This is a genomic window from Metabacillus sp. cB07 (genome assembly GCF_016839225.1).
GTDB classification, from domain to species: domain Bacteria; phylum Bacillota; class Bacilli; order Bacillales; family Bacillaceae; genus Bacillus_P; species Bacillus_P indicus.
The window spans coordinates 115343-170878 of record NZ_CP069296.1; the positions used below are offsets into that span (position 1 = coordinate 115343).

The 55536-nt window shown below is 44.3% G+C and carries 70 protein-coding genes, 2 rRNA genes, 1 pseudogene and 2 other annotated features (2 of these 75 only partly in view); of the genes and pseudogenes, 71 read left to right on the forward strand and 2 right to left on the reverse strand.

The window, feature by feature from the left end:
* The 67 genes from radA to JOJ89_RS00935 form a co-directional block, all read left to right on the forward strand.
* Positions 1-890, forward strand: partial view of a DNA repair protein RadA gene (gene radA, locus JOJ89_RS00605; protein ID WP_029282886.1) — the 3' portion only. 493 nt of this gene lie to the left of the window's left edge; the window shows 890 of its 1383 coding nt (coding positions 494-1383); its start codon lies off the left edge, out of view; its stop codon occupies positions 888-890.
* 4 nt (positions 891-894) lie between these two features.
* Positions 895-1977, forward strand: a complete 1083-nt coding sequence (gene disA / locus JOJ89_RS00610; RefSeq protein WP_267881661.1) for a DNA integrity scanning diadenylate cyclase DisA — start codon at positions 895-897, stop codon at positions 1975-1977.
* Positions 1978-2172: 195 nt separating this feature from the next.
* Positions 2173-3273 (forward strand): PIN/TRAM domain-containing protein, encoded by a 1101-nt coding sequence (locus JOJ89_RS00615; RefSeq protein ID WP_029282881.1) that lies wholly within the window; start codon positions 2173-2175, stop codon positions 3271-3273.
* 12 nt (positions 3274-3285) lie between these two features.
* A complete protein-coding gene (gene ispD, locus JOJ89_RS00620; RefSeq protein ID WP_203289332.1) occupies positions 3286-3969 on the forward strand; it encodes a 2-C-methyl-D-erythritol 4-phosphate cytidylyltransferase in 684 nt (227 codons plus the stop codon).
* A 3-nt stretch (positions 3970-3972) separates the two neighbouring features.
* Complete coding sequence (ispF, locus tag JOJ89_RS00625) at positions 3973-4449, forward strand: 2-C-methyl-D-erythritol 2,4-cyclodiphosphate synthase (RefSeq protein ID WP_203289333.1); 477 nt, start codon at positions 3973-3975, stop codon at positions 4447-4449.
* Between the two features lie 78 nt (positions 4450-4527).
* Positions 4528-5985 (forward strand): glutamate--tRNA ligase, encoded by a 1458-nt coding sequence (gene gltX / locus JOJ89_RS00630; protein WP_029566222.1) that lies wholly within the window; start codon positions 4528-4530, stop codon positions 5983-5985.
* Positions 5986-6023: 38 nt separating this feature from the next.
* Positions 6024-6258: a binding site (T-box leader), on the forward strand.
* Between the two features lie 84 nt (positions 6259-6342).
* Positions 6343-7038, forward strand: a complete 696-nt coding sequence (gene cysE, locus JOJ89_RS00635) for a serine O-acetyltransferase (protein ID WP_051827349.1) — start codon at positions 6343-6345, stop codon at positions 7036-7038.
* Entirely contained in the window at positions 6989-8386 is a 1398-nt protein-coding gene (gene cysS, locus JOJ89_RS00640) for a cysteine--tRNA ligase (RefSeq protein WP_203289334.1), read from the forward strand. Before cysE ends, cysS begins: the two co-directional genes overlap by 50 nt.
* A 2-nt stretch (positions 8387-8388) precedes the next feature.
* Entirely contained in the window at positions 8389-8805 is a 417-nt protein-coding gene (locus JOJ89_RS00645; protein ID WP_029282869.1) for a Mini-ribonuclease 3, read from the forward strand.
* A gap of 2 nt (positions 8806-8807) precedes the next feature.
* The gene (gene rlmB / locus JOJ89_RS00650) at positions 8808-9551 is read left to right on the forward strand and encodes a 23S rRNA (guanosine(2251)-2'-O)-methyltransferase RlmB (protein ID WP_029282867.1); all 744 of its coding nucleotides are present in this window, start codon (positions 8808-8810) and stop codon (positions 9549-9551) included.
* A 3-nt stretch (positions 9552-9554) separates the two neighbouring features.
* Complete coding sequence (locus JOJ89_RS00655) at positions 9555-10064, forward strand: NYN domain-containing protein (protein ID WP_029282865.1); 510 nt, start codon at positions 9555-9557, stop codon at positions 10062-10064.
* 67 nt (positions 10065-10131) lie between these two features.
* The gene (sigH, locus tag JOJ89_RS00660; protein ID WP_029282863.1) at positions 10132-10788 is read left to right on the forward strand and encodes an RNA polymerase sporulation sigma factor SigH; all 657 of its coding nucleotides are present in this window, start codon (positions 10132-10134) and stop codon (positions 10786-10788) included.
* Between the two features lie 83 nt (positions 10789-10871).
* On the forward strand, positions 10872-11021 hold the full coding sequence (gene rpmG / locus JOJ89_RS00665; RefSeq protein ID WP_081414214.1) for a 50S ribosomal protein L33: 150 nt from the start codon (positions 10872-10874) through the stop codon (positions 11019-11021).
* Between the two features lie 63 nt (positions 11022-11084).
* Positions 11085-11264 carry a preprotein translocase subunit SecE gene (secE, locus tag JOJ89_RS00670; protein ID WP_029282861.1) on the forward strand — a complete coding sequence of 60 codons (180 nt, stop codon included), beginning with the start codon at positions 11085-11087 and terminating at the stop codon, positions 11262-11264.
* Between the two features lie 209 nt (positions 11265-11473).
* Positions 11474-12007 carry a transcription termination/antitermination protein NusG gene (gene nusG / locus JOJ89_RS00675; protein ID WP_029282859.1) on the forward strand — a complete coding sequence of 178 codons (534 nt, stop codon included), beginning with the start codon at positions 11474-11476 and terminating at the stop codon, positions 12005-12007.
* Between the two features lie 171 nt (positions 12008-12178).
* Positions 12179-12604, forward strand: coding sequence for a 50S ribosomal protein L11 (rplK, locus tag JOJ89_RS00680; protein ID WP_029282857.1), 426 nt, complete (start codon positions 12179-12181; stop codon positions 12602-12604).
* 94 nt (positions 12605-12698) lie between these two features.
* Positions 12699-13397, forward strand: coding sequence for a 50S ribosomal protein L1 (rplA, locus tag JOJ89_RS00685; RefSeq protein ID WP_029282855.1), 699 nt, complete (start codon positions 12699-12701; stop codon positions 13395-13397).
* A 49-nt stretch (positions 13398-13446) separates the two neighbouring features.
* Positions 13447-13589 (forward strand) — a sequence feature (ribosomal protein L10 leader region).
* 53 nt (positions 13590-13642) lie between these two features.
* Positions 13643-14143, forward strand: a complete 501-nt coding sequence (rplJ, locus tag JOJ89_RS00690) for a 50S ribosomal protein L10 (protein WP_029282853.1) — start codon at positions 13643-13645, stop codon at positions 14141-14143.
* 57 nt (positions 14144-14200) lie between these two features.
* The gene (gene rplL, locus JOJ89_RS00695) at positions 14201-14566 is read left to right on the forward strand and encodes a 50S ribosomal protein L7/L12 (RefSeq protein ID WP_029282851.1); all 366 of its coding nucleotides are present in this window, start codon (positions 14201-14203) and stop codon (positions 14564-14566) included.
* A gap of 127 nt (positions 14567-14693) precedes the next feature.
* Positions 14694-15299 carry a class I SAM-dependent methyltransferase gene (locus tag JOJ89_RS00700; RefSeq protein ID WP_029282849.1) on the forward strand — a complete coding sequence of 202 codons (606 nt, stop codon included), beginning with the start codon at positions 14694-14696 and terminating at the stop codon, positions 15297-15299.
* Between the two features lie 259 nt (positions 15300-15558).
* Positions 15559-19140: a DNA-directed RNA polymerase subunit beta gene (rpoB, locus tag JOJ89_RS00705; protein WP_029282847.1), complete on the forward strand. Its 3582-nt coding sequence runs from the start codon at positions 15559-15561 to the stop codon at positions 19138-19140.
* Between the two features lie 46 nt (positions 19141-19186).
* Complete coding sequence (gene rpoC / locus JOJ89_RS00710) at positions 19187-22786, forward strand: DNA-directed RNA polymerase subunit beta' (RefSeq protein WP_029282845.1); 3600 nt, start codon at positions 19187-19189, stop codon at positions 22784-22786.
* Between the two features lie 126 nt (positions 22787-22912).
* Complete coding sequence (locus tag JOJ89_RS00715) at positions 22913-23161, forward strand: 50S ribosomal protein L7ae-like protein (RefSeq protein WP_029282843.1); 249 nt, start codon at positions 22913-22915, stop codon at positions 23159-23161.
* 108 nt (positions 23162-23269) lie between these two features.
* Positions 23270-23692, forward strand: coding sequence for a 30S ribosomal protein S12 (gene rpsL / locus JOJ89_RS00720; RefSeq protein WP_029282841.1), 423 nt, complete (start codon positions 23270-23272; stop codon positions 23690-23692).
* 51 nt (positions 23693-23743) lie between these two features.
* On the forward strand, positions 23744-24214 hold the full coding sequence (gene rpsG / locus JOJ89_RS00725; RefSeq protein WP_029282839.1) for a 30S ribosomal protein S7: 471 nt from the start codon (positions 23744-23746) through the stop codon (positions 24212-24214).
* Positions 24215-24273: 59 nt separating this feature from the next.
* Complete coding sequence (gene fusA / locus JOJ89_RS00730; RefSeq protein ID WP_029282837.1) at positions 24274-26352, forward strand: elongation factor G; 2079 nt, start codon at positions 24274-24276, stop codon at positions 26350-26352.
* Between the two features lie 111 nt (positions 26353-26463).
* Entirely contained in the window at positions 26464-27654 is a 1191-nt protein-coding gene (tuf, locus tag JOJ89_RS00735; protein WP_029282835.1) for an elongation factor Tu, read from the forward strand.
* A gap of 341 nt (positions 27655-27995) precedes the next feature.
* The gene (gene rpsJ / locus JOJ89_RS00740; RefSeq protein WP_029282834.1) at positions 27996-28304 is read left to right on the forward strand and encodes a 30S ribosomal protein S10; all 309 of its coding nucleotides are present in this window, start codon (positions 27996-27998) and stop codon (positions 28302-28304) included.
* 42 nt (positions 28305-28346) lie between these two features.
* Positions 28347-28973, forward strand: a complete 627-nt coding sequence (rplC, locus tag JOJ89_RS00745) for a 50S ribosomal protein L3 (protein WP_029282832.1) — start codon at positions 28347-28349, stop codon at positions 28971-28973.
* A 27-nt stretch (positions 28974-29000) separates the two neighbouring features.
* On the forward strand, positions 29001-29624 hold the full coding sequence (gene rplD / locus JOJ89_RS00750) for a 50S ribosomal protein L4 (protein WP_029282830.1): 624 nt from the start codon (positions 29001-29003) through the stop codon (positions 29622-29624).
* Positions 29624-29911 (forward strand): 50S ribosomal protein L23, encoded by a 288-nt coding sequence (gene rplW, locus JOJ89_RS00755; protein WP_029282828.1) that lies wholly within the window; start codon positions 29624-29626, stop codon positions 29909-29911. Before rplD ends, rplW begins: the two co-directional genes overlap by 1 nt.
* A gap of 29 nt (positions 29912-29940) precedes the next feature.
* The gene (rplB, locus tag JOJ89_RS00760; protein ID WP_029282826.1) at positions 29941-30771 is read left to right on the forward strand and encodes a 50S ribosomal protein L2; all 831 of its coding nucleotides are present in this window, start codon (positions 29941-29943) and stop codon (positions 30769-30771) included.
* Between the two features lie 57 nt (positions 30772-30828).
* Complete coding sequence (rpsS, locus tag JOJ89_RS00765) at positions 30829-31107, forward strand: 30S ribosomal protein S19 (RefSeq protein WP_029282824.1); 279 nt, start codon at positions 30829-30831, stop codon at positions 31105-31107.
* 17 nt (positions 31108-31124) lie between these two features.
* Positions 31125-31466, forward strand: a complete 342-nt coding sequence (rplV, locus tag JOJ89_RS00770) for a 50S ribosomal protein L22 (RefSeq protein WP_029282822.1) — start codon at positions 31125-31127, stop codon at positions 31464-31466.
* Positions 31467-31469: 3 nt separating this feature from the next.
* The gene (gene rpsC, locus JOJ89_RS00775) at positions 31470-32126 is read left to right on the forward strand and encodes a 30S ribosomal protein S3 (protein ID WP_029282820.1); all 657 of its coding nucleotides are present in this window, start codon (positions 31470-31472) and stop codon (positions 32124-32126) included.
* Between the two features lie 2 nt (positions 32127-32128).
* On the forward strand, positions 32129-32563 hold the full coding sequence (gene rplP / locus JOJ89_RS00780) for a 50S ribosomal protein L16 (protein WP_029282818.1): 435 nt from the start codon (positions 32129-32131) through the stop codon (positions 32561-32563).
* The gene (rpmC, locus tag JOJ89_RS00785) at positions 32553-32756 is read left to right on the forward strand and encodes a 50S ribosomal protein L29 (RefSeq protein WP_029282816.1); all 204 of its coding nucleotides are present in this window, start codon (positions 32553-32555) and stop codon (positions 32754-32756) included. Before rplP ends, rpmC begins: the two co-directional genes overlap by 11 nt.
* 20 nt (positions 32757-32776) lie before the next feature.
* Positions 32777-33043 (forward strand): 30S ribosomal protein S17, encoded by a 267-nt coding sequence (gene rpsQ, locus JOJ89_RS00790; RefSeq protein ID WP_029282815.1) that lies wholly within the window; start codon positions 32777-32779, stop codon positions 33041-33043.
* A 38-nt stretch (positions 33044-33081) separates the two neighbouring features.
* Positions 33082-33450 carry a 50S ribosomal protein L14 gene (gene rplN / locus JOJ89_RS00795; RefSeq protein WP_029282813.1) on the forward strand — a complete coding sequence of 123 codons (369 nt, stop codon included), beginning with the start codon at positions 33082-33084 and terminating at the stop codon, positions 33448-33450.
* 39 nt (positions 33451-33489) lie between these two features.
* On the forward strand, positions 33490-33801 hold the full coding sequence (rplX, locus tag JOJ89_RS00800; RefSeq protein WP_029282810.1) for a 50S ribosomal protein L24: 312 nt from the start codon (positions 33490-33492) through the stop codon (positions 33799-33801).
* A 24-nt stretch (positions 33802-33825) separates the two neighbouring features.
* The gene (gene rplE / locus JOJ89_RS00805; RefSeq protein ID WP_029282808.1) at positions 33826-34365 is read left to right on the forward strand and encodes a 50S ribosomal protein L5; all 540 of its coding nucleotides are present in this window, start codon (positions 33826-33828) and stop codon (positions 34363-34365) included.
* A gap of 21 nt (positions 34366-34386) precedes the next feature.
* Positions 34387-34572 (forward strand): 30S ribosomal protein S14, encoded by a 186-nt coding sequence (gene rpsN / locus JOJ89_RS00810; RefSeq protein WP_010285078.1) that lies wholly within the window; start codon positions 34387-34389, stop codon positions 34570-34572.
* Positions 34573-34604: 32 nt separating this feature from the next.
* Positions 34605-35003 (forward strand): 30S ribosomal protein S8, encoded by a 399-nt coding sequence (gene rpsH / locus JOJ89_RS00815; RefSeq protein ID WP_029282804.1) that lies wholly within the window; start codon positions 34605-34607, stop codon positions 35001-35003.
* 31 nt (positions 35004-35034) lie between these two features.
* Positions 35035-35571, forward strand: a complete 537-nt coding sequence (gene rplF, locus JOJ89_RS00820) for a 50S ribosomal protein L6 (protein ID WP_203289335.1) — start codon at positions 35035-35037, stop codon at positions 35569-35571.
* A gap of 33 nt (positions 35572-35604) precedes the next feature.
* Positions 35605-35967, forward strand: a complete 363-nt coding sequence (rplR, locus tag JOJ89_RS00825; RefSeq protein ID WP_029282800.1) for a 50S ribosomal protein L18 — start codon at positions 35605-35607, stop codon at positions 35965-35967.
* A gap of 23 nt (positions 35968-35990) precedes the next feature.
* The gene (gene rpsE / locus JOJ89_RS00830) at positions 35991-36491 is read left to right on the forward strand and encodes a 30S ribosomal protein S5 (protein ID WP_029282798.1); all 501 of its coding nucleotides are present in this window, start codon (positions 35991-35993) and stop codon (positions 36489-36491) included.
* A gap of 13 nt (positions 36492-36504) precedes the next feature.
* On the forward strand, positions 36505-36687 hold the full coding sequence (rpmD, locus tag JOJ89_RS00835) for a 50S ribosomal protein L30 (protein WP_029282796.1): 183 nt from the start codon (positions 36505-36507) through the stop codon (positions 36685-36687).
* A gap of 32 nt (positions 36688-36719) precedes the next feature.
* Entirely contained in the window at positions 36720-37160 is a 441-nt protein-coding gene (gene rplO, locus JOJ89_RS00840) for a 50S ribosomal protein L15 (RefSeq protein ID WP_203289336.1), read from the forward strand.
* The gene (secY, locus tag JOJ89_RS00845) at positions 37160-38455 is read left to right on the forward strand and encodes a preprotein translocase subunit SecY (protein ID WP_029282792.1); all 1296 of its coding nucleotides are present in this window, start codon (positions 37160-37162) and stop codon (positions 38453-38455) included. Before rplO ends, secY begins: the two co-directional genes overlap by 1 nt.
* Before the next feature lie 56 nt (positions 38456-38511).
* Entirely contained in the window at positions 38512-39165 is a 654-nt protein-coding gene (locus JOJ89_RS00850) for an adenylate kinase (RefSeq protein ID WP_029282790.1), read from the forward strand.
* Entirely contained in the window at positions 39162-39908 is a 747-nt protein-coding gene (gene map, locus JOJ89_RS00855; protein ID WP_029282789.1) for a type I methionyl aminopeptidase, read from the forward strand. Before JOJ89_RS00850 ends, map begins: the two co-directional genes overlap by 4 nt.
* A gap of 18 nt (positions 39909-39926) precedes the next feature.
* Positions 39927-40235: a KOW domain-containing RNA-binding protein gene (locus JOJ89_RS00860; protein WP_029282787.1), complete on the forward strand. Its 309-nt coding sequence runs from the start codon at positions 39927-39929 to the stop codon at positions 40233-40235.
* 3 nt (positions 40236-40238) lie between these two features.
* Positions 40239-40457, forward strand: coding sequence for a translation initiation factor IF-1 (infA, locus tag JOJ89_RS00865; protein ID WP_028390440.1), 219 nt, complete (start codon positions 40239-40241; stop codon positions 40455-40457).
* Between the two features lie 32 nt (positions 40458-40489).
* Entirely contained in the window at positions 40490-40603 is a 114-nt protein-coding gene (gene rpmJ / locus JOJ89_RS00870; protein ID WP_003156543.1) for a 50S ribosomal protein L36, read from the forward strand.
* Positions 40604-40625: 22 nt separating this feature from the next.
* Positions 40626-40991 carry a 30S ribosomal protein S13 gene (rpsM, locus tag JOJ89_RS00875; protein WP_029282779.1) on the forward strand — a complete coding sequence of 122 codons (366 nt, stop codon included), beginning with the start codon at positions 40626-40628 and terminating at the stop codon, positions 40989-40991.
* A gap of 21 nt (positions 40992-41012) precedes the next feature.
* Positions 41013-41402, forward strand: coding sequence for a 30S ribosomal protein S11 (gene rpsK, locus JOJ89_RS00880; RefSeq protein ID WP_029282777.1), 390 nt, complete (start codon positions 41013-41015; stop codon positions 41400-41402).
* A 190-nt stretch (positions 41403-41592) separates the two neighbouring features.
* Positions 41593-42537, forward strand: coding sequence for a DNA-directed RNA polymerase subunit alpha (locus JOJ89_RS00885; protein WP_029282775.1), 945 nt, complete (start codon positions 41593-41595; stop codon positions 42535-42537).
* A gap of 79 nt (positions 42538-42616) precedes the next feature.
* Positions 42617-42979 carry a 50S ribosomal protein L17 gene (gene rplQ / locus JOJ89_RS00890; protein WP_029282773.1) on the forward strand — a complete coding sequence of 121 codons (363 nt, stop codon included), beginning with the start codon at positions 42617-42619 and terminating at the stop codon, positions 42977-42979.
* Between the two features lie 179 nt (positions 42980-43158).
* On the forward strand, positions 43159-44001 hold the full coding sequence (locus JOJ89_RS00895) for an energy-coupling factor ABC transporter ATP-binding protein (protein WP_029282771.1): 843 nt from the start codon (positions 43159-43161) through the stop codon (positions 43999-44001).
* Entirely contained in the window at positions 43977-44843 is an 867-nt protein-coding gene (locus JOJ89_RS00900; protein ID WP_029566219.1) for an energy-coupling factor ABC transporter ATP-binding protein, read from the forward strand. Before JOJ89_RS00895 ends, JOJ89_RS00900 begins: the two co-directional genes overlap by 25 nt.
* Complete coding sequence (locus JOJ89_RS00905) at positions 44840-45637, forward strand: energy-coupling factor transporter transmembrane component T family protein (protein ID WP_203289337.1); 798 nt, start codon at positions 44840-44842, stop codon at positions 45635-45637. Before JOJ89_RS00900 ends, JOJ89_RS00905 begins: the two co-directional genes overlap by 4 nt.
* Before the next feature lie 9 nt (positions 45638-45646).
* On the forward strand, positions 45647-46387 hold the full coding sequence (gene truA, locus JOJ89_RS00910) for a tRNA pseudouridine(38-40) synthase TruA (protein ID WP_203289338.1): 741 nt from the start codon (positions 45647-45649) through the stop codon (positions 46385-46387).
* Positions 46388-46540: 153 nt separating this feature from the next.
* Complete coding sequence (rplM, locus tag JOJ89_RS00915) at positions 46541-46978, forward strand: 50S ribosomal protein L13 (protein ID WP_029282762.1); 438 nt, start codon at positions 46541-46543, stop codon at positions 46976-46978.
* Between the two features lie 20 nt (positions 46979-46998).
* Positions 46999-47391 (forward strand): 30S ribosomal protein S9, encoded by a 393-nt coding sequence (rpsI, locus tag JOJ89_RS00920; protein ID WP_029282760.1) that lies wholly within the window; start codon positions 46999-47001, stop codon positions 47389-47391.
* Between the two features lie 120 nt (positions 47392-47511).
* Positions 47512-47952: a DUF2521 family protein gene (locus JOJ89_RS00925; protein WP_029566217.1), complete on the forward strand. Its 441-nt coding sequence runs from the start codon at positions 47512-47514 to the stop codon at positions 47950-47952.
* 72 nt (positions 47953-48024) lie between these two features.
* Entirely contained in the window at positions 48025-48738 is a 714-nt protein-coding gene (gene cwlD, locus JOJ89_RS00930) for an N-acetylmuramoyl-L-alanine amidase CwlD (protein ID WP_203289339.1), read from the forward strand.
* A gap of 111 nt (positions 48739-48849) precedes the next feature.
* Positions 48850-49908, forward strand: coding sequence for an Mrp/NBP35 family ATP-binding protein (locus tag JOJ89_RS00935; protein ID WP_029282754.1), 1059 nt, complete (start codon positions 48850-48852; stop codon positions 49906-49908).
* A 166-nt stretch (positions 49909-50074) separates the two neighbouring features.
* On the opposite strand, the gene gerD is transcribed toward JOJ89_RS00935, so the two are convergent.
* Entirely contained in the window at positions 50075-50713 is a 639-nt protein-coding gene (gene gerD, locus JOJ89_RS00940; RefSeq protein ID WP_203289340.1) for a spore germination lipoprotein GerD, read from the reverse strand.
* A gap of 139 nt (positions 50714-50852) precedes the next feature.
* Here gerD and JOJ89_RS00945 point away from each other — a divergent pair.
* Positions 50853-51455 (forward strand): annotated as a pseudogene (locus JOJ89_RS00945) (KinB-signaling pathway activation protein); the annotation flags it as partial.
* A gap of 37 nt (positions 51456-51492) precedes the next feature.
* On the opposite strand, the gene pdaB reads toward JOJ89_RS00945, so the two are convergent.
* A complete protein-coding gene (pdaB, locus tag JOJ89_RS00950; RefSeq protein WP_029282748.1) occupies positions 51493-52257 on the reverse strand; it encodes a polysaccharide deacetylase family sporulation protein PdaB in 765 nt (254 codons plus the stop codon).
* Between the two features lie 122 nt (positions 52258-52379).
* On the opposite strand from pdaB, the gene JOJ89_RS00955 reads away from it, so the two are divergent.
* The 3 genes from JOJ89_RS00955 to JOJ89_RS00965 form a co-directional block, all read left to right on the forward strand.
* Complete coding sequence (locus JOJ89_RS00955) at positions 52380-52592, forward strand: hypothetical protein (RefSeq protein ID WP_029566213.1); 213 nt, start codon at positions 52380-52382, stop codon at positions 52590-52592.
* A 240-nt stretch (positions 52593-52832) separates the two neighbouring features.
* Positions 52833-54370: ribosomal RNA gene (locus JOJ89_RS00960) — 16S ribosomal RNA — on the forward strand.
* Positions 54371-54573: 203 nt separating this feature from the next.
* Positions 54574-55536, forward strand: a 23S ribosomal RNA gene (locus JOJ89_RS00965) (it continues 1968 nt past the right edge of the window).
* Together the 16S and 23S rRNA genes form the textbook arrangement of a ribosomal RNA operon.

The following is a 55536-nucleotide window of genomic DNA, read 5'->3' on the forward strand; positions in this document are numbered from 1 at the left end:
TTGATGATACAAATCCGGCTTTTGTGATTGTCGATTCCATTCAGACGGTGTTTCAGAGTGACATTACCTCAGCGCCTGGAAGTGTCTCGCAGGTTAGGGAATGTACGGCAGAACTTATGAGACTTGCAAAAACGAAGGGCATTGCCATCTTCATTGTCGGACATGTTACAAAGGAAGGCTCAATTGCCGGTCCGAGAATTCTTGAGCACATGGTTGACACTGTTCTGTATTTTGAAGGGGAGCGCCACCATACGTACCGGATACTAAGAGCAGTGAAAAACCGTTTTGGGTCCACAAATGAAATGGGTATTTTTGAAATGAAGGAAAGCGGGCTTGAAGAGGTATTGAATCCGTCCGAGATCTTCCTTGAGGAACGTTCCAAAGGGGCTGCTGGCTCTACCGTTGTAGCTTCCATGGAAGGGACAAGACCGGTTCTTGTGGAGATTCAGGCGCTGATTTCGCCGACAAGCTTTGGCAACCCGAGAAGAATGGCAACAGGTATCGACCATAACCGGGTGCCGCTTCTGATGGCTGTGCTTGAAAAGAGAGTCGGTTTGCTGCTGCAGAATCAAGATGCCTATTTAAAAGTGGCCGGCGGAGTAAAGCTTGATGAGCCTGCGATTGATCTTGCAGTTGCTGTAAGCATCGCTTCAAGCTTTAAGGATGCGCCTTCAAAAGCAACAGATATTATTATTGGAGAAGTAGGGCTGACAGGCGAAGTAAGGCGCGTTTCGAGAATTGAGCAGCGCGTCATGGAAGCAGCCAAGCTCGGGTTTAGGCGTGCGATCATTCCAGAGGCGAATATAGGCGGTTGGACAGTTCCGCATGGCATAGAGGCAGTGGGTGTGAAAAACGTCGCAGAAGCCCTGCAAATCACACTGGGAGGGTAGCAATGTGAATGAGAAAGAGAAAAAAACAAACGAAAAGAGCATGAAGGAAATTCTGCAGTTTATTGCGCCCGGAACTCCCTTAAGAGCAGGCATTGAAAATGTTTTGCGCGCTAAAACAGGGGGACTGATTGTCGTTGGCTTCAGCGACAAAGTAAAAGAACTTGTTGATGGCGGATTCTATATAAACTCCGCTTTCTCTCCCGCCCATTTATATGAACTGGCTAAAATGGACGGAGCCATTATCTTAAGTGATTCGGGAAATAAAATTCTTTATGCCAATGCCCAGCTCGTCCCGAATGCTTTTATCAGTTCAAGTGAAACGGGCATGCGTCACCGTACGGCGGAGAGGGTGGCAAAACAGACGGGCAACCTGGTGGTGGCCATTTCCCAGAGAAGAAACGTCATCACCCTCTACTACGGGGAACTCCGTTACGCACTGAGAGATATCGGTGTCATTTTAACAAAAGCGAATCAGGCGATTCAGACTCTTGAAAAGTACAGAACGGTGCTTGATCAGTCCATCATCAACCTTGGGGCGCTCGAATTTGAAGAGCTTGTCACATTTGATGAGCTATTGCAGGTGATTCACAGGATTGAGATGGTGCTGCGGATTAAAAACGAAATCCTGAATTATATTAATGAGCTTGGCACAGAAGGGCATCTTATCAGGCTGCAGCTGAATGAACTGCTTTCAGATATCGAGGAAGAGGCAGCGCTTGTCATTAAAGACTATTGCTTCGATAAAACACTGGATCCCAAATACGTGCTTGAGCAATTTCAGGTGCTGACAAATACAGAACTGATGGATGACATGGTCCTTCTGCGCCTGCTCGGCTATTCGGCCCATTTCACCAACCCTGATGACCTCGTCATGCCGAGAGGGTACAGAGTGCTTAAGAAGATCCCGAGGCTCCCGCCGGTCATTATTGAAAATTTGGTGAACAAGTTCTCAAATCTGAAACTTATTACGCGCGCAACCGTAGAACAGCTTGATGAGGTGGATGGAATTGGCGAGGTAAGGGCGAAAAAGATAAAAGAAGGTCTCCGCAGACTTCAGGAGCAGCTGCTGATAGACCGTCAGATATAACGAACTTTTTATGAATCTTTCGCTTCAAACGTTTTAATCATCATGATTTAGGTTATATTATTCTTGTTTTTCATTTTTCGGAAATGATATGATTCTCATTACATTTCAATCTGTTTACAGGTTCCGGAAATTCGCGTTTTCACCGTTTTAAACGGGAGAAAGTGATTATAATAGATAAGAGAAGGAGGTGGGGGTATGTTAAAACGAATTGTGCAGATCTTTTTCCTTTTCCTTGGAGGAACGCTGGGTATTTTCTTTATGCCGCAGCTGATGAAATTGTTAAGCCTGCAGGACATACCTTTTATTAATTCACCATATGCTCTGGCCATTTTAGGAGCAATATTATTTTATATCGCCACATTCTGGCTTGTTGATTATGTCGTTAACTGGGTGAAGCTTCTGGAAGAATCATTGGTAAAGGCGCCTGTGACGGATGTTCTTTTCGGTAGTTTGGGATTGATTGTCGGACTTATAATTGCCTTTCTTATTGTTAATGTTATTCCGTTTAAAGACATTCAGTATCAGGTGTTCAGCACGATCATACCGATTTTTCTGACCCTTTTGCTTGGCTACCTTGGTTTTCAGGTTGGATTTAAGCGCAAGGACGAACTGATCAGCCTGTTTTCGATTTCCGGAAAAATCGGAAAGAAAAAAGGAGCGGGTGAAGAAGAAGCGGAAGCTGAGAGCACGAAGCTCAAAATTCTTGATACAAGCGTCATTATTGACGGGAGAATTGCGGACATCTGCCAGACCGGATTTTTGGAGGGCACGATTGTCATTCCTCATTTTGTGCTGGAAGAGCTTCAGCATATCGCTGATTCTTCAGATGCCCTGAAACGGAACCGCGGCCGGAGAGGCCTTGATATTCTGAACCGCATTCAAAAAGAGCTCTCAATTAAAGTCGAGATTTACGAGGGCGATTTTGAGGAAATTCAGGAAGTGGACAGCAAACTTGTGAAGCTAGCCAAGCTGACATCAGGTGTAGTTGTCACAAATGACTTTAATTTAAACAAAGTGTGCGAACTTCAGGGAGTCGGAGTTCTGAATATCAACGACCTGGCAAATGCCGTCAAGCCGGTGGTCCTGCCTGGGGAAGAGATGAAAGTTCTTGTCATCAAGGATGGAAAAGAGCACAATCAGGGCGTAGCCTACCTGGATGACGGCACGATGATTGTTGTGGAAGAGGGCCGTAACTATATCGGCAAAAACATTGACGTCATCGTGACGAGCGTTCTTCAGACTTCTGCCGGAAGAATGATTTTCGCAAAGCCGAAGCTGCTTGAAAAAGCGTTGTAGGGGAGCGGGCACATGAACTATGAAGTGATTATTCCTGCCGCTGGACAAGGAAAACGGATGAAAGCGGACAAAAACAAACAGTTTATTGAGCTTGAAGGAAAACCGGTCATTGTTCATACCTTGACGGTTTTTGAGAAAGATCCTGCATGCACAGGCATCCTTCTTGTCATCAATCCGGATGAACGGGCTCTTTTTGAAGAAATGGCGGCACGCTCCGGTCTTACAAAAATTAAAAAGATGGTCAGCGGAGGCAATGAGAGGCAGCACAGCGTCTATAACGGACTGAAAGCGGCGGCCTCAGATGTTGTCCTCGTGCATGACGGTGCAAGGCCATTCATTAAAAAACACGTCATTTCAAAGCTCGTAAAAGCAGCATATGAAGATGGAGCTGCAACCGTTGCAGTCCCTGTAAAGGATACGATTAAACGTGTCCTGAACAGTGAAGTGATTGAAACCGTTGAACGTTCTAGCTTGTGGGCCGTACAGACCCCACAGGCTTTTCGTCTTTCTGATATTCTTGCGGCTCATAAAGAAGCATCGGCTGCAGCATTTCTTGGAACAGATGATGCAAGCCTGATGGAGAGAAGCGGCCACAAGGTTCTTGTCATTGAAGGAGACTATACAAATATCAAACTGACTACGCCGGATGATCTGCTGATGGCTAAAGCGATACTTGAGAGTGAGAGAGGGGAATAAGGAATGTTTAGAATTGGACAGGGTTTTGATGTGCACCAGCTGACAGAGGGACGCCCCCTTATCATTGGGGGCATTGAGATTCCATATGAAAAAGGCCTTCTCGGCCATTCTGATGCAGATGTGCTGCTTCACACAGTGGCAGACGCGTGCCTTGGAGCAATCGCGGCAGGCGATATCGGAAAGCATTTTCCGGACACAGACCCTGAATTTAAGGATGCTGATTCTGCGAAGCTGCTTCAGCATGTCTGGCAGCTTGTAAAAGAAAAGGGCTATGTACTCGGCAACATTGATTGTACGATTATTGCCCAAAAACCGAAGATGGCTCCCTATATTGATCAAATGAGAGAACGGATTGCAGAACTTCTTGAAGCTGATGCAGACCAGGTGAATGTGAAGGCGACAACGACCGAACAGCTTGGCTTCACCGGCCGCGGAGAAGGGATTGCCTCACAGGCTTCTGTTCTGATTGTGAAAAAATAAAATCCCGGACAAGCTTTTGGACACCCTGTTTTTAATGATAAAATGGAACAGATGTTAGAGATTAACGGAGGTACAGATATGACAAACGAAGTAAGAGTGCGATACGCTCCAAGTCCGACTGGACATTTACATATCGGAAATGCCCGGACAGCGCTGTTTAATTACCTTTATGCGCGCAATACCGGCGGAAAGTTTATTATCCGTATTGAAGATACAGATAAAAAGCGAAACATTGCAGGCGGCGAAGAAAGCCAGCTGAGATACTTGAAATGGCTTGGCATTGACTGGGACGAAAGCGTTGATACAGGCGGAGAATACGGTCCGTACAGACAATCAGAGCGCAACGATCTTTATAAAAAATATTACGATCAGCTGCTTGCAGAAGGAAAAGCGTACAAATGCTACTGCACAGAAGAAGAGCTTGAGCAGGAGCGGGAAGAACAGACTGAGCGCGGTGAGACGCCGCAATACTCAGGCAAATGTGCAAACCTGACACCTGAGGACCAGGCGAAGCTTGAAGCTGAAGGAAGAATGCCGAGCATCCGCTTCCGTGTTCCAAAGGGAGAAGTCATCACGTTCAATGACATCGTGAAAGAAGAGATTTCATTTGAAACAGACGGCATCGGCGATTACGTCATTGTTAAAAAAGACGGTACGCCGACTTACAACTTTGCTGTAGCGGTTGATGACCACCTTATGAAGATGACGCATATTCTCCGCGGAGAAGACCATATCTCCAATACACCGAAACAAATCATGATCTTCAATGCGTTCGGATGGGACATTCCTGTTTTCGGCCATATGACGCTGATTGTTAACGAGAACCGCAAAAAACTCAGTAAGCGGGATGAATCAATCATCCAGTTTATTGAACAGTATAAAGAACTCGGCTATCTGCCGCAGGCCCTTTTCAACTTTATCGGGCTGCTTGGCTGGTCTCCGGGCGGGGAAGAAGAAATGTTCACGAAAGATCAGTTTGCCGAGATCTTTGATCCTGCAAGACTGTCTAAATCGCCGGCTGTTTTTGATACACAGAAATTGCTGTGGATGAACAATCAGTATGTTAAACAGCTTGATGCGGATCAACTTGTTGAATTGACTCTTCCGCATCTTGTAAAAGCAGGCAAAGTATCTGATTCTGCATCTGCAGAAGAGCTTGACTGGGCCCGCAAACTGATTGTCCTTCATCAGGATAAAATCAGCTATGGCGCAGAGATCACAGAGCTGACTGAGCTTTTCTTTAAAGAGGAAATCACCTATAACCGCGAAGCGCGCAATGTGCTGGACGAAGAGCAGGTGCCTGAAGTGCTGACGGCATTCGCAGAAGAGCTGGGTAAGCTTGAAGCGTTCACGGCTGAAGGCATTAAAGCTGCAACGAAGGCTGTGCAGAAATCAACGGGCCATAAAGGCAAAAATCTGTTTATGCCGATCCGTGTGGCAACAACAGGCCAGACTCATGGGCCGGACCTGCCGCAGGCAATCGAACTTCTTGGTAAAGAAACGATTTTAGCAAGATTAAAAAGTGCGAACAGTTAACTTTTTGCATGAAATGTAATATAGTATGTGTAATACATTGAAACACGTTGAGAAGGAGAAGTAGAGACGCCGTTTCCATTCCAGAGAGAACCTCGCCCGGTGAAAGAGGTTTATGCGACAACTGTCTTGAAATGCACCTTTGAGTCTTTTATTGAACCTTCATATTGAAGCAGTAAATAAAAGCGGATGCTCCCCGTTAAAGGAGCCAAAGTTGAAACAGGCTTTTAACCGCCTGTTTAAACAGAGTGGAACCGCGCACAAAGCGTCTCTGTCTATTAGGACAGAGGCGCTTTTTTTATAGTCTGTTTCACAATTAGATTAAAGGACAAAATAAGGGGAAGGTTTGGGGGGAATAAAATGTTTAAAATGCTGAAAGAAGACATAGAAGTCGTATTTGAACAGGATCCGGCTGCAAGATCGTATTTGGAAGTGATACTTACTTATTCAGGACTGCATGCAATATGGGCTCACCGGCTCGCACATGCGTTTTTCAAACGGAACATGTTTTTTATCGCAAGAGTTATTTCACAAGTAAGCAGATTCTTCACAGGCATTGAAATTCACCCGGGTGCAAAGATCGGAAGGCGGTTTTTCATCGATCACGGCATGGGAGTTGTCATTGGCGAGACGTGCGAAATCGGCGATAACGTAACGGTTTTCCAGGGTGTTACCCTTGGCGGAACCGGAAAAGAGAAGGGTAAAAGGCATCCGACCATACTGGACAATGCTTTAATTGCGACAGGTGCTAAAGTGCTTGGCTCCATCACGGTTGGTGCTTATTCCAAAATCGGAGCGGGGTCTGTCGTGCTTCGTGATGTGCCGGATCATTCAACCGTTGTCGGCATTCCGGGCAAGGTCGTGATCCGAAACGGCAAGCGGATTAATCAGGATATGGATCACTGTAATCTTCCGGATCCTGTGGCAGACAGGTTCAAGGAACTTGAGGCAGAGCTCATAAGCCTGAAAGAAGAAATCGCACAATGGAAAGAAGGGAAGAGTCAAGATGACCATCAAGTTATTCAATACGCTAACCAGACAAAAAGAAACCTTTAAGCCCCTTGAAGAGGGAAAGGTAAAAATGTATGTGTGCGGACCAACGGTTTATAACTATATCCATATAGGAAATGCCCGTCCTGCGATTGTCTATGACACTGTCCGCAAATACCTTGAATACAGCGGGTATGACGTCAATTATGTATCCAACTTTACAGACGTGGACGATAAGCTGATTAAAGCGGCAAATGAGCTTGGAGAAGAAGTTCCGGCGATTGCTGAACGGTTCATCGAGGCTTATTTTGAAGATGTCACGGCGCTTGGATGCGACCGTGCAGATGCTCACCCGCGCGTAACAGAAAGCATGGATATTATTATTGATTTTATCAAAGCGCTCGTTGAAAAAGGCTTTGCCTATGAAGCTGAGGGTGATGTTTATTACCGCACAAGAGCTTTTAAAGACTACGGGAAACTCTCCCATCAGTCTGTTGATGAGCTTCGTGTTGGCGCAAGAATTGAAGCGGGCGACAAGAAGCAGGATGCCCTGGATTTTGCTCTTTGGAAAGCTGCAAAACCGGGAGAAATTTCGTGGGATAGCCCTTGGGGAAAAGGACGTCCGGGCTGGCATATCGAATGCTCTGCGATGGTCCACAACCATTTCGGGGATACCATTGACATTCATGCAGGCGGACAGGACCTTACATTCCCTCACCATGAGAATGAAATCGCCCAATCAGAAGCATTGACAAAGAAGCCGTTTGCTAACTACTGGCTTCATAATGGGTATATTAATATTAACAACGAGAAAATGTCCAAATCACTTGGCAACTTCGTTCTGGTGCACGACATTATAAAAGAACATGATCCACAGGTTTTGCGGATGTTTATGCTGTCTGTTCACTACCGCCATCCAATCAATTACTCGGTTGATCTGCTTGAAAGCACGAAGAATGCGTTTGACCGCCTGCAGACATCTTATACAAATCTGCAGCACAGATCAAAAAGCAGTTCCGAGCTGACTGATGACAACGAAAAATGGCTTGGCATTATTTCTGAGCAGCGGAATCTATTCACAGAAGCTATGGATGACGACTTTAATACGGCAAATGCCATCTCGGTGCTGTTTGAGCTCTCAAGACAGGCGAACTACTACCTGCAGGAGAAAAACACGTCGCAGGAAGTCATTTTGGCCTTTACTTCAGCATTTGACGAGCTTGGAGCGATACTTGGCCTCAAATTTGGCAGCCAGGATCTATTGGACGCAGAGATTGAAGAATTGATCGAGCAACGGATACAGGCGAGAAAAGACAGAAACTTCAAGCTGTCTGATGAAATCCGCGATAAATTGAAAGAGATGAATATCATTCTTGAAGATACGCCTCAAGGAACGAGATGGAAAAGAGGGTAAACATGCTTCGCTTAGAGGAAGTACCAAATTCAAAACAAATGAACAGTCTGGCGCTTGCGTATATCGGTGATGCCATTTACGAGGTTTTTGTAAGGCATCACCTCCTTGCCAAAGGACAGGTGCGCCCAAACCAGCTGCATAAGCTTTCAACGACCTATGTTTCTGCAAAAGCCCAGGCAGCCGTTCTGCACGAGCTTTCAAAAAAGGAAGCGTTCAGTGAAGAAGAAATGGCGATTATCCGCCGCGGCAGAAATGCAAAATCAGGCACAGTGCCAAAAAATACAGATGTTCAAACGTACAGATACAGCACAGCATTTGAAGCGCTGATCGGCTATCTTCACCTTGAGAAAAGGGAAGAGCGCCTCTCGGAAATTATTGAAGCTTCTTTTGAACTGATAGAAAACGGAGGGAGGAATTAAGGATGGCAGAAGAGTACATTATTGGCCGCAATACGGTCATTGAAGCATTAAAATCAACGCGCAATGTATACAAGATCTGGATGGCCGAGAACTCAGTAAAGGGACAGGCCCAGCAGATCGCACAGCTTGCAAAAGAAAAAGGCATCACCATCCAAACGGTTCCGAAGAAAAAAATTGACCAGATGGCAGAAGGGAACCATCAGGGAGTTGTCGCACAGGTGGCTGCCTATGAATATGCCGAAGTCGACGATATCCTGAAGGCTGCTGCTGATAAAGGCGAAGCGCCGTTTATCTTGATTCTTGATGAAATCGAGGATCCGCATAATCTCGGCTCCATCATGAGAACGGCAGATGCAACAGGCGCTCACGGCATTATCATTCCGAAGCGGAGAGCGGTAGGCCTGACAACGACAGTAGCAAAATTATCAACAGGTGCGATTGAGTATATCCCGGTTGCAAGAGTGACAAACCTTGCGAGAACAATTGAGGAGCTTAAGGAGCGGGGCGTGTGGATTGTAGGAACAGACGCGAAAGGCTCGGATGATTACCGTTCCATGGACGGCAAAATGCCGCTTGGACTAGTTATAGGCAGTGAAGGAAAAGGGATGGGAAGACTCATCAAAGAAAAATGTGATTTTCTGGTCAACTTGCCGATGGCTGGCCGGGTCACATCTCTAAATGCTTCAGTAGCAGCAGGCCTCCTTATGTATGAGGTCTACAGAAAGCGTCAGCCTTTAGGAGAATAGAAAATGGATATCCTTCTTGTTGACGGATATAACATCATCGGTGCATGGGCGAATCTTCAATCATTGAAAAAAGAGAATCTCGCAGAGGCTAGAGAGGTTCTTATTCAAAAAATGGCAGAATATCAAGCGTACACCGGATACAGAGTGATTGTTGTTTTCGATGCCCATCAAGTGAAGGGCATTGAGAAAAAACAAAAAAACCACAGAGTGGAAGTTATCTATACAAGAGAAAATGAAACAGCGGATGAGAGGATCGAAAAATTAGCCATCTCTCTGAGCAACATCAAAACACAGATCCATGTGGCAACATCAGATTTCACGGAACAATGGGCCATTTTTGGCCAGGGAGCCCTCCGCAAATCAGCAAGAGAGCTTTTGAATGAAGTGGAAGCCATTGAAAAGAGAATACAAAAGCGGGTCGAGAAAATTAAAGTAAACAGTCCCCAGTCAAAAATTCCGATAACAGATGATATGTTGAAATTGTTTGAAAAATGGCGCAGAGGCGGCTTCTAGGCTGTTGACGCTTTCAAAATGCATACTGTATAATATTTCTATCTATTGTGCGGTCGGGGGGATCGGCATGAACACACATTTCAGCATGGGCAAACTCAGCAAAGAAGATTTTCATGCTCTACTGGATGAACAGGTTGTTGAGCTTGTTCATAACGGGAACAGCGATGCTCTGGATTATTTAATCACCAAGTACCGCAATTTTGTCAGAGCAAAAGCAAGATCCTATTTTTTAATAGGTGCTGACAGAGAAGATATTATCCAGGAAGGGATGATCGGATTATATAAAGCAATCCGTGATTTCAGAGAGGACAAGCTTACATCGTTCAAAGCTTTTGCAGAGCTGTGCATCACTCGCCAGATTATTACCGCAATTAAGACCGCTACCCGTCAAAAACATATTCCTCTTAACTCATACGTTTCTCTGGACAAGCCAATTTACGATGAAGAATCTGACCGGACGCTTATGGATGTCATATCCGGGGCTAAAGTCAGTGATCCGGAAGAACTGATTATTAATCAGGAAGAATTTGATGATATAGAAACGAAAATGGGAGAGCTGTTAAGCGATCTCGAACGGAAAGTACTCGTGCTTTATCTGGACGGCAAAAGCTATCAGGAGATCTCAGAGGAGCTTAACCGCCACGTGAAATCAATCGATAACGCCCTTCAGCGTGTAAAACGCAAGCTTGAGAGGTATCTGGAACTGCGCGAAATCAATTTGTAAAACCTGTCAGGCGAGATTGACGAAGGTTCCCAGCGTGTGTTACATTTTTATAGAAAAAAGCAGGACTAGCGGAAGGTGTCGAAATGCGTAAGAAAGTATCTATGGCTTGCACAGACTGTGGAAGCAGAAACTACACAACGATGAAAAACACGTCAAGCACAGAAGAGCGTTTAGAATTCAAGAAATTTTGTAAAGCTTGCAACGCACATACGGACCACCGTGAAACAAAGTAGCACTCATCACATGATTCTATATTTCTATGACAGGCTTTCTGAATTCTCTTGGAGGTAATGTACATGCAGCGTATTGTTAATTTTTTCAAAGATGTTTCCCGTGAAATGAAAAAGGTAAGCTGGCCAAAAGGCAAAGAACTGACGCGCTATACGATTACAGTTATTGCGACAGTAGCTTTTGCAGTTGTCTTTTTTGCCATCATCGACTACGGAATTTCATCGCTGATCCGCCTTGTATCTTAAAAATAAAGCGTCTGTTTTTGATTTCGTTTTATTTTATTGAATAATAGATAGAAAATCGTGCTATAATAGAGAATATTATTTTTCCGCAAAAACCCGTTCGACGGGTTTTTTCATTGTTTAAAAATAACAGTCAGCAGAAGAAAATAACCGCAGAGTGCAATATAAGAGTCAATATGCAGGGAGGGAATGGACAAATCGTCCTATAGAAGATGGAGAAAAACTGGTATGTAGTCCACACTTATTCCGGTTACGAGAATAAGGTTAAGGCCAATCTTGAAAAGCGTGTAGAATCAATGGGCATGCAGGATAAAATCTTCCGTGTCATCGTGCCGGAAGAAGAAGAAACAGATTTCAAAAACGGCAAAAAGAAAGTCACAAAGAAAAAAGTTTTCCCTGGCTATGTGCTTGTTGAGATCGTCATGACGGACGATTCATGGTACGTTGTCCGCAACACGCCGGGTGTTACAGGTTTCGTAGGATCAGCAGGATCGGGCTCTAAGCCGACGCCGCTTCTTCCTGAAGAGGTTGTAACAATTCTTAAGCATATGGGCATGGAAGAAAAACGCATTGAAGTCGACTTTGAACTAAAAGAGTCTGTCAAAGTAATAGACGGTCCTTTTGCCAACTTTACCGGATCAATTGAAGAGATTGACAAGGATAAAGGCAAAGTGAAAGTGCTTGTCAACATGTTCGGCCGCGAAACGCCGGTTGAGCTGGAATTTTCTCAAGTTGATAAATTATAAGAAAAAAACTTGAATTCGAAAACGAAAAGTGGTAATATTTCATAAGTCAGTATGTCTCGCTTTGCGGGGCATAAAACTTGATTATTTTCTATCATTCATATAAAGAATGACGACATGAGTGGGAGGGTACAAACCCTATTACCACATCACGGACTTAAGGAGGTGTGTCTCGTGGCTAAAAAAGTAATTAAAATGGTTAAGTTGCAAATTCCTGCTGGTAAAGCTAATCCAGCGCCGCCGGTTGGTCCTGCATTGGGTCAAGCTGGTGTTAACATCATGGGATTCTGTAAGGAGTTTAACGCTCGTACAGCTGATCAGGCTGGACTTATCATTCCTGTTGAAATTACGGTATTTGAAGACCGTTCATTTACATTTATTACAAAAACTCCGCCTGCTGCAGTATTGCTTAAGAAAGCAGCTGGAATTGAGTCTGGTTCTGGTGAACCAAACCGTAATAAAGTAGCAACAGTTAAGCGTGATAAAGTACGTGAAATTGCTGAAACAAAAATGCCTGACTTAAATGCAGCTAATGTTGAATCAGCTATGCGTATGGTTGAAGGTACTGCACGCAGCATGGGTATCGTCATCGAAGACTAATTGTTGTTTTTGTTTTAGGGGGTTGCGAGTTGCTTTTCGCAACCTTTATTCGTGGGAGGTTATTCCGCTAAAACCACTAAGGAGGAAATCTATAATGGCTAAAAGAGGTAAAAAGTACGTTGAAGCTGCTAAATTAGTAGACCGTGCTCAAGCTTACGGAGTTCAAGATGCAATTGAACTTGTAAAGAAAACAAACACAGCTAAATTTGATGCAACAGTTGAAGTTGCATTCCGTTTAGGCGTTGATCCACGTAAAAACGATCAGCAAATCCGCGGTGCAGTTGTTCTTCCAAACGGAACGGGCAAAACTCAGCGCGTACTTGTATTCGCTAAAGGCGAAAAAGCGAAGGAAGCAGAAGCTGCCGGAGCTGACTATGTTGGCGATGCTGACTACATCAACAAAATCCAGCAAGGCTGGTTCGACTTTGATGTAATCGTAGCTACTCCTGACATGATGGGTGAAGTTGGTAAACTTGGACGCGTCCTTGGACCAAAAGGCTTAATGCCAAACCCTAAAACTGGAACAGTTTCTTTTGACGTTGACAAAGCGGTAAAAGAAATCAAAGCCGGTAAAGTTGAATACCGCGTTGACAAAGCTGGAAACATCCACGTGCCAATCGGTAAAGTTTCTTTCGAAGACAGCAAGCTTGTTGAGAACTTCACAACAATCTTCGAAACACTTCTAAAAGCTAAGCCAGCTGCTGCAAAAGGTACTTACATGAAGAACGTTGCTGTTGCTTCTACTATGGGACCTGGCGTAAAAGTTGATGCTTCAAGTTTCGGCATTAAATAATAGTTGACATCTCAGTCACCTTTATATATAATCAAAAATGTTGTTTAACTAAATAACTTCATTTATACCGTAGACAGCAGGTGCTACCCATGCTTAATTTCCTGCCGAGGTGTATATATGTGAACTAGTAATTAGATCGCTTGTATATATACTGCCTCCATGTCTGACGTGGAGGCATTTCTTTTGATAAGAAAGAAACCGAACGGTATAAGTGCGGAATCTTAATTCTTACAGGAGGTGTACCAATGAGCAGCGCTATCGATACAAAAAAATCCATCGTAGAAGACATTACGGCTAAGTTTCGCGAGAGCAAAACGACAATCGTTGTTGACTACCGCGGTTTAACAGTTGCAGAAGTGACAGAACTTCGTAAAACTCTTCGTGATGCTGGCATCGAGTTCAAAGTTTACAAAAACACAATGACTCGCCGCGCAGTTGAAAATGTTGAACTTACTGGTCTTAATGACGCCCTTACAGGCCCAAATGCAATTGCATTCAGTAACGACGACGTAGTTGCTCCGGCTAAGATTCTTAACGACTTTGCTAAAAAGCATGACGCGTTAGAAATCAAAGCAGGTGTAATCGAAGGAAACATTGCGACAGTAGAGCAAATTAAAGCTCTTGCAGATCTTCCATCACGCGAAGGCTTGCTTTCTATGTTGCTTAGCGTACTTCAAGCTCCAATGCGCAATCTTGCACTTGCTGCTAAAGCAGTTGCAGATCAAAAGGAAGAGCAGGGAGCTTAATCTGATCGACCCGTACCAAAACAAAAAACTAATAGGTTTATAAGGAGGAAATATACAATGACTAAAGAACAAATCATTGAAGCAGTTAAAGAAATGACTGTTTTAGAACTTAACGACTTAGTTAAAGCAATCGAAGAAGAATTTGGCGTAACTGCAGCTGCTCCTGTAGCAATGGCTGGTGGCGCTGCTGGCGGCGAAGCTGCTGCTGAGCAAACTGAATTTGACGTGGTACTTGCTAGCGCTGGTGCACAAAAAATCAAAGTTATCAAAGTTGTACGTGAAATCACTGGCCTTGGCTTGAAAGAAGCTAAAGAACTAGTTGACAACACTCCAAAAGCTATCAAAGAAGGAATCGCTAAAGAAGAAGCTGAAGAAATCAAAGGCAAACTTGAAGAAGTTGGCGCTTCTGTAGAAGTTAAGTAATTCCTGAAAAGACAAAGCTCGCTTGAAATAACAGCGGGCTTTTTTTTCACGTTTGACACCAAATGTGAACGTGCAGGTATGAATGATTGCCTGTTTAGGTATACTCCTTTAACATGGAGGGGAAAAGATGACAAATCACTACTATTCACAGCAGCCGGAAGCTTTGAGTGACCGTAAGTCATGGACATATACGTTAAGAGGGAATTCCTTTCATTTTCAAAGCGATCGCGGCGTATTTTCCAAAAACGAAGTGGACTTTGGATCAAGACTGCTGATCAATACATTTGCTCTGCCAAAAACAGATGGTGATCTGCTTGATGTCGGCTGCGGCTACGGGCCGATTGGAATTGCACTTGCGAAGGAGTTCGGCGACCGCACAGTTGATATGATTGACATCAATGAAAGAGCAGTCCAGCTTGCAAAAGAAAATGCAGAGGCGAACGGTGTCAAAAATGTCCGTATCCGCACAAGCAATCTTTTTGAAAATGTTGATCCTTCAAAAAAATACGCGGCTATCCTTACCAACCCGCCAATCCGTGCCGGGAAAAAAACAGTGCACGAGATTTTTGAAAAAAGCTATCATTCTCTTTGTCCGGGAGGAGAGCTATGGGTGGTTATTCAGAAAAAGCAAGGTGCCCCGTCTGCTATGGCCAAGCTTTCTGAAATGTTTAAAGATGTCGCTGCAGTCAAAAAGGATAAAGGCTACTATATTATCAGGGCAGAAAAAGATTGACTCGAATTTTTGCCTATGTTAACATTATAAAATGCCAATATATATATTCCAGGAGTCTCTATTTTTTTGATTGAAATGTATAAATATAGGACAAATGGAAAAGATGTTAAAATCAATAGCACGTTTGACAAAAGTGGTTTTCTAATTATAGAGACCTTTTTATTTTTGTTTTCTCCTTGTATGTGTATTGGCAGCTGCTAGATTCATTTGCGGATACATATTACAAGTTCTATTACGCTTGATTTGAGGGGTGAAGCAGTTGACAGGTCAACTAGTTCAGTATGGACGACACCGCCAACGCAGAAGTTATGCACGCATTAGTGAAGTGTTAGAATTACCAAACCTTATCGAGATTCAAACCGCTTCCTATCAGTGGTTTCTTGATGAGGGCCTCAGAGAAATGTTCACGGACATCTCTCCAATTGAGGACTTCACTGGTAACCTCTCGCTGGAATTTATCGATTACAGTTTAGGTGATCCTAAATATTCAGTAGAGGAATCCAAAGAGCGCGATGTTACCTATTCTGCACCGCTTCGTGTAAAGGTGCGTTTAATTAACAAAGAAACTGGTGAAGTGAAAGATCAGGATGTATTCATGGGTGACTTCCCATTGATGACTGAGACAGGCACGTTCGTGATCAACGGCGCCGAGCGCGTTATCGTATCACAGCTTGTTCGTTCACCAAGTGTTTATTACAGCGGAAAAGTCGATAAAAATGGTAAAAAAGGCTTTACTGCTACTGTTATTCCAAACCGTGGTGCCTGGTTAGAGTACGAAACAGATGCTAAAGATGTTGCATATGTGCGCATTGATCGCACTCGGAAACTGCCGGTAACGGTTCTTTTGCGCGCTCTCGGCTTTGGTTCTGATCAGGAAATCGTTGATCTTTTCGGAGAAAACGAATACCTTCGCAATACGCTTGATAAAGACAACACAGAGAGCACAGAGAAAGCTCTTCTTGAAATCTACGAGCGTCTGCGCCCGGGCGAGCCGCCGACTGTCGACAATGCAAAAAGCCTTCTGGATTCCCGTTTCTTTGATCCGAAGCGCTATGACCTTGCGAGTGTCGGACGCTACAAAATCAATAAAAAGCTTCACATTAAAAACCGCCTTTTCAACCAGCGTCTTGCTGAAACGTTAGTAGACCCTGAAACTGGCGAAATCATTGCAGAAAAAGATACGTTAATTGATAGACGCACACTTGACCGGATCATTCCGAACCTTGAGAGCGGCGTCGGCTTTAAAACCATCACGCCATCAGGCGGAGTAGTAGAAGAAGATGTGACGCTTCAGTCCGTTAAAATCTATGCTCCAATCGATCAAGAAGGCGAAAAAGTCATTAACGTAATCAGCAATGCTTATGTTGAAGAAAATGTGAAAAATATCACGCCTGCAGATATCCTTTCTTCTATCAGCTACTTCTTCAACCTGCTGCATGGAGTTGGGGATACAGACGACATCGACCATCTTGGAAACCGCCGTCTTCGTTCTGTAGGAGAACTCCTTCAAAACCAATTCCGAATCGGACTTTCCCGTATGGAGCGTGTTGTCCGCGAGAGAATGTCGATTCAGGATACAAATACAATTACACCTCAGCAGCTTATTAACATTCGTCCTGTTATTGCATCCATTAAAGAGTTCTTCGGAAGCTCACAGCTTTCCCAGTTCATGGATCAGACGAATCCGCTTGCTGAATTAACGCATAAACGCCGTCTTTCTGCACTTGGACCCGGTGGTTTGACGCGTGAGCGCGCAGGCTTTGAAGTCCGTGACGTTCACTACTCTCACTACGGCCGCATGTGTCCGATCGAAACTCCTGAGGGACCGAACATCGGTCTGATCAACTCTCTGTCTTCGTATGCAAAAGTAAACCGTTTCGGTTTCATTGAAACGCCGTACAGACGCGTAGACCCGGAGACCGGCAAAGTAACTGCACGAATTGATTATCTGACAGCAGATGAAGAGGATAACTATGTAGTCGCACAGGCGAACGCACGCCTTGCTGATGACGGCTCTTTCCTTGATGAAGATATCGTTTCCCGTTTCCGCGGTGAAAACACGGTCATGTCACGTGACAGAATGGACTACATGGATGTATCTCCAAAGCAGGTTGTATCTGCAGCGACAGCATGTATTCCGTTCCTTGAAAACGATGACTCCAACCGTGCCCTCATGGGAGCGAACATGCAGCGTCAGGCAGTTCCGCTTATGAATCCTGAATCTCCAATTGTCGGAACAGGCATGGAGTATGTATCAGGAAAAGATTCGGGTGCTGCTGTAATCTGTAAATTCCCTGGTGTTGTTGAGAAAGTTGAAGCTAAAAACATCTGGGTGCGCCGCTATGAAGATGTGGACGGCGTTAAAACAAAAGGCAACCTTGATAAGTACAGCCTTCTGAAGTTCATCCGTTCTAACCAAGGTACGTGCTACAACCAGCGTCCGATTGTAAGTGTTGGCGATGAAGTTGTAAAAGGCGAAATCCTTGCTGACGGACCTTCAATGGAACTGGGCGAACTTGCACTTGGACGCAACGTAATGGTTGCATTCATGACATGGGACGGCTACAACTATGAAGATGCCATCATCATGAGCAGACGTCTTGTAAAAGATGATGTATACACGTCTATTCATATTGAAGAATATGAATCAGAGTCCCGTGATACCAAGCTTGGACCGGAAGAAATTACGCGCGACATCCCGAACGTAGGGGAAGATGCCCTTCGCAATCTTGATGACCGCGGTATTATCCGTGTCGGTGCAGAAGTAAAAGACGGAGACCTGCTTGTTGGTAAAGTAACACCTAAAGGGGTTACGGAACTTACAGCCGAGGAACGTCTGCTTCATGCAATCTTCGGTGAAAAAGCAAGAGAAGTCCGCGATACTTCCCTTCGTGTTCCTCACGGAGGCGGCGGAATCGTTCTTGATGTAAAAGTATTCAACCGCGAAGACGGTGATGAGCTTCCTCCTGGCGTAAACCAGCTAGTCCGCGCATATATCGTTCAGAAGCGTAAAATTTCTGAAGGCGATAAAATGGCCGGACGACATGGTAACAAAGGGGTTATCTCAAGAATCCTTCCTGAAGAAGATATGCCTTATCTTCCAGACGGAACTCCGGTTGATATCATGCTTAACCCGCTTGGTGTACCATCCCGTATGAACATCGGTCAGGTACTTGAGCTTCATCTTGGAATGGCAGCGCGCAAACTAGGCATGCATGTAGCATCCCCGGTATTTGATGGCGCCCGTGAAGAAGATGTATGGTCAACACTTGAAGAAGCCGGTATGGCGCGAGATGCCAAAACCGTCCTTTACGACGGCCGTACAGGTGAACCGTTTGATAACCGTGTATCAGTTGGAATCATGTACATGATCAAACTTGCCCACATGGTAGACGATAAATTACATGCCCGTTCAACAGGTCCATACTCACTTGTTACGCAGCAGCCTCTTGGCGGTAAAGCCCAGTTCGGCGGACAGCGTTTCGGAGAGATGGAAGTATGGGCGCTTGAAGCTTATGGCGCTGCTTATACTCTTCAGGAAATTCTTACTGTTAAGTCAGATGACGTTGTCGGACGTGTTAAAACGTATGAAGCGATTGTCAAAGGCGAAAATGTACCGGAGCCGGGAGTTCCAGAGTCATTCAAAGTATTGATCAAAGAACTTCAAAGTTTAGGTATGGACGTTAAGATTCTTTCAGGCGATGAACAGGAAATCGAAATGAGAGATCTTGAAGACGATGAAGAAGGACAGCAGTCAGAAGGTTTATCCCTGAATGATCAGCCGGATGATCTTTCATCAGCAGCAATGGAAAAAGAAAAAGACGCAGTTACGAAAGAATAGTAAGCAATAAGGGTAAAACCTGAAGACGAAAAGGGAGGTAGGCCCCTTGCTAGATGTAAATAACTTTGAGTATATGAACATCGGTCTCGCATCACCCGATAAAATCCGCTCGTGGTCATTCGGTGAAGTGAAGAAACCAGAAACGATTAACTATCGTACGTTAAAACCAGAAAAAGACGGTTTATTCTGTGAGCGCATTTTCGGTCCTACAAAGGACTGGGAATGTCATTGCGGAAAATACAAACGAGTACGCTATAAAGGCGTAGTCTGTGACCGATGCGGAGTCGAAGTGACTCGTGCAAAGGTTCGCCGTGAGCGTATGGGGCACATTGAGCTTGCTGCCCCAGTCTCACACATTTGGTATTTCAAAGGGATCCCGAGCCGCATGGGACTTGTTCTTGACATGTCACCTCGTGCTCTCGAAGAAGTTATCTATTTTGCTTCTTACGTCGTAACGGAAACCGGCGATACGCCTCTTGAAAAGAAACAGCTTCTTTCCGAGAAAGAATATCGTGCTTACCGTGACAAATACAGCTCGTCGTTCCAGGCTGCAATGGGAGCAGAAGCGATCAAAAAGCTTCTTTCAGACATTGACCTTGATAAAGAGGTAGACCAGCTTAAAGAAGAGCTTAAAACGTCACAGGGACAGCGCAGAACACGTGCCATCAAGCGACTTGAAGTGCTTGAAGCATTCCGTAATTCAGGAAATGAGCCATCATGGATGATCCTTGATGTGCTTCCGGTTATTCCTCCTGAGCTGCGCCCGATGGTTCAGCTTGACGGCGGACGTTTTGCAACGTCTGACTTGAATGACCTTTACCGCCGTGTTATTAACCGCAACAACCGCTTAAAGCGTCTATTGGACCTTGGTGCTCCGAGCATCATCGTTCAAAATGAAAAGCGCATGCTTCAGGAAGCGGTCGATGCATTAATTGATAACGGACGCCGCGGCCGTCCTGTAACCGGACCGGGTAACCGTCCGCTTAAATCACTTTCACACATGCTGAAAGGGAAACAGGGACGTTTCCGTCAGAACCTTCTTGGAAAACGTGTTGACTATTCAGGCCGTTCGGTTATCGTTGTAGGTCCGAACCTGAAAATGTACCAATGCGGACTTCCTAAAGAAATGGCACTTGAACTTTTCAAGCCTTTCGTAATGAAGGAGCTAGTTGAAAAAGGCCTTGCACACAATATTAAAAGTGCAAAGCGTAAAATAGAACGCGTATCTCCTGAAGTATGGGATGTATTAGAGTCTGTTATCCGCGAGCACCCAGTGCTGTTAAACCGCGCACCGACTCTTCACAGACTTGGTATTCAGGCATTCGAACCGACACTTGTAGAAGGACGCGCAATCCGCCTTCATCCTCTTGTATGTACAGCTTACAACGCTGACTTTGACGGTGACCAAATGGCGGTTCACGTACCGCTTTCAGCTGAAGCTCAGGCAGAGGCCCGAATCCTTATGCTTGCAGCGCAGAACATCCTGAATCCTAAGGATGGTAAGCCGGTTGTTACACCTTCTCAGGATATGGTTCTTGGAAACTACTACCTGACACTTGAGCGCGAAGGTGCTGTTGGGGAAGGTATGGTCTTTAAAGATACAAATGAAGCACTTCTTGCCTATCAGAACGGCTATGTGCATCTTCATACCCGTATTGCTGTTCAAGCAAGCTCTCTGCCGAATGAATCATTTACAGATGAGCAGCGCAAAAAGCTTCTTGTAACAACAGTCGGAAAATTGATCTTCAATGAAATTCTTCCTCCTTCATTCCCGTACATGAATGAACCGACGAAGAGCAACATTGAAGATGAAACACCGGAAAAGTTCTTTATTGATGCAAATGTGAATGTCAAAGAATTCATCCAGAGCCAGGAGGTTATTTCTCCGTTCAAAAAAGGAATTCTTGGTAAGATCATTGCTGAAATCTTTAAGAAATTCCACATTACCGAAACATCCAAAATGCTTGACCGCATGAAGGATCTTGGTTTCAGATATTCTACAAAAGCCGGTATTACGGTTGGTGTGTCTGACATCATCGTACTTCGGGAGAAAGAAGAAATCCTTAAAGAAGCTCAGGCTAAAGTTGATAATGTTCTTAAACAGTTCAAACGCGGTCTGATTACAGAAGAAGAGCGCTATGAACGCGTCATCTCTATCTGGAGTGCTTCTAAAGACGTTATTCAAGGCAAGCTGATGGCTTCCCTGGATAAACGCAACCCAATCTTTATGATGAGTGATTCTGGAGCCCGTGGTAACGCATCTAACTTTACGCAGCTTGCCGGAATGCGCGGACTGATGGCCAACCCGGCCGGACGTATTATCGAACTTCCGATCAAATCAAGTTTCCGTGAAGGCTTAACAGTTCTTGAGTACTTTATCTCTACGCATGGTGCCCGTAAAGGTCTTGCGGATACAGCCCTTAAGACAGCTGACTCAGGTTACTTGACAAGACGTCTTGTTGACGTTGCCCAGGATGTTATCATCCGTGATGAAGACTGCGGAACTGACCGCGGAATTCTGACACGTTCAATTAAAGAAGGAACAGAAATTATCGAGCATCTTGAAGAGCGCCTTATCGGACGCTATGCTCGCAAAACGCTGAAACATCCTGAAACAGGTGAAGTGATTGTTGAGGAAAATGATCTGATTACAGAAGATCTTGCTCATACAATTGTGGAACTTGGTATTGAGGAAGTCTGGATCCGTTCTGCATTTACGTGTAACACACGCCACGGCGTATGTAAAAAATGCTATGGACGCAATCTTGCTACCGGAACAGAAGTTGAAGTGGGAGAAGCAGTCGGTATCATCGCTGCCCAGTCAATCGGTGAGCCGGGAACTCAGCTTACAATGCGTACGTTCCATACAGGCGGTGTTGCCGGAGACGACATCACTCAAGGTTTGCCTCGTATTCAGGAGCTGTTCGAAGCGCGTAACCCTAAAGGTCAGGCGACAATTTCCGAAATTGACGGTGTTGTTGTTGAGATTAATGAAGTACGCGACAGACAGCAGGAAATCGTCATCAAAGGCGACGTTGAAACACGCACGTACACAGCTGCTTACAATGCAAGACTGAAAGTTGCTGAAGGTGACCAGATCAGACACGGCCAGGAGCTGACTGAAGGTTCGATTGATCCTAAAGAATTGCTCAAGGTGACAGATCTCACGTCTGTTCAGGAATACCTGCTTCGTGAAGTGCAGAAAGTATACCGCATGCAAGGGGTAGAGATCGGTGACAAACACGTAGAAGTAATGGTTCGCCAGATGCTTCGCAAAGTAAGAGTAATGGATGCTGGAGATACAGATGTATTGCCGGGCACATTGCTGGATGTTCACCAATTTACGGATGCCAACAAGAAAGTGCTTCTTGACGGCAAGCGCCCTGCTACAGGACGTCCGATCCTTCTTGGTATCACGAAAGCTTCTCTTGAAACAGATTCATTCCTGTCTGCTGCATCGTTCCAGGAAACAACTCGTGTCCTGACAGATGCTGCAATCAAAGGAAAACGTGATGAACTTCTCGGCCTGAAAGAAAATGTAATCATCGGTAAGCTTGTACCTGCCGGAACAGGAATGCAGCGCTACAGACGCGTTAATCCGATTCCGCGTACACAGCCTGAAGGTGAAACAATACCTGCAGAGTAACTAACTGAAGAAGAGATGGGTGAATCCAGAAAAATGTTTCACTGATCTGGTTGACATCCATCTCTTACGATGTTAGTATATCCTAGGTGCTTAATTAAAACCTGTTGCTTTGGAGGATGTATTTATATGTCTTATGAAAAAGTATCGCAGGCACATAAAGTAATCGTTGGTACGAAGCAAACAGTAAAAGCTCTAAAGCTTGGCCAGGTAAAGGAACTGGTTGTTGCTGAAGATGCAGATCCAAGGATTGTGAAACCAGTCATTGAACTTGCAGAACAGAAGAACATTTCCCTTCACATGGTCGACTCTATGAAAAAGCTTGGAAAAGCTTGCGGAATAGAAGTTGGAGCCGTAACTGTAGCTATTATCAATTAAAAACCGTTTTTGCCAAGAGTGACAAACTCTCTGCAAAAACTTTGTTTTTGCCCAAATATGAACCACCTGGATGTGTGGTATTAAACATTAAGAGAGGAGGACATAAACATGCCTACTATTAACCAGCTAGTTCGCAAAGGACGCGTAAGCAAAGTTGAAAAATCAACTTCTCCTGCACTGAACAAAGGTTACAACAGCTTCAAAAAAGAGCAGACTAACACTTCATCACCGCAAAAACGCGGAGTATGTACTCGTGTTGGTACAATGACACCGAAGAAACCGAACTCGGCTCTTCGTAAATACGCTCGTGTACGCCTGACTAACGGAATCGAGGTTACTGCCTACATTCCAGGTATCGGACACAACCTGCAAGAGCACAGTGTTGTACTTATCCGCGGCGGACGTGTAAAAGATTTACCGGGTGTACGTTACCACATCGTTCGCGGTGCGCTTGACACTGCAGGTGTTGACAAACGTATGCAAGGCCGCTCTAAATACGGTACAAAACGCCCAAAAGCACCAAAAAAATAATGCCTTAAGTCATATATCACTTAAGTATATCGCATGAAGGGAGGATATAACATGCCACGTAAAGGTCCTGTTACAAAAAGAGACGTATTGCCAGATCCACTTTACAACTCAAAGCTTGTTAGTCGTCTAATCAACAGAATTATGGTTGACGGTAAGAGAGGTAAAGCACAAACTATTCTTTACACTGCTTTTGACATCGTGAAAGAGCGTTCAGGTAAAGAAGCAATTGAAGTGTTCGAGCAAGCACTTAAAAACATCATGCCAGTTCTTGAGGTAAGAGCTCGTCGTGTGGGTGGTGCAAACTATCAAGTACCTGTTGAAGTTCGCCCTGACCGCCGTACAACTCTTGGTCTTCGCTGGTTAGTAAACTACGCTCGTCTTCGCGGAGAGAAAACGATGGAAGAGCGTTTAGCTAACGAGATTCTTGATGCTGCCAACAACACTGGTTCATCAGTTAAGAAGCGTGAAGACACTCACAAAATGGCTGAAGCTAACAAAGCATTCGCTCACTACCGCTGGTAGGATTCAATATAAACCAATAACTATACTAATCCTTATAAAAGGAAGGAGAAAAGACCCCAATGGCAAGAGAGTTCTCCTTAGACAAAACTCGTAATATCGGCATCATGGCTCACATCGATGCCGGTAAAACGACGACTACTGAACGTGTACTTTTCTACACTGGACGTATTCACAAAATTGGTGAGACACACGAAGGTGCGTCTCAAATGGACTGGATGGAGCAGGAGCAGGAGCGTGGAATCACGATCACTTCTGCTGCTACAACTGCTCAGTGGAAAGGCCATCGCGTAAACATCATCGATACACCTGGACACGTAGACTTCACAGTTGAAGTTGAACGTTCACTTCGTGTACTTGATGGTGCTGTAGCAGTACTTGATGCACAATCAGGTGTTGAGCCTCAAACTGAAACAGTATGGCGCCAGGCAACAACTTACGGAGTACCGCGTGTAGTATTCGTTAACAAAATGGATAAAATCGGTGCGGATTTCTTATACTCTGTAAAAACATTGCATGACCGTCTTGAAGCAAATGCTCATCCAATTCAGCTTCCAATCGGTGCTGAAGATCAATTCGAAGGAATTATCGATCTTGTAGATAACGTAGCATACTTCTACGAAGATGATCTTGGAACTCGTTCTGAGGCTAAAGAAATTCCTGAAGAGTATAAAGATCTTGCTGAAGAGTGGCGCGGCAAGCTTGTAGAAGCTGTTGCTGAACTTGACGAAGAGCTTATGATGAAATACCTTGAGGGTGAAGAGCTTACAATCGATGAATTGAAAGCTGGAATCCGTAAAGGTACAGTAAATGTAGAATTCTACCCAGTTATCTGCGGATCTGCATTTAAAAACAAAGGTGTACAGTTAATGCTTGACGCAGTTCTTGATTACCTGCCATCACCTCTTGATGTACCTGCAATCAAAGGTATCACTCCTGACACAGAAGAAGAAGTAATCCGCGAATCAAGCGATGAGGGTCCTTTCTCAGCACTTGCATTCAAAGTTATGACTGACCCTTATGTTGGGAAACTTACATTCTTCCGCGTATATTCAGGTGTTCTTAACTCTGGATCTTACGTACAAAACTCAACGAAAGGCAAGCGTGAGCGTGTAGGACGTATCCTGCAAATGCATGCTAACTCTCGTGAGGAAATCTCTACTGTATATGCTGGTGACATCGCTGCTGCTGTAGGTCTTAAAGACACTACAACTGGTGATACTCTATGTGATGAAAAGAGCCTTGTTATCTTGGAATCAATGGAATTCCCAGAGCCGGTTATCTCGCTTTCAGTTGAGCCAAAATCAAAAGCTGACCAAGACAAAATGTCTACAGCTTTATCTAAGCTTTCTGAAGAAGATCCAACTTTCAAAGCTCACACTGACACTGAAACAGGTCAAACGATCATCTCTGGTATGGGTGAACTTCACCTTGATATCATTGTTGACCGTATGAGACGTGAATTCAAAGTTGAAGCTAACGTTGGTGCTCCTCAGGTTGCATACCGTGAAACTTTCCGCGGATCTGCGAAAGTTGAAGGTAAGTTTGCACGCCAATCCGGTGGACGCGGTCAATTCGGACACGTTTGGATCGAATTCGAACCAAATGAAGAAGGAAAAGGCTTTGAGTTCCACAACAAAATCGTCGGCGGTGTTGTTCCTCGTGAATACATCCCAGCGGTTGGAGCAGGCTTAGAAGACTCCATGAAAAATGGTGTTCTTGCAGGCTACCCGCTAATCGATGTTAAAGCATCATTAGTAGACGGTTCTTACCATGATGTTGACTCAAGTGAGATGGCGTTTAAAATTGCTGCATCTATGGCACTTAAAAACGCTGTATCTAAGTGTAACCCTGTTATTCTTGAGCCTGTTATGAAGGTTGAAGTAGTTATCCCTGATGAGTACATGGGAGATATCATGGGTGATATCACTTCTCGCCGCGGTCGCGTTGAAGGCATGGAAGCTCGCGGAAACGCTCAAGTAGTACGTGCTATGGTACCACTTTCTGAAATGTTTGGATATGCAACTGCACTTCGTTCAAACACTCAAGGACGCGGAACATTCTCTATGCACTTTGATCACTACGAAGAGGTTCCAAAATCAATTTCTGAAGAAATTATCAAAAAAAATAAAGGTGAATAATTGATTTTCACTCTTTATTAAAGTATAACTACTTATGTATGTATAGAAAGTGGACAACGTTCACTTTCTGAAATCTATATAATCAATCATGACTCTAAGGAGGAATTTAGAATGGGTAAAGAAAAATTCGACCGTTCCAAAACGCATGCCAATATCGGTACAATTGGACACGTTGACCACGGTAAAACAACTCTAACAGCTGCAATTACAACTGTACTTGCAAAACGTAGCGGTAAAGGTGCTGCAATGGCATACGACATGATCGATGCTGCTCCTGAAGAGCGCGAGCGCGGAATCACAATCTCAACTGCACACGTTGAGTACGAAACTGACACTCGTCACTATGCACACGTTGACTGCCCAGGACATGCTGACTATGTTAAAAACATGATCACTGGTGCTGCACAAATGGACGGCGGAATCCTAGTTGTTTCTGCTTCTGACGGCCCAATGCCACAAACTCGTGAGCACATCCTTCTTTCTCGTCAAGTAGGTGTACCTTACCTTGTAGTATTCATGAACAAATGCGACATGGTAGACGACGAAGAGCTTCTTGAGCTAGTTGAAATGGAAGTACGCGACCTTCTTTCTGAGTATGACTTCCCTGGCGATGACATCCCAGTAATCAAAGGTTCTGCTCTTAAAGCTCTAGAAGGCGAAGCTGAGTGGGAAGAGAAAATCGTTGAGCTTATGAACGCTGTTGACGAGTACATCCCAACACCAGCTCGTGACACTGAAAAGCCATTCATGATGCCTGTTGAGGACGTATTCTCAATCACTGGCCGTGGAACAGTTGCTACTGGACGCGTTGAGCGTGGAGTAGTTAAAGTTGGAGATGTTATCGACATCATCGGCTTCACTGAAGAGCCAAAATCAACAACTGTAACAGGTGTTGAAATGTTCCGTAAGCTTCTTGACTATGCAGAAGCTGGCGACAACATCGGTGCACTTCTTCGTGGGGTTTCTCGCGACGACATCCAACGTGGACAAGTTCTTGCTAAGCCAAAAACAATCACTCCACACACTAAATTTAAATCAGAAGTTTACGTTCTTTCAAAAGAAGAGGGTGGACGTCACACTCCATTCTTCTCTAACTACCGCCCACAGTTCTACTTCCGTACTACGGACGTAACTGGTATCATCCAACTTCCAGAAGGCGTTGAGATGGTTATGCCTGGCGATAACATCGAAATGACTGTTGAACTTATCGCTCCAATCGCGATTGAAGAAGGTACTAAATTCTCAATCCGTGAAGGCGGTCGTACAGTAGGCGCTGGTGTTGTAGCTACAATCACTGAGTAATCCTGCTACTTAAGAAGACGAGCATTCGTGCTCGTCTTTTTTTGTTTCTTCTATATATAGTAGAAATGATTTGAGCTTAAAAAACGAAAACTTTTCCAGCTGCTGATCCCCCTTGTTTTTACCTGTTGATGTATGTATAATAGGAAAAGTGCGCAAGAAAGTAAAAACATAATTTTTATCTTGCATTGGGCGCAAAATTTCTATATAATAGACAATGTTGGTCTTTGACTGCGATGAAGTAGGAGGTTGCCGATACACACGGCCGCTTTGCCATGGCGAGTGTACGGAAAATTTCTACGGAGAAAGTCTATTTTAAAAGTAGGCGAAAAGGAGGGAAAATAATGGCAAAACAAAAAATTCGTATTCGTTTAAAAGCATATGATCACAGAATTCTTGATCAATCTGCTGAAAAGATCGTTGAAACAGCAAAACGTTCAGGTGCTAACGTTTCTGGTCCGATCCCGTTGCCAACTGAAAAATCGATTTACACGATTCTTCGTGCGGTACACAAATACAAAGATTCACGTGAGCAGTTCGAAATGCGCACACACAAACGTTTAATCGATATCATCAACCCAACACCACAAACTGTTGATGCATTGATGAGATTAGACCTGCCATCAGGCGTTGACATTGAAATCAAACTTTAATTTCAAAAAATAGATTTTATAACATTATAGGAGGTGTGACTAATGACCAAAGGAATCTTAGGTAAAAAAATCGGTATGACTCAAGTGTTTACTGAAAAAGGTGATCTTATCCCGGTAACAGTAATTGAGGCTGCTGAAAACGTAGTTCTTCAAATCAAGACTGTTGAAAGCGACGGCTATGCTGCTGTTCAAGTTGGTTTCTCAAACAAACGTGAAAAGCTTTCTAACAAGCCTGCAAAAGGACACGTTGCAAAAGCTAATACTGCACCTAAGCGCTTCGTAAGGGAGTTCCGCGGAGAAGCTGGTGAGTATGAAGTTGGTCAGGAAGTCAAAGTTGATATTTTCTCTGCTGGAGATACAGTAGATGTAACAGGAATCTCAAAGGGTAAAGGTTTCCAAGGCTCTATCAAGCGCCATAACCAATCTCGCGGACCTATGTCACATGGTTCTCGTTACCACCGTCGCCCAGGTTCAATGGGTCCTGTTGCTCCTAACCGAGTATTCAAAAACAAATTATTGCCAGGCCGCATGGGTGGAGAGCAAGTAACTGTTCAAAACCTTGAGATCGTGAAAGTTGACGCTGAGCGTAACCTTCTATTGATCAAAGGTAACGTACCTGGTCCTAAAAAATCACTAATCACAGTGAAAAAGGCTGTTAAATCTAACTAATTTTTCTAAGAAAGGAGGAATTCGATAATGCCGAAAGTAGCATTATTAAACCAAAGCGGATCAAACGTTGGTGAAATCGAACTAAATGATTCTGTATTTGGTATCGAACCTAATCAGCACGTTTTATTTGATGCGGTTATCATGCAAAGAGCTTCTTTGCGTCAAGGAAACCACAAAGTAAAGAATCGTTCAGAAGTTAGAGGCGGAGGTCGCAAGCCTTGGCGCCAAAAAGGTACTGGACGCGCTCGTCAAGGATCTATCCGCTCACCACAATGGCGCGGCGGTGGTATCGTATTCGGTCCAACACCACGCAGCTATGCTTACAAATTACCTAAAAAAGTTCGCCGCTTAGCGATCAAATCAGCTTTATCTACAAAGGTACAAGAGAACAACATTCTAGTATTAGAAGATCTTCTAATGAATGCTCCTAAAACAAAAGAAATGACTGCTCTACTTGCAGGACTTTCAATTGAAAAGAAAGCATTGATCGTTACTGCTGATGTGAACGAATCTGTTGCACTATCTGCACGTAACATCCCTGGCATTACAGTTCTTGAAGCTAATTCTATTAATGTACTTGATGTACTTAACCATGAAAAGCTTGTTATTACGAAAGCAGCGGTGCAAAAAGTAGAGGAGGTGCTTGCATAATGAAAGATCCTCGTGATATTATTAAGCGCCCCGTAATCACTGAACTTTCAACGGACTTAATGACTGAGAAAAAGTACACGTTTGAAGTTGACGTTCGTGCTAACAAAACTCAAGTGAAAGATGCTATTGAAGCAATCTTTGGCGTAAAAGTGGAGAAAGTTAACGTTCTTAACTACAAAGGCAAATATAAGCGTGTAGGTCGTTACACAGGTCTTACTAATAAACGCAAAAAAGCAGTTGTTAAACTAACAGCTGACAGCAAAGAAATCGAATTATTCGAAGTCTAATTCATTATTTAAGATAGGAGGGAAACGAGATGGCGATTAAAAAGTACAAACCAACCTCAAATGGTCGTCGCGGCATGACTGTTTCTGATTTCGCTGAGATTACTACAGACAAACCGGAAAAGTCATTACTTGCGCCTGTACACAGAAAAGGCGGTCGTAACAACCAAGGTAAAATTACTGTACGTCATCAAGGCGGCGGTCACAAACGTCAATACCGTATTATCGACTTCAAACGCGATAAAGATGGTATACCAGGACGCGTTGCTACAATCGAGTATGATCCGAACCGTTCTGCAAACATTGCACTTATCCACTATGCAGATGGTGAGAAAAGATATATCCTTGCTCCAAAAAACCTTGAAGTAGGTTTACAAGTTGTTTCTGGACCAGAGGCTGATATTAAAGTAGGAAATGCACTTCCACTTCAAAATATCCCTGTAGGTACAGTTATTCACAACATCGAACTTAAACCAGGCAAAGGCGGACAATTAGTACGTTCTGCTGGTACTTCTGCACAGGTTCTTGGTAAAGAAGGCAAATACGTTCTTGTTCGTTTGAATTCTGGTGAGGTTCGCATGATCCTTGCTACTTGCCGCGCTACTGTTGGTCAAGTAGGAAACGAGCAGCATGAACTTATCAACATCGGTAAAGCTGGACGCTCTCGCTGGTTAGGTATCAGACCTACAGTTCGTGGTTCTGTAATGAACCCTAACGATCACCCGCACGGTGGTGGTGAAGGTCGTGCTCCAATCGGACGTAAGTCTCCAATGACTCCTTGGGGTAAACCAACTCTTGGTTACAAAACTCGCAAGAAGACAAACAAGTCCGATAAATTCATCGTACGTCGTCGTAAAAAATAACGTGATGGTTCTACGGTTCGAAGGAACCGTAGCGCAATCGCGAAGGGAGGTACAAGTATGGGCCGTAGCTTGAAAAAAGGACCATTCGTAGATGAGCATTTATTCAAGAAAGTTGAAAAGTTAAACGAGTCAGAGAAAAAACAAGTGATCAAAACTTGGTCTCGCCGTTCTACTATTTTCCCGCAATTCATCGGTCAAACGATCGCTGTATATGACGGTCGCAAGCATGTTCCTGTATACGTTACTGAAGATATGGTAGGACACAAACTCGGTGAGTTTGCTCCAACACGTACGTATAAAGGCCATGCAGCTGACGACAAAAAAACAAGACGCTAATGAGAGGAGGCTTTTAAATGCAAGCTAAAGCCGTTGCAAGAACAGTACGTATTGCTCCTCGTAAAGCTCGTTTAGTAATTGATCTTATCCGAGGAAAGCAAATCGGTGAAGCGGTAGCGATTCTTCGCCACACACCTAAAACTGCTTCTCCAATTATTGAAAAAGTTCTAAAATCTGCTGTGGCAAACGCAGAGCACAACTATGAAATGGACATTAACAACCTGGTTGTAACTGAAGCTTATGTAGGCGAAGGTCCAACTCTAAAACGTTTCCGTCCACGCGCAATGGGCCGTGCGAGTGCCATCAACAAACGCACAAGCCACATTACAATCGTTGTATCAGAAAAGAAGGAGGGATAATCCGTGGGTCAAAAGGTAAATCCAGTCGGTCTTCGCATTGGTGTTATCCGTGATTGGGAATCTAAATGGTTCGCTGGCAAAGATTATGCTAATCTTCTGCACGAAGACATCAAAGTTCGTGAATATATCAATCAGCGTTTAAGCGATGCATCTGTTTCAAAGATTGAAATCGAGCGTGCTGCTAATCGCGTGAACATTACGATCCACACTGCTAAGCCAGGTATGGTTATCGGTAAAGGCGGTACTGAAGTTGAAGCACTTCGTAAAGCTCTTAACTCACTAACTGGCAAGCGTGTACACATCAACATTCTTGAAATCAAGAGAGCTGATCTTGATGCTAAACTAGTAGCTGACAACATCGCTCGTCAACTTGAAAATCGTATTTCATTCCGTCGTGCTCAAAAGCAAACAATCCAACGTGCTATGCGCGCAGGTGCACAAGGAATCAAAACAATGGTATCTGGTCGTCTTGGCGGCGCTGATATCGCTCGTTCTGAAAGCTACAGTGAAGGAACAGTTCCACTTCACACACTTCGTGCTGATATTGACTATGGTACAGCTGAAGCTGACACTACTTATGGTAAATTAGGCGTTAAAGTTTGGATCTATCGTGGAGAGGTTCTTCCTACTAAGAAGAAAAAAGAGGAAGGAGGAAAATAATTATGTTGTTGCCAAAACGCGTTAAATATCGCAGAGAACACCGTGGAAAAATGCGCGGTCGTGCTAAAGGCGGTACAGAAGTTCACTTCGGTGAATACGGCATTCAAGCTCTAGAAGCTTCTTGGATTACAAATCGTCAAATTGAGGCAGCTCGTATTGCTATGACTCGTTACATGAAACGTGGCGGTAAAGTCTGGATCAAAATTTTCCCTTCTAAGCCTTACACGGCTAAACCTCTAGAGGTCCGCATGGGATCCGGTAAAGGTGCTCCTGAAGGCTGGGTGGCAGTTGTAAAACCAGGAAAAGTAATGTTTGAAATTGCTGGTGTATCAGAAGAAGTAGCACGCGAAGCATTGCGTCTTGCATCTCACAAATTGCCAATCAAAACAAAATTCGTTAAACGCGAGGAAATTGGTGGTGAATCAAATGAGAGCTAATGAAATTCGTGATCTTACCACTGCTGAAATTGAACAAAAAGTAAAATCACTGAAGGAAGAGCTGTTCAACCTTCGCTTTCAATTGGCGACTGGACAACTTGAAAACACTGCTCGCATTCGTGAAGTACGTAAATCGATCGCTCGTATGAAAACTGTGATCACTGAAAGAGAGATCGCTGCTAATAATCGATAATCCTGAGAGGAGGTTGCAGAATGACTGAACGCAACAACCAGCGCAAAGTCTACACTGGACGTGTAGTTTCTGATAAAATGGATAAAACGATCACTGTTCTTGTTGAAACGTATAAGAAGCATTCTTTATACGGCAAGCGTGTTAAATATTCCAAAAAGTTCAAAGCTCATGATGAAAACAACCAAGCTAAAATCGGCGATGTGGTTAAAATCATGGAAACTCGCCCATTATCAGCTACTAAACGTTTCCGTCTAGTTGAAATTGTTGAAGAAGCTGTTATTATCTAATATTGTTCGGATTATATTTCCGAAGGGAGGTAACGTAAATGATTCAACAAGAATCCCGTTTAAAAGTTGCTGACAACTCTGGTGCTCGTGAAGTTCTTACTATTAAAGTTCTTGGCGGATCTGGACGTAAAACTGCTAATATTGGTGATGTAATTGTTTGTACGGTCAAACAAGCAACACCAGGAGGCGTTGTTAAAAAAGGTGACGTTGTTAAAGCAGTAATCGTTCGCACAAAGAGCGGCGCTCGCCGTCAGGACGGATCTTACATCCGTTTCGACGAAAACGCATGTGTAATCATTAAAGATGACAAGAGCCCTCGCGGAACTCGTATCTTTGGACCAGTTGCACGTGAATTGCGTGAAGGCAACTTCATGAAAATTGTTTCTCTTGCTCCAGAAGTATTATAAATCGAAAATAGATAGCCTTACTAAGGAGGTGCGACTAGGATGCATGTAAAAAAAGGTGATAAAGTAGTAGTGATCTCAGGTAAAGATAAAGGCAAACAGGGTACTGTACTTGCTGCTTTCCCTAAGAAAGATCGCGTGCTTGTTGAAGGCATCAACATTATGAAGAAGCATTCAAAACCTTCTCAATTAAACCCTCAGGGCGGAATTATCAGCCAGGAGGCACCTATCCATGTATCAAATGTTATGCCACTTGATCCTAAATCAGGTGAGCCAACTCGTGTTGGTTTCAAAGTGGTTGATGGCAAAAAGGTACGTGTTGCGAAAAAATCTGGTGAAACTTTAGATAAATAGTAAATAAGGAAGGGAGGTCCTCGCATGAACCGCCTTAAAGAAAAGTATCAAAAAGAAATTACACCTGCTTTAATGAGCAAGTTCAACTATAAATCAGTGATGCAAGTTCCAAAGCTTGAGAAGATCGTAATCAACATGGGTGTTGGTGACGCAGTATCTAACTCTAAAGCTCTTGATACAGCTGTAGAAGAGTTAACTACAATCTCAGGTCAAAAGCCGGTTATCACAAAAGCTAAAAAATCAATTGCAGGATTCCGTCTGCGTGAAGGTATGCCTATCGGTGCGAAAGTAACTCTTCGCGGCGAGCGCATGTATGAATTCCTAGATAAATTAGTTTCTGTATCATTACCACGTGTACGTGACTTCCGCGGTATCTCTAAAAAGTCTTTTGACGGACGCGGCAACTACACTCTTGGTGTTAAAGAACAATTAATCTTCCCTGAAATTGATTATGATAAAGTATCAAAAGTTCGTGGTATGGACATCGTTATCGTTACAACTGCTAACACTGATGAAGAATCTCGTGAGCTTCTTACTCAGTTCGGTATGCCATTCCAAAAATAATCGAAATAGGGAGGCGAAAACGTGGCTAAAAAGTCAATGATTGCGAAACAAAAACGCACTCAAAAGTTTAAAGTACAAGAGTACACTCGCTGCGAACGTTGTGGTCGTCCACATTCAGTTCTCCGCAAATTTAAACTTTGCCGTATTTGTTTCCGTGAACTCGCATATAAAGGTCAAATTCCAGGCGTTAAAAAAGCTAGCTGGTAATACCCCATAATCGGGAAGGAGGTAATTTTGATATGGTAATGACAGATCCAATTGCAGATATGCTTACTCGTATTCGCAACGCGAATATGGTTCGTCATGAAAAATTAGAAATTCCTGCATCGAAAGCGAAAAAAGAGATCGCTGAAATCCTTAAGCGTGAAGGTTTCGTTCGTGATGTTGAATATGTAGAAGATAACAAACAAGGTATCATTCGTATTTTCCTTAAATACGGATCAAACAACGAGCGTGTTATCACTGGCCTGAAACGCATCAGTAAACCAGGATTGCGCGTATACGCTAAAGCTAACGAAGTACCTCGCGTACTTAACGGTTTAGGAATCGCAATCGTATCTACTTCTCAAGGAGTCCTAACAGACAAAGAAGCCCGCGCGAAACAAGCTGGCGGAGAAGTTCTGGCATACGTTTGGTAATAACCTGAAAAAAGAATGGAGGTGTACATGAATGTCTCGTATTGGTAAAAAACCACTTGAAATCCCTGCTGGCGTAACAGTTGCGATCGACGGAAGCACAGTAACTGTTAAAGGACCTAAAGGTGAATTAACTCGTACTTTTAACTCTGATATCAACATTAAGGTTGAAGACAACGTACTTACAGTGACACGTCCTTCTGATCAAAAAGAACATCGTGCTCTTCACGGTACAACTCGCAGCCTTCTTGGAAACATGGTTGAGGGCGTTTCTAAAGGATTTGAAAAAGGTCTTGAATTAGTAGGTGTCGGTTACCGTGCTACTAAAACAGGCAACAAGCTAGTTCTTGCTGTTGGATACTCACATCCTGTAGAAATCGTTCCTGAACAAGGAATCGAAATTGAAGTGCCTTCAAATACAAAAGTAATTGTAAAAGGTACAGACAAAGAGCGTGTTGGAGCTGTTGCTTCTAACATCCGCGCTACTCGTCCTCCAGAGCCTTACAAAGGCAAAGGTATCCGCTACGAAGGTGAATATGTACGTCGTAAAGAAGGTAAAACAGCGAAGTAATATCGCTTAGATGATAAGAAAGGAGTGACCTGGATGATTACGAAACTTGACAAAAACGTTGTGCGTAAGAAAAGACACGGACGTGTCCGCGCAAAATTATCTGGTACAACTGCTCGTCCTCGTTTAAACGTATTTCGTTCTAATCAGCACATCTACGCACAAGTAATTGACGATGCTCAATCAGTGACAATTGCAAGTGCTTCAACATTAGATAAAGACCTTGCTCTTGATGCAAAAAGCAACGCTGAAGCTGCTGCTAAAGTTGGCGAATTAGTTGCTAAACGTGCAATCGAAAAAGGCGTTAAATCTGTTGTATTTGACCGCGGGGGTTACTTATACCACGGCCGTGTTAAGGCTTTGGCTGAAGCTGCTCGCGAAGCTGGTCTAGAATTTTAATAAAAAAAGGAGGGACACAGAGAATGGGTCGTATTGAACCAAACAAATTAGAGCTTGAAGAACGCGTTGTTACAGTAAACCGTGTAGCTAAAGTAGTAAAAGGTGGACGTCGTTTCCGCTTTGCTGCATTAGTAGTTGTCGGCGACAAAAACGGTCATGTAGGTTTCGGTACTGGTAAAGCACAGGAAGTTCCGGAAGCGATTCGCAAAGCGATCGAAGACGCTAAGAAAAACCTTGTTGAAGTACCTATGGTTGGTACTACTATTCCTCACCAAGTCATCGGCAGATTCGGTGCTGGAAACATCCTTTTAAAACCTGCATCTGAAGGTACTGGTGTTATCGCTGGTGGTCCTGTTCGTGCAGTACTAGAATTAGCAGGAGTTAGTGACATCCTTTCTAAATCACTAGGTTCTAACACTCCAATTAACATGATCCGTGCTACAATTTCTGGATTAACAGAACTTAAACGCGCTGATGAAGTTGCGAAGCTACGTGGCAAGTCGGTTGAAGAATTGTTAGGATAAGGAGGGAAACATGATGGCAAACAAATTAGCGATTACCCTCACTCGCAGTGTGATTGGTCGCCCAGAAGACCAACGTATTACTGTTAAAACACTAGGTCTTAAAAAAATGCACCAAACAGTAGTGCTTGATGACAATGCAGCGATCCGCGGCATGATCAACAAAGTATCTCATTTGCTAACAGTTAAAGAACAATAATATAGATCTTCTAATATCAAGGAGGTGTCCCGATGAAACTTCATGAATTAAAACCAGCAGAAGGGTCACGCAAAACACGTAACCGTGTTGGCCGTGGTACTGGTTCTGGTAACGGTAAAACAGCTGGTAAAGGTCATAAAGGACAAAACGCCCGTTCCGGCGGCGGTGTTCGCCCTGGATTCGAAGGTGGTCAAACTCCTTTATTCCAACGTCTGCCTAAACGCGGATTCACAAACATCAACCGTAAAGACTATGCGATTGTCAGCCTTGACAAACTTAATCAGTTCGAAGACGGTGCTGAAGTAACTGTTGAACTTCTAGTTGAAGCTGGAGTAATCAGCAAAGTGAAATCAGGCGTGAAAGTACTGGGCAACGGAAAGCTTGAGAAAAAGCTTACAGTTAAAGCCAATAAATTCTCTGCATCTGCTAAAGAAGCTATCGAAGCTGCTGGCGGTACAGTAGAGGTGATTTAATGTTTAAGACAATCTCCAATTTTATGCGCGTGGGTGATATCCGCAATAAGATCTTGTTCACCCTTCTAATGTTAATTATTTTTCGTATCGGTACGTTCATTCCTGTGCCTAACGTCAATGCTGACGTTTTAAAGGCTCAGGATGAAATGAATGTTTTCGGAATTCTTAACACCTTCGGAGGCGGTGCGCTGTATAACTTCTCGATCCTTGCGATGGGAATTATGCCGTACATTACAGCATCCATCATCGTGCAGTTATTGCAGATGGATGTCGTTCCGAAATTTACTGAATGGTCAAAGCAAGGTGAAGTTGGCCGTCGTAAACTAGCACAATTCACTAGATACTTTACGATTGTACTAGGTTTCATCCAAGCGTTGGGTATGTCTTACGGTTTTAATAATCTCGCTGGGGGATTATTAATTGAAAAACCGGGAATTACAACGTACCTTTTAATTGCAGTTGTCTTAACAGCAGGTACTGCTTTTTTAATGTGGTTAGGAGAGCAAATTACATCCAAGGGTGTGGGTAATGGTATTTCCATTATCATTTTTGCGGGGATTGCAGCAGGAATCCCGACAACTCTCAACCAAATCTATGTGCAGCAATTCCAGGACGCTGGAGATCAGCTTTTCTTGAACATCGTAAAAGTTGCGCTGATAGTATTAGCGGTAATCGCAATTATAGTTGGAGTTATCTTCATTCAGCAGGCTCTTCGCAAGATCCCGATTCAATATGCGAAGAACTCAGCAGGCCGAGCTCCTGCGAAAGGTCAGTCTACTCACCTTCCGCTTAAAGTGAATCCTGCCGGTGTTATCCCTGTCATCTTTGCGGTTTCGTTCATTATTACACCGCCAACAATTGCTTCGTTCTTTGGATCCAATGATGTTACAAACTGGATTACAAAAACGTTTGATTATACACAGCCTATCGGCATGGTTGTATATGTTGCATTAATCATTGCTTTTACTTACTTCTATGCATTTGTTCAGGTTAATCCGGAGCAGATGTCTGAGAATCTGAAAAAGCAGGGCGGATATATCCCGGGCATTCGTCCAGGGAAAAATACGCAGGATTATTTAACAAAAACTCTATACAGACTGACGTTTGTTGGTTCACTTTTCTTAGCAGCTATCTCAGTTCTTCCTGTATTCTTTATTAAGTTCGCTAACTTGCCAGCTTCTGCACAGATTGGCGGAACGAGCTTGTTGATCGTAGTAGGGGTTGCTCTTGAAACGATGAAACAACTTGAAAGTCAGCTTGTTAAGCGTCACTATAAAGGATTTATAAAACAGTAAGGTTATGGGACTTGTGTCCCTTTCCTTCTAAATAGAGACTGAGGGGGGTAATATTCTTGAATCTAGTATTAATGGGTCTGCCGGGAGCCGGTAAAGGCACACAGGCAGAACGAATCGTTGAAAAATATGAAATCCCTCATATCTCAACAGGGGATATGTTCAGAGCTGCCATTAAAGGTGAAACTGAGCTAGGTCTTAAAGCAAAATCCTTCATGGATCAAGGTGCTCTCGTTCCTGATGAAGTAACGATCGGTATCGTCCGTGAAAGATTGGGCAAGAATGATTGTGAAAAAGGTTTCCTGCTTGACGGGTTCCCGCGCACAGTTGCTCAGGCTGAAGCTTTGGAAAACATCCTGTCTGATCTTGATAGAAAAATGGATTATGTCATTAACATTGAGGTTGATAAAGACATCCTGATGGAACGTCTTACAGGACGCCGCATCTGCAAACAATGCGGATCAACATATCATCTCGTTTTCAATCCTCCAGCTGCTGAAGGACGCTGCGACAAATGCGGCGGTGAACTTTACCAGCGTGAAGATGACAACGAAGAGACTGTTGCTAACCGGCTTGAAGTAAACCTCAAGCAGACACAACCTTTGCTGAATTTCTATGAAGAAAAAGGATATCTGCGTAACATTAATGGCCAGCAGGACATCAACAAAGTCTTCGCTGACGTTAATGAACTGCTTGGAGGATTAGGTGAATGATCATTTGTAAGACTCCACGTGAAATCGAAATTATGCGTGAGGCTGGTCGCATTGTCGCATTGACCCACCAGGAACTCCAAAAACATATACAGCCTGGAATTACAACAAAAGAACTGGATGCAATTGCCGAAAAGATTATTCGTGCAAACCATGCAATTCCTTCTTTTAAAGGTTATAATGGTTTTCGCGGAAGCATTTGTGCTTCTGTGAATGAGGAGCTCGTTCACGGAATACCTGGAGATCGAGTATTGCGTGAAGGAGACATTATCAGCATCGATATCGGTGCGAAGTATAATGGCTATCATGGTGACTCTGCTTGGACTTATCCTGTTGGAAACATCTCAGAGGAATCCAAAAAGCTTCTTGAAGTGACTGAGGAATCCCTCTACAAAGGTCTGGCTGAAGCCAAACCGGGCGAGAGACTATCCAATATATCACACGCTATTCAGACGTATGTTGAACAGCATCAATTCTCGGTCGTACGTGAATATGTTGGACACGGCGTTGGACAGGATTTACATGAAGATCCGCAGATTCCGCATTATGGTCCGCCAAACAAAGGTCCGAGGTTAAAACCTGGCATGGTCTTGGCGATTGAGCCAATGGTGAATGCAGGAAGCCGATATGTAAGAACTCTTGCTGACAACTGGACAGTTGTTACTCAGGACGGCAAAATGTGTGCTCACTTTGAACACACGATTGCCATTACAGAAACTGGCTATGAAATTTTAACTAAAGCCTAAATCCGCAGGTGATATTGTTTGAACGAAGCCGAATCGAGTCCGCGCATAGGTCAGTTTGTCTATATTACTGAAGGCAGAGAAGCTGGACAATATGCTGTCGTGGTCAGTATTTTAGATGAACGGTTCGTATTTATAGCAGACGGAGAGAAGCGACCCTTCCACTCCCCTAAAAAGAAGAATGTGAATCATCTAGAGTTTATTGATCGCGTATCTCCGGAAGTTCAGAACAGTATAAAAGAAACAGGACGTGTAACAAACGGAAAACTCCGGCATGCCCTGAAGACGTTTGTCAATGAGCAAGCTGCTGATTTGAAGAAGGGAGAATAATGAATGGCGAAAGATGATGTAATTGAAGTTGAGGGTACCGTACAGGAAACATTGCCAAATGCAATGTTCAAAGTAGAGCTTGAGAATGGTCATACGGTATTAGCGCATGTATCTGGAAAGATCCGCATGCATTTTATTCGCATTTTACCTGGAGACAAAGTTACGGTAGAATTATCACCATATGACTTGACTCGCGGCAGAATTACGTACCGTTTTAAATAAAACACTCCGCAACTAAGGAGGTAAGAGAAATCATGAAGGTAAGACCATCGGTTAAACCAATCTGCGAAAAGTGCAAAGTCATCCGCAGAAAAGGTAAAGTAATGGTAATTTGTGAGAATCCAAAACATAAACAAAAACAAGGTTAAAACTGAAGGAGGTGCAGCTTAAATGGCTCGTATTGCTGGTGTAGATATTCCTCGTGACAAACGCGTTGTAATTTCATTAACATATGTTTTCGGTATTGGACGTCCAACTGCTGGAAAAGTATTAGCTGAGGCTGGTGTTTCTGAAGATACACGTGTGCGTGACTTAACAGAAGAAGAACTAGGTAAGATTCGTGATATCGTAGACAAGTTGAAAGTTGAAGGTGACCTTCGCCGTGAAGTATCCCTAAACATCAAACGTCTGATTGAGATCGGCAGTTTCCGTGGCTTACGTCATCGCCGCAGTCTACCTGTTCGTGGTCAAAATACCAAAAATAACGCTCGTACTCGTAAAGGACCTCGTCGTACGGTTGCGAACAAGAAAAAATAAGGTAAAGGAGGTTAACCGACAATGGCTCGTAAAACGAACACTCGTAAGCGTCGCGTAAAAAAGAATATCGAGGCAGGTATTGCTCATATTCGTTCAACATTTAACAACACGATTGTTACTATTACAGACGTACATGGTAACGCTCTTTCTTGGTCAAGTGCAGGTTCACTCGGATTCAGAGGATCACGTAAATCCACTCCATTCGCTGCACAAATGGCTGCTGAAGCTGCAGCTAAAGGTTCAATTGAACACGGTATGAAAACTCTTGAAGTAACTGTAAAAGGACCAGGCGCAGGCCGTGAAGCTGCAATCCGTGCTCTTCAAGCTGCTGGTCTTGAAGTAACAGCTATCAGAGACGTTACTCCGGTTCCACATAACGGATGCCGTCCGCCAAAACGTCGTCGTGTATAATTTTTCTGTATAGATTTTGTATCCCTGTCAATAATGGGTTATGATACAGTTAAAAAGTTCTCGCAGAAAATAACTATTTGTTGTTGTGCACATTCGGGACTTTATAATGGGGAATTTCGGTTAGACACACGCCTTGGAGCTTCATAATCTGTCTAGCCGGGGTTTCGACGTTTTGAAGGAGGGTTTATAGATGATAGAAATTGAAAAACCAAAAATCGAAACGGTTGAAATCAGCGACGATGCCAAGTACGGCAAATTCGTCGTCGAACCACTCGAGCGTGGATATGGTACAACTTTGGGTAACTCCTTACGTCGTATTCTCTTATCCTCACTCCCTGGTGCCGCTGTAACATCAATCCAGATAGATAGTGTACTCCATGAATTCTCTACGATTGAAGGCGTTGTTGAAGATGTGACTACGATCATCTTAAACATTAAAAAACTTGCTCTTAAGATCTATTCAGAGGAAGAAAAAACGCTTGAGATCGATGTACAGGATGAAGGAGTTGTAACGGCTGCAGATATTACTCACGACAGTGACGTTGAAATTCTAAATCCGGACCTTCATATTGCTACATTAGCGAAGGGTGCACATTTCCGTATGAGATTGACTGCGAAACGCGGTCGCGGATATACTCCGGCTGATGCAAACAAAAGAGAAGATCAGCCAATCGGCGTTATCCCAATCGATTCTATTTACACACCTGTAGCACGCGTGTCCTATCAAGTTGAAAATACACGTGTTGGTCAAGTGTCAAACTATGATAAACTTACTTTTGATGTGTGGACTGACGGAAGCACAGGTCCGAAAGAAGCTATTGCACTTGGTGCAAAGATTCTGACGGAACACCTTAACATCTTCGTTGGGCTTACAGATGAAGCTCAAAACGCAGAGATTATGGTGGAAAAGGAAGAGGACCAAAAAGAAAAAGTTTTAGAAATGACGATCGAAGAATTGGATTTGTCAGTTCGTTCTTATAACTGTTTAAAACGTGCAGGCATTAACACTGTACAGGAGCTTGCTCATAAAACAGAAGAAGATATGATGAAAGTTCGTAACTTAGGTCGTAAATCTTTGGAAGAAGTGAAAGCGAAACTAGAAGAACTTGGCTTAGGTCTTCGTAAAGACGACTGACGACTAGTTAACAAGTTAACTAGCGTTTTCGCGTGTTTCTAAAATTAACACACAGTACTAACGAAGGAGGGAACACATAATGCCTTACAGAAAATTAGGACGTACAAGTGCTCAGCGTAAAGCGTTACTTCGTGATCTTACTACAGATCTAATCATCAGCGAGCGCATTGAAACTACTGAGGCTCGTGCGAAAGAATTGCGTTCAACTGTAGAAAAAATGATTACTTTAGGTAAACGTGGGGATCTTCATGCCCGCCGCCAAGCTGCTGCTTACATCCGTAACGAGGTAGCTAACGAAGAAGGCACGCAAAATGCACTTCAAAAACTATTCAGTGACATCGCACCGCGTTACTCAGAACGCCAAGGCGGTTACACGCGCATAATGAAACTTGGACCTCGCCGCGGCGACGGAGCACCAATGGTCATTATCGAATTAGTTTAATCATTATTTTCTTTACTCAGAGGGCGGGTCAGTTTTCCTGAAAACTGGATCTATGCCCTTTTTTTGTACACTCAGACAGCCTCTCATGGTCATGAGGGGCCCATGAGTGCCGCAGCAGAGACAGAATAGAAGAGCATGGCTTTTGCGCCTGCGCAGGAGTACAGGTGAGGGAGGCAGCGATGGAAGAGACAATTATTGAAGTGGATCAGGTTACATTTCAGTATCATGAAGACGATGCAAGACCCGCCCTTAACGCTGTTTCGTTAAGTGTGAAAAAAGGCGAATGGCTTGCTGTTGTCGGACATAATGGTTCCGGCAAATCAACCCTTGCCAGAGTCCTCAACGGTCTTATACTGCCGCAGCACGGCCGCGTCGCCGTAAACGGCATTCCATTAAATGAAGACTCGATTTGGGAAGTGCGCAAACAAGTCGGAATGGTTTTTCAAAACCCGGATAATCAATTTGTAGGAACGACGGTTAAAGATGATGTGGCTTTTGGTTTAGAAAACCACGGAGTGCCGCGGGAAGAAATGAAAAAGCGCGTCGAATGGGCTACTCAAAAAGTGAAGATGGAAGAATTTCTGGGTCAAGAGCCGCACCATCTTTCAGGAGGCCAAAAGCAGCGCGTGGCCATTGCGGGCGTCATTGCCGTTCAGCCGCAGATCATTATTTTAGACGAGGCTACATCGATGCTTGATCCGCAGGGAAGAAGCGAAGTGATGGAGACTGTGCGCGAGCTTAACAGACAGGGAATTGTAACGGTCATTTCGATTACACACGACCTTGAAGAGGCCGCGAAAGCAGACAGAATTATCGTTATGAATGGCGGAGAGAAATTTGCCGAGGGGTCACCTGAAGAGATTTTTAAACTCGACCGCAAGCTGGTTGAAATAGGACTTGATCTGCCATTTTCCTATCAGGTCAGCATGAAGCTGAGAGAAGCAGGCATTGCCCTCTCAAAGAACTACTTAGACGAAGAAAGCCTGGTGAATGAACTGTGGACATTACATTCCAAGAGCTAGAGCACAGATATCAGGCTCGTACGCCATTTGAACGCCTTGCGCTGCATGACATAAACCTTGAGATTAAAGATCGCTCCTTTGTCTCGATCATCGGGCATACGGGTTCCGGCAAATCAACCATTCTTCAGCATCTGAATGGACTGCTTAAGCCTACAAAAGGTTCTCTGACTGTTGGTGATCGTAAAATCCAGGCAGGTAAAAAGATCAAAGATCTGAAACCGGTCCGCAGAGCAGTAGCCATCGTTTTTCAATTTCCGGAGCATCAGCTTTTTGAGGAAACCGTTGAAAAGGATATCATGTTTGGTCCTATGAATTTCGGCGTCCCAGAAGAAGAAGCACGGGAAAAGGCGCGCAATGCTCTCAAACTGGTCGGGCTTCCTGAAAACGTACTTCAGAAGTCACCGTTTGATTTGAGCGGCGGTCAAATGAGACGGGTCGCTATAGCTGGAGTTCTTGCCATAGAGCCTGAAGTGCTTGTGCTTGATGAACCGACTGCAGGGCTTGATCCGAGCGGAAGGAAAGAGATCATGGATCTTTTCTACTCTCTTCATAAGAGCAGGTCACTTACAACTGTTCTTGTCACACACAGCATGGAGGATGCCGCCCGCTATTCAGACGAAATTGTTGTGATGCATAAAGGCACCGTTCAGATGAAAGGCACGCCTGAAGAGATTTTCAGCCAGTCTGAAGTGCTTGTCACAGCAGGGCTTGATCTTCCTGAAACCGTAAAGCTTCAAAAGACGATTGAGCAGAAGCTCGGGAAAGAGTGGAAAGGGATCTCACTTTCAATCGATGACCTTGTCAGTATGGTTGTACGCGGGATCAAAGGTGATTCCATATGATGAACAGTATGATTATCGGAAAGTATGTTCCCGGCGCCTCGCTCGTTCACAGAATGGACCCCCGTTCAAAGCTCACGATGATCTTTCTGTTTGTTTTTATCGTGTTTTTTGCCAACAATGCGGTGACGTATGCCATTCTCGGATTGTTTACCCTTTTTATCGTCGGTGCGACAAAACTGCCGCCAAGATTTCTATTGAACGGCTTAAAGCCGATCATATGGATCATCCTTTTTACGTTTATTCTGCATATTCTTGTGACAAAAGAAGGTCCTGTCCTGTTTGAAGCCGGCTTTCTTGCGGTTCACAGGGAGGGAGTGATTCAGGGGATTTATATTTCCTTCAGATTTCTGTTTCTTATCCTGCTCACGACCATCCTTACGTTGACGACAACACCGATTGAAGTTACAGACGGAATGGAAAGCCTGCTGCATCCTTTTAAAAAAATCGGTCTCCCGGTCCACGAACTTGCGCTGATGATGTCGATCTCACTCCGGTTTATTCCGACGCTTATGGAGGAAACGGATAAAATCATGAAAGCGCAGATGGCAAGGGGAGCAGACTTTACTAGCGGACCGATTAAACAAAGAATCAGCGCCATCATTCCGCTGCTTGTGCCGCTGTTTATCAGCGCCTTTAAGAGGGCGGAAGAGCTTGCTGTTGCGATGGAGGCAAGAGGCTACCAGGGCGGCGAAGGAAGGACGAAGCTTCGCGAGCTGACGTGGAGAGCCCTTGATACGATCATACTCGGCCTGCTGATTGCTGTAGGCATTGTTCTATTACTACTGCGTTCATAGGAGTTTACAATGAGGGTAAAATGCACCGTTTCATATGACGGAACAGGATTCAGCGGATTTCAGATTCAGCCCGGACAGAGGACCGTTCAGGGTGAAATTGAAAGAGGCCTGAAAAAACTGCATAAAGGGCAGGAAGTGAAAGTTTTTGCATCAGGCAGAACTGATGCAGGTGTTCATGCCATCGGCCAGGTCCTGCATTTTGATACAGAGATCTACATTCCGGAGAGCAGATGGCCGAATGCCTTAAATTCGCTTCTTCCAGGAGATGTGGCTATTCAGGCTGCAGCATTTATTGAAGACGACTTTCATGCAAGGTACCATGTCCGTGCAAAGGAATACCGCTATAAAGTCAGCCGCTCGGAAGTCAGGGACGTGTTCAGCCGGAATTATGCGTATCATTATCCGTATAAACTTGATTATGTGAAAATGCGGGAAGCGATAAAGTTTCTGATCGGCACCCATGATTTTACAAGCTTCTGTTCAGCTAAAACAGATAAAGAGGACAGAATCAGAACTTTATATGATATCGAATTTTACGAAGAAGACGATGTTCTGACATTCCGGTTTGTCGGTGACGGATTCCTCTACAATATGGTCAGAATCCTTGTCGGAACCTTGATAAATGCCGGGCGGGGAGTGCTGGATCCTTACCGGATTCCAGACATCCTGAAGGCGCGTGACCGTTCTCTGTGCGGGAAAACAGCTCCGGGTTCCGGACTATATTTATGGAAAGTTTACTATGACAACTAAACCTGGTGTAACATTATCTTGACAATGTTGCCAGGACGTTATAAACTATCATATGGTATGTATTTCAACCCCACAAATAAGCCCCGGAAGAGTTTATCTGTGTTTTGAAATAGAATGATTAAATTTAAAATGAAAGATATTGGAGGGAAAATCATGCGTACAACATATATGGCGAAAGCAACTGAAGTTGAACGTAAATGGTTCGTGGTAGATGCTGCAGGCAAAACTCTAGGTCGTCTTGCCAGCGAAATCGCATCTGTTCTTCGCGGAAAACACAAACCAACTTATACACCACACGTAGACACTGGTGATCATGTAATTATCATCAATGCAGCACAAATCGAACTGACTGGAAAGAAACTGACTGACAAGATCTACTACCGTCACAGCCAATTCCCAGGCGGACTAAAATCAAGAACTGCTCTTGAAATGCGTACAAACTACTCTGAGAAAATGCTTGAACTAGCAATTCGCGGAATGCTTCCTAAAGGTTCTCTAGGACGTCAAATGTACAAAAAGCTGCATGTATACGCAGGCAGCGAGCATCCACACCAAGCACAACAACCTGAAGTTTACGAACTTCGCGGTTAATTATTAAGGAGGTTATTAATTTGGCACAGGTTCAATATTACGGTACTGGCCGTCGTAAAAGCTCAGTAGCGCGTGTTCGTCTCGTTCCAGGCGAAGGCCGTATTGTTATCAACGATCGTGAAGTAAAAGACTATATCCCATTCGCAGCTCTAATCGAAGACATCAAACAACCGCTTAACTTAACTGAAACAGCTGGAAGCTATGATGTTTTAGTAAGTGTTAATGGCGGTGGATTCGCTGGCCAAGCTGGCGCTATCCGTCACGGCATCTCACGTGCACTTTTAGAAGCAGATCCAGAATACCGCGGCACTCTTAAGCGTGCAGGTCTTCTGACTCGTGACGCTCGTATGAAAGAACGTAAAAAATACGGTCTTAAAGGCGCTCGTCGTGCACCTCAGTTCTCAAAACGTTAATTTTTTCTTCAAAAACCACAGCGGTTCTGCTGTGGTTTTTATTTTCCCCAAAGCAGACAATCTTTACCTCGCATGAAACCGTCCCCCGGAAAAACAATAGACTGAGGGGGCATATACATCATGGAAAAGATTACTTCACTTTCAGATAAACGAAGAGAAAAGCAAATAAACTATGAGCGCATCATCCTGAAAGAACTGACTCTCACCCAGCTGAAGGCGAAAGCCTATGAGTGTTTCGGTGTCTACATGCATTCAGGATCGATTGATTATTCCGCCATTGAAGAAGGCTGCATCGACTATTCTATAGAAGCCTTCCTGCTTGGTGCCAGCTACAGCAGATTCGGCTATTACGGCGAACCGCAGAAGTCAGTCAGCATGAGGTCAAGCCGGGAGGAAAAAGAGTTAACTGACCAACTATTTGATTACATGCTCATATGGGGAAACCACGGTGATGATTTTAAAAACGAATCGGTTTACTATGCATGTGAGCACCTGATTCATTCATGGTGGTCTGAAGGGTTTGAAAAAGGGGCAAAGAGGCTGAAGCTCAGACTTCATTAAAACGCTAATGCCCATTCATATTTCCTGTTTGTCCGCCATATAGTGGTAAAGGACGGGCAGGAGGGTGGAAAAATGAAAAATAAGCTGAGATGGTTCGGCTTTGGCGCAGGCTTCATCTTATTACTTTTATTATTTCAGTTTCAATTTAATAACGACAGCTCTTGGAAGTCGTGGAATCTGCCGCTTACAGGTAAGGTCATCTACATAGATCCCGGACACGGCGGACCTGACGGGGGAGCGGTAGGAACGGACCATCTGGAAAAAGACATTGCCCTTGCCATTTCAAAGCAGATCAGAGACTATCTGCAGGAACAGGGGGCACTCGTCCTTCTTACAAGAGAAAGAGATACAGACCTTGCGGATAAGAGTACGAAGGGCTATTCAAAAAGAAAAGGCGAGGATCTGAGAAAACGCCTGAAGCTGATTAACGAGTCAGAGGCAGATATGTATTTAAGCATTCATCTTAATGCAATTCCCTCGAGACAATGGAGCGGGGCACAAACGTTCTACCACTCCAAAATGGAGGAAAACCAGGTGCTTGCAAAATTTATTCAGGATGAACTAAGGCGCAACCTGGAGAACACTGACCGTAAAGCCAAACAGATGAATACAATCTACCTGATGAAACACATTGATAAGCCTGGTGCTCTGGTAGAAGTGGGTTTCTTATCTAATCCTGATGAAGCGCGCCTTCTTGGCACAGAGGAATATCAGGATAAAGTGGCGGCTTCTATCTATAATGGCATCCTGCGCTATATGACGAACGAGAAAAATCCTCCCGAGTAGGGATGGATTTTTTGTTTTTATTGCATAGTCTCAGGTATAAAGCCCGGAGTCCCAATTTTCTTTCAAATTATGATATACTGATGAAAACGAATACAACAAAGGGTGGTTAACATGCTGAATGAGCAAACAGCTCGCAAAATCGTCGGAGAACTAAATGAACCTTTTTTACATAGAAGCCTTGAAGAACTGAATGCCATAGAAGAAATTTCAATAAAAGCTGAGAAAAACCATATCAGCATGAAAATCGGTATTGCCAAGACAGGTACGTCTGAGCAGATGCAGCTTCAGCAGGAGATTGTCGCTAAACTCAAAGAAGCAGGCGCAGGCACAGTCGGTCTTCGCTTTACAGAGCTTCCCCAGGAAGTAACAGCAAAATATCAGGCGCCTAAACAAGAAGATCCTTCTTTGCTGTCATCAGCCAAGCAGCCTGTCTACATTGCAATTGCCAGCGGTAAAGGAGGCGTCGGTAAATCGACTGTTTCCGTTAATTTAGCTGTGGCTCTTGCCCGTCTCGGCAAAAAAGTCGGACTTATTGATGCGGATATCTACGGATTCAGTGTGCCGGACATGATGGGTATTACGAAACGCCCTGTTGTCAGGGGAGAGAGAATCATTCCGGTAGAGCGATTTGGCGTCCAGGTCATCTCTATGGGCTTTTTTGTAGAGGATAATGCACCGGTCATCTGGAGAGGGCCTATGCTTGGAAAAATGCTTAATAACTTCTTTCAGGAAGTAGAGTGGGGAGACCTTGACTACCTGCTTCTCGACCTTCCTCCGGGCACTGGAGACGTAGCGCTTGATGTTCATGCGATGCTTCCTTCCTGCAAAGAAATCATTGTAACGACTCCGCATCCTACAGCTGCTTTTGTTGCAGCAAGAGCGGGTGCTATGGCGCTTAGAACAGATCATGAAGTAGTCGGTGTCGTTGAAAATATGTCTTATTTTGAAAGCAGAACAACAGGGGAGAAAGAGTATGTCTTCGGCAAAGGCGGAGGAGAAAAGCTTGGACAGGAGCTTAATGTCCCGGTGCTTGGAAACATTCCGCTGCAGCAGCCTGACTGGAACGAAAAGGACTTTGCTCCTTCCGTATATGCAGCAGATCATCCTACTGGAGAGATTTACTCATCAATCGCTAAAAAGGTTGCAGAGATTGTGCCTGTAAATGTATAAACAAAAGCGCCAAAGGTTTGGCGCTTTTCTAAAGATGTATGACATGTAGAGCTTGATTGTCCAGCGACTCGGTACTCCGTCAGAACGGATCCGGCGGAAAAGTCAAATCCGGACTTTTCTTCCGGGTCCTTTTCTGCCTGTTGGACCTTGAGCAGGGCGATTTTCTCTATTGGCCGCCTTGTCCGGATTCTTCGGACTTGCCGCCTTGTCCGGAGTCTCCTTCGCTTCCGCCTGAGCCTCCACCCTGCTTGTTCATTTCTTTCGCAGCTTTCGTCAGACTTTCCTCCAGTTTGGCTTTAAACAGGGGACTTTCAATCGTCTCTGTGATGACCTCCTGAAGGTGTTTGCGGTATTCCTGGCTTTGGAGAACCTTCATCGTCTGTTTCTCCATCTCGGGATTTTCAAGGACGCCAATGAGCATTTTTTGATACTCCGGGTCTTTCATGAGTCCTTTAATAACCTTCTCGTGTTCAGTCTGAAGGCTTTTTGCAAAGCTTTCACTGAACTTTGGGTCTTCAAATGTTTTTTTCCAGAACTCCTGTCCTTTTTCAGACGTCAGGGTTTTGGAAATGGTGTCAGAGACAATTTTCTGATCCATAATCAGGTTTTGCTTCATATCATCATTTTTAAGAATTTCCTGAATGGCTTTTTTTCCGTCATCGGTTTTTAAAATATCGACAACCATTTTCTTTGTTTCTTCATAATCGAGCTGTCCTGAAGGCTGATCTTTAGGTGCGCAGCTCGCAAGGAAAAAACACATGGCTGTAAGTGTCAGAATTGAGAGCAACCTTCGCTTTTCCATCATGCAAAGCTCCTTTCCATTTAGAGTTGCTTATTTCTAATATGAATGAATCGTCCTGTTTTAATACTGGTAATTAACATGGCTTTTTACAAAAGACACTGGTAAAATTTTTGGAGTAGAATACATATTGGGGGATACAATTGTGAACAGTAGAAATTGGGTTCGGTTATTTTTATCGACTCTGCTTGTTGGCGGCATCACTACGAGTATTACTGGTTTTGCCTTAAGATGGGGAGATTATAAAGAGTTTTTCTTGTCGTTTGACATTGTTGAGATTCTTTCCATATTGCTTTGGCTTGTCGGAGTCGGATTTATTTTCAGCATCATCAGCCAAATGGGGTTTTTCGCCTATTTGACGATTCACCGGTTCGGACTTGGAATCTTTCGGACGGCTGCTTTATGGAATGCCATTCAGATTGTTCTGATCCTGTTTGTCATCTTTGATCTCGTCTATTTCCGCTATCAGCTGTTCGCAGCAGAGGGTGATTCAGTTGTTTCTTATCTTATGGTTGCCTTATTTTTGCTGTTATTCAGTGCAGCGGTCGCTTATATCAAGATGAAACAGACAAACAAAATGGCTTTCATACCGGCCCTGTTTTTTATGACAGTCGTTACAACGGTCGAGTGGGTGCCTGCATTGCGTGTAAATGAAGGTGACTGGCTGTACTTAATGCTGATTCCGCTGCTTATATGCAATGCCTATCAGCTGCTGCTCTTATCTAAATTATCTCAAGCTAAAAAAGCTGAGCCCTGTAATTCCGGGCTCAGCTTTTTTCATAAGATTATTTCACTTCCGTTGATTTGGCTGTTCCTCCCGAAATTAAATCCGCTACCGTTACGTTATTCAGACCTTTTTGCTTCAGCCCTTCAACAATTTGCGGAAGTGCCTTCTGTGTCTGCTTGGCGGAATCAGAGGCATGAAGCAGGATAATATCTCCTCCCTGAACCGCATCGTTTACATTTTTCACAATGGTGCTGACACCTGGATTGGTCCAGTCATCTGAATCTACACTATAATGAACGACAGTGTATCCGTATCTTTCGGCTATCGTCAGAATCTCCTGATTGAAGTTGCCTGTTGGCGGCCGGAGAAGTTTTATATCTTTCAGTCCGAGTTCGCTGAATACATCCTGCGCCATGAGAATATCACGCCGTATTTCATCTGCCTCAAGCGAGGTGTAGTTTTTATAGGCATATCCCATGCTCCCGACCTGGTGTCCATCCTTTACAATTTGTTTCACTATCTCAGGGTGCCGCTCAGCCCAGGCTGCAGATAGAAAAAACGTCGCATTCGTCACACCATTTTTCTTGAGGGTATCAAGAATCGGCTTTGCCTTTTCATCCCCCCAGCTGATGTCAAACGTAAGGGAAACGCTGTTTGCTTTCTCTTCTCCCCTGAAAACAGCCTTTGGTCCGTCTGCTGTTGAGAAAACGGGAAATTGAAGGACATTTTCTATATATAGAATACCGGCAGTAAAGAGAGCGGCAATGACAATGATGAGCAGCTGTTTCACTTTTTTTATATGCAGTACATAGAAATTGTTCATTCTGATCAGCCCCGTCCCTAATGTTCTTGTCTCATATGTATGCCAAGCTGTGAAGAATATGATTAGAAAAATTCAAGTTGTGCCATAATGATAAAACTTACGCATCTTTAGAGGAGGATCACATGTCAAAAGGGTTTATCTTCAATGATAAAGAAGCTCAGGAAATGGAGCTGCTGCTTGAACAGGAACTTCAGATCATAAGCAATATTCTTATTGACGACAGTCTCACATTTGTTCAAAAAAGATCACTTCTTGAAAAAAGAGAATTGCTGGGCAACTTATACAAAATCATAAGCGGGAAAATTGATTTTCATTTTATGAAAAATAATTTATAAAATATATTGACCTTGAAGTGGAAATGATGGTATATTATTCTTCGTCGCTGAGAAACAAATGGATTTTTAAAGCCTTAAAAAACTTCAAAAAATCCTGTTGACACAGTGATGGTCACCATGTTAAATTATATAAGCCGTCACCAATGACGAGCGAAAATGATCTTTGAAAACTAAACAAAACCAAAAGCGTACCAAACGTTTTAAATTTTTAAGTCAGCAACATTTATGAGTCACAAATTTTCTTCGGAGAGTTTGATCCTGGCTCAGGACGAACGCTGGCGGCGTGCCTAATACATGCAAGTCGAGCGGATCTCTTCGGAGATCAGCGGCGGACGGGTGAGTAACACGTGGGCAACCTGCCTGTAAGACTGGGATAACTCCGGGAAACCGGAGCTAATACCGGATACTATGTCAAACCGCATGGTTTGACATTCAAAGACGGTTTCGGCTGTCACTTACAGATGGGCCCGCGGCGCATTAGCTAGTTGGTGAGGTAATGGCTCACCAAGGCGACGATGCGTAGCCGACCTGAGAGGGTGATCGGCCACACTGGGACTGAGACACGGCCCAGACTCCTACGGGAGGCAGCAGTAGGGAATCTTCCGCAATGGACGAAAGTCTGACGGAGCAACGCCGCGTGAGTGATGAAGGTTTTCGGATCGTAAAACTCTGTTGTCAGGGAAGAACAAGTGCCGGAGTAACTGCCGGCACCTTGACGGTACCTGACCAGAAAGCCACGGCTAACTACGTGCCAGCAGCCGCGGTAATACGTAGGTGGCAAGCGTTGTCCGGAATTATTGGGCGTAAAGCGCGCGCAGGCGGTTTCTTAAGTCTGATGTGAAAGCCCCCGGCTCAACCGGGGAGGGTCATTGGAAACTGGGAAACTTGAGTGCAGAAGAGGAGAGTGGAATTCCACGTGTAGCGGTGAAATGCGTAGAGATGTGGAGGAACACCAGTGGCGAAGGCGACTCTCTGGTCTGTAACTGACGCTGAGGCGCGAAAGCGTGGGGAGCGAACAGGATTAGATACCCTGGTAGTCCACGCCGTAAACGATGAGTGCTAAGTGTTAGAGGGTTTCCGCCCTTTAGTGCTGCAGCTAACGCATTAAGCACTCCGCCTGGGGAGTACGGTCGCAAGACTGAAACTCAAAGGAATTGACGGGGGCCCGCACAAGCGGTGGAGCATGTGGTTTAATTCGAAGCAACGCGAAGAACCTTACCAGGTCTTGACATCCTTTGCCACTTCTAGAGATAGAAGGTTCCCCTTCGGGGGACAAAGTGACAGGTGGTGCATGGTTGTCGTCAGCTCGTGTCGTGAGATGTTGGGTTAAGTCCCGCAACGAGCGCAACCCTTGATCTTAGTTGCCAGCATTCAGTTGGGCACTCTAAGGTGACTGCCGGTGACAAACCGGAGGAAGGTGGGGATGACGTCAAATCATCATGCCCCTTATGACCTGGGCTACACACGTGCTACAATGGATGGTACAAAGGGCTGCGAGACCGCGAGGTTTAGCCAATCCCATAAAACCATTCTCAGTTCGGATTGCAGGCTGCAACTCGCCTGCATGAAGCTGGAATCGCTAGTAATCGCGGATCAGCATGCCGCGGTGAATACGTTCCCGGGCCTTGTACACACCGCCCGTCACACCACGAGAGTTTGCAACACCCGAAGTCGGTGGGGTAACCGCAAGGAGCCAGCCGCCTAAGGTGGGGTAGATGATTGGGGTGAAGTCGTAACAAGGTAGCCGTATCGGAAGGTGCGGCTGGATCACCTCCTTTCTAAGGATATGAGGTCGCTTTTGGTTTTTGTTTAGTTTTGAGAGATCATTCTCTCTATATGAAAGAAGGCGATCATTTCTGATCTGCCGGTTGTTCTTTGAAAACTGGATAACGTAATTGATAACAAGTAATTCACTGAGATTTACGCTTACCATAGTGATTTTCTTAGACTTTACAGTCTAAACAAACGATTGACCAATTTTGGTTAAGTTATGAAGGGCGCACGGTGGATGCCTTGGCACTAGGAGCCGATGAAGGACGGGACTAACACCGATATGCTTTGGGGAGCTGTAAGTAAGCTTTGATCCAGAGATTTCCGAATGGGGAAACCCACTGTTCGTAATGGAACAGTATCTTTACCTGAATACATAGGGTACTGAAGGCAGACCCGGGGAACTGAAACATCTAAGTACCCGGAGGAAGAGAAAGCAAATGCGATTTCCCAAGTAGCGGCGAGCGAAACGGAATCAGCCCAAACCAAGAGGCTTGCCTCTTGGGGTTGTAGGACACTCTATACGGAGTTACAAAGGAACGGGGTAGATGAAGCGGCCTGGAAAGGCCTGTCATAGAAGGTAAAAACCCTGTAGTCGAAACTTCGTTCCCTCCAGAGTGGATCCTGAGTACGGCGGGACACGTGAAATCCCGTCGGAATCCGGGAGGACCATCTCCCAAGGCTAAATACTACCTAGTGACCGATAGTGAACCAGTACCGTGAGGGAAAGGTGAAAAGCACCCCGGAAGGGGAGTGAAAAGATCCTGAAACCGTGTGCTTACAAGTAGTCAGAGCCCGTTAACGGGTGATGGCGTGCCTTTTGTAGAATGAACCGGCGAGTTACGATCCCGTGCAAGGTTAAGTTGATGAGACGGAGCCGCAGCGAAAGCGAGTCTGAATAGGGCGAATTAGTACGTGGTCGTAGACCCGAAACCAGGTGATCTACCCATGTCCAGGGTGAAGTTCAGGTAACACTGAATGGAGGCCCGAACCCACGCACGTTGAAAAGTGCGGGGATGAGGTGTGGGTAGCGGAGAAATTCCAATCGAACTTGGAGATAGCTGGTTCTCTCCGAAATAGCTTTAGGGCTAGCCTCGAGTATGAGAGTCTTGGAGGTAGAGCACTGATTGGACTAGGGGCCCTCATCGGGTTACCGAATTCAGTCAAACTCCGA

Coding starts and splice junctions, on each gene's coding strand:
- rplQ (WP_029282773.1), top strand. CDS start 42,617: ATGCCTTACAGAAAATTAGGACGTACAAGTGCTCAGCGTAAAGCGTTA.
- rplP (WP_029282818.1), top strand. CDS start 32,129: ATGTTGTTGCCAAAACGCGTTAAATATCGCAGAGAACACCGTGGAAAA.
- JOJ89_RS00925 (WP_029566217.1), top strand. CDS start 47,512: ATGGAAAAGATTACTTCACTTTCAGATAAACGAAGAGAAAAGCAAATA.
- rpmJ (WP_003156543.1), top strand. CDS start 40,490: ATGAAGGTAAGACCATCGGTTAAACCAATCTGCGAAAAGTGCAAAGTC.
- rpmG (WP_081414214.1), top strand. CDS start 10,872: ATGCGTAAGAAAGTATCTATGGCTTGCACAGACTGTGGAAGCAGAAAC.
- rpsH (WP_029282804.1), top strand. CDS start 34,605: ATGGTAATGACAGATCCAATTGCAGATATGCTTACTCGTATTCGCAAC.
- rplD (WP_029282830.1), top strand. CDS start 29,001: ATGCCGAAAGTAGCATTATTAAACCAAAGCGGATCAAACGTTGGTGAA.
- rpsK (WP_029282777.1), top strand. CDS start 41,013: ATGGCTCGTAAAACGAACACTCGTAAGCGTCGCGTAAAAAAGAATATC.
- sigH (WP_029282863.1), top strand. CDS start 10,132: ATGAACACACATTTCAGCATGGGCAAACTCAGCAAAGAAGATTTTCAT.
- rplL (WP_029282851.1), top strand. CDS start 14,201: ATGACTAAAGAACAAATCATTGAAGCAGTTAAAGAAATGACTGTTTTA.
- rlmB (WP_029282867.1), top strand. CDS start 8,808: ATGGCAGAAGAGTACATTATTGGCCGCAATACGGTCATTGAAGCATTA.
- JOJ89_RS00885 (WP_029282775.1), top strand. CDS start 41,593: ATGATAGAAATTGAAAAACCAAAAATCGAAACGGTTGAAATCAGCGAC.
- rplB (WP_029282826.1), top strand. CDS start 29,941: ATGGCGATTAAAAAGTACAAACCAACCTCAAATGGTCGTCGCGGCATG.
- infA (WP_028390440.1), top strand. CDS start 40,239: ATGGCGAAAGATGATGTAATTGAAGTTGAGGGTACCGTACAGGAAACA.
- rpsM (WP_029282779.1), top strand. CDS start 40,626: ATGGCTCGTATTGCTGGTGTAGATATTCCTCGTGACAAACGCGTTGTA.
- rpsS (WP_029282824.1), top strand. CDS start 30,829: ATGGGCCGTAGCTTGAAAAAAGGACCATTCGTAGATGAGCATTTATTC.
- JOJ89_RS00655 (WP_029282865.1), top strand. CDS start 9,555: ATGGATATCCTTCTTGTTGACGGATATAACATCATCGGTGCATGGGCG.
- rpsJ (WP_029282834.1), top strand. CDS start 27,996: ATGGCAAAACAAAAAATTCGTATTCGTTTAAAAGCATATGATCACAGA.
- rplE (WP_029282808.1), top strand. CDS start 33,826: ATGAACCGCCTTAAAGAAAAGTATCAAAAAGAAATTACACCTGCTTTA.
- cysS (WP_203289334.1), top strand. CDS start 6,989: ATGACCATCAAGTTATTCAATACGCTAACCAGACAAAAAGAAACCTTT.
- fusA (WP_029282837.1), top strand. CDS start 24,274: ATGGCAAGAGAGTTCTCCTTAGACAAAACTCGTAATATCGGCATCATG.
- rpmD (WP_029282796.1), top strand. CDS start 36,505: ATGGCAAACAAATTAGCGATTACCCTCACTCGCAGTGTGATTGGTCGC.
- rplM (WP_029282762.1), top strand. CDS start 46,541: ATGCGTACAACATATATGGCGAAAGCAACTGAAGTTGAACGTAAATGG.
- gltX (WP_029566222.1), top strand. CDS start 4,528: ATGACAAACGAAGTAAGAGTGCGATACGCTCCAAGTCCGACTGGACAT.
- cwlD (WP_203289339.1), top strand. CDS start 48,025: ATGAAAAATAAGCTGAGATGGTTCGGCTTTGGCGCAGGCTTCATCTTA.
- ispF (WP_203289333.1), top strand. CDS start 3,973: ATGTTTAGAATTGGACAGGGTTTTGATGTGCACCAGCTGACAGAGGGA.
- secE (WP_029282861.1), top strand. CDS start 11,085: ATGCAGCGTATTGTTAATTTTTTCAAAGATGTTTCCCGTGAAATGAAA.
- rplF (WP_203289335.1), top strand. CDS start 35,035: ATGTCTCGTATTGGTAAAAAACCACTTGAAATCCCTGCTGGCGTAACA.
- rplN (WP_029282813.1), top strand. CDS start 33,082: ATGATTCAACAAGAATCCCGTTTAAAAGTTGCTGACAACTCTGGTGCT.
- truA (WP_203289338.1), top strand. CDS start 45,647: ATGAGGGTAAAATGCACCGTTTCATATGACGGAACAGGATTCAGCGGA.
- JOJ89_RS00715 (WP_029282843.1), top strand. CDS start 22,913: ATGTCTTATGAAAAAGTATCGCAGGCACATAAAGTAATCGTTGGTACG.
- pdaB (WP_029282748.1), bottom strand. CDS start 52,257: ATGAACAATTTCTATGTACTGCATATAAAAAAAGTGAAACAGCTGCTC.
- JOJ89_RS00955 (WP_029566213.1), top strand. CDS start 52,380: ATGTCAAAAGGGTTTATCTTCAATGATAAAGAAGCTCAGGAAATGGAG.
- rpsQ (WP_029282815.1), top strand. CDS start 32,777: ATGACTGAACGCAACAACCAGCGCAAAGTCTACACTGGACGTGTAGTT.
- JOJ89_RS00615 (WP_029282881.1), top strand. CDS start 2,173: ATGTTAAAACGAATTGTGCAGATCTTTTTCCTTTTCCTTGGAGGAACG.
- rpsG (WP_029282839.1), top strand. CDS start 23,744: ATGCCACGTAAAGGTCCTGTTACAAAAAGAGACGTATTGCCAGATCCA.
- tuf (WP_029282835.1), top strand. CDS start 26,464: ATGGGTAAAGAAAAATTCGACCGTTCCAAAACGCATGCCAATATCGGT.
- rpmC (WP_029282816.1), top strand. CDS start 32,553: ATGAGAGCTAATGAAATTCGTGATCTTACCACTGCTGAAATTGAACAA.
- rplJ (WP_029282853.1), top strand. CDS start 13,643: ATGAGCAGCGCTATCGATACAAAAAAATCCATCGTAGAAGACATTACG.
- JOJ89_RS00905 (WP_203289337.1), top strand. CDS start 44,840: ATGATGAACAGTATGATTATCGGAAAGTATGTTCCCGGCGCCTCGCTC.
- secY (WP_029282792.1), top strand. CDS start 37,160: ATGTTTAAGACAATCTCCAATTTTATGCGCGTGGGTGATATCCGCAAT.
- cysE (WP_051827349.1), top strand. CDS start 6,343: ATGTTTAAAATGCTGAAAGAAGACATAGAAGTCGTATTTGAACAGGAT.
- rpsL (WP_029282841.1), top strand. CDS start 23,270: ATGCCTACTATTAACCAGCTAGTTCGCAAAGGACGCGTAAGCAAAGTT.
- ispD (WP_203289332.1), top strand. CDS start 3,286: ATGAACTATGAAGTGATTATTCCTGCCGCTGGACAAGGAAAACGGATG.
- rplR (WP_029282800.1), top strand. CDS start 35,605: ATGATTACGAAACTTGACAAAAACGTTGTGCGTAAGAAAAGACACGGA.
- rplC (WP_029282832.1), top strand. CDS start 28,347: ATGACCAAAGGAATCTTAGGTAAAAAAATCGGTATGACTCAAGTGTTT.
- rplO (WP_203289336.1), top strand. CDS start 36,720: ATGAAACTTCATGAATTAAAACCAGCAGAAGGGTCACGCAAAACACGT.
- rpsE (WP_029282798.1), top strand. CDS start 35,991: ATGGGTCGTATTGAACCAAACAAATTAGAGCTTGAAGAACGCGTTGTT.
- map (WP_029282789.1), top strand. CDS start 39,162: ATGATCATTTGTAAGACTCCACGTGAAATCGAAATTATGCGTGAGGCT.
- JOJ89_RS00895 (WP_029282771.1), top strand. CDS start 43,159: ATGGAAGAGACAATTATTGAAGTGGATCAGGTTACATTTCAGTATCAT.
- gerD (WP_203289340.1), bottom strand. CDS start 50,713: ATGATGGAAAAGCGAAGGTTGCTCTCAATTCTGACACTTACAGCCATG.
- JOJ89_RS00700 (WP_029282849.1), top strand. CDS start 14,694: ATGACAAATCACTACTATTCACAGCAGCCGGAAGCTTTGAGTGACCGT.
- nusG (WP_029282859.1), top strand. CDS start 11,474: ATGGAGAAAAACTGGTATGTAGTCCACACTTATTCCGGTTACGAGAAT.
- rplW (WP_029282828.1), top strand. CDS start 29,624: ATGAAAGATCCTCGTGATATTATTAAGCGCCCCGTAATCACTGAACTT.
- JOJ89_RS00935 (WP_029282754.1), top strand. CDS start 48,850: ATGCTGAATGAGCAAACAGCTCGCAAAATCGTCGGAGAACTAAATGAA.
- JOJ89_RS00645 (WP_029282869.1), top strand. CDS start 8,389: ATGCTTCGCTTAGAGGAAGTACCAAATTCAAAACAAATGAACAGTCTG.
- rplA (WP_029282855.1), top strand. CDS start 12,699: ATGGCTAAAAGAGGTAAAAAGTACGTTGAAGCTGCTAAATTAGTAGAC.
- rplV (WP_029282822.1), top strand. CDS start 31,125: ATGCAAGCTAAAGCCGTTGCAAGAACAGTACGTATTGCTCCTCGTAAA.
- rplX (WP_029282810.1), top strand. CDS start 33,490: ATGCATGTAAAAAAAGGTGATAAAGTAGTAGTGATCTCAGGTAAAGAT.